Source organism: Novosphingobium sp. PY1 (genome assembly GCF_017312445.1).
In the GTDB taxonomy this organism is placed as follows: Bacteria; Pseudomonadota; Alphaproteobacteria; order Sphingomonadales; family Sphingomonadaceae; genus Novosphingobium.
On record NZ_BLTI01000012.1, the window covers coordinates 1 to 57,671 of the forward strand.

At 60.3% G+C, this 57,671-nt stretch carries 48 protein-coding genes and 4 pseudogenes (1 of these 52 running past the window's edge); 22 read left to right on the plus strand and 30 right to left on the minus strand.

The features are described 5' to 3' along the window. Positions 1–28 precede the first annotated feature (28 nt). Both J3474_RS22765 and J3474_RS17565 read right to left on the minus strand, forming a co-directional pair. Entirely contained in the window at positions 29–559 is a 531-nt protein-coding gene (locus J3474_RS22765) for a GMC oxidoreductase (protein WP_242528455.1), read from the minus strand. Beyond that, entirely contained in the window at positions 522–1,646 is a 1,125-nt protein-coding gene (locus tag J3474_RS17565) for a GMC family oxidoreductase (RefSeq protein ID WP_242528456.1), read from the minus strand. The genes J3474_RS22765 and J3474_RS17565 overlap by 38 nt, the downstream gene beginning before the upstream one ends. A gap of 188 nt (positions 1,647–1,834) precedes the next feature. Between J3474_RS17565 and J3474_RS17570 the strand changes: the two genes are divergently transcribed. Genes J3474_RS17570 through J3474_RS17580 form a run of 3 tightly spaced genes read left to right on the plus strand, consistent with a single transcriptional unit; the run spans position 1,835 to position 4,379 of the window. After that, positions 1,835–2,263, plus strand: a complete 429-nt coding sequence (locus J3474_RS17570) for a DUF6379 domain-containing protein (protein WP_242528457.1) — start codon at positions 1,835–1,837, stop codon at positions 2,261–2,263. Beyond that, positions 2,260–3,264: a sugar phosphate isomerase/epimerase gene (locus tag J3474_RS17575; protein WP_207095037.1), complete on the plus strand. Its 1,005-nt coding sequence runs from the start codon at positions 2,260–2,262 to the stop codon at positions 3,262–3,264. The genes J3474_RS17570 and J3474_RS17575 overlap by 4 nt, the downstream gene beginning before the upstream one ends. Beyond that, the gene (locus J3474_RS17580) at positions 3,261–4,379 is read left to right on the plus strand and encodes an amidohydrolase family protein (RefSeq protein WP_207095038.1); all 1,119 of its coding nucleotides are present in this window, start codon (positions 3,261–3,263) and stop codon (positions 4,377–4,379) included. The genes J3474_RS17575 and J3474_RS17580 overlap by 4 nt, the downstream gene beginning before the upstream one ends. A gap of 219 nt (positions 4,380–4,598) precedes the next feature. On the opposite strand, the gene J3474_RS17585 is transcribed toward J3474_RS17580, so the two are convergent. Next, positions 4,599–5,681, minus strand: a complete 1,083-nt coding sequence (locus tag J3474_RS17585) for a YeiH family protein (protein WP_207095039.1) — start codon at positions 5,679–5,681, stop codon at positions 4,599–4,601. 109 nt (positions 5,682–5,790) lie between these two features. On the opposite strand from J3474_RS17585, the gene J3474_RS17590 reads away from it, so the two are divergent. Continuing rightward, a complete protein-coding gene (locus J3474_RS17590; protein WP_083835159.1) occupies positions 5,791–7,029 on the plus strand; it encodes an MFS transporter in 1,239 nt (412 codons plus the stop codon). Positions 7,030–7,072: 43 nt separating this feature from the next. Here J3474_RS17590 and J3474_RS17595 read toward each other — a convergent pair whose 3' ends face one another. From J3474_RS17595 to J3474_RS17605, 3 genes are all read right to left on the minus strand, one after another. Further along, positions 7,073–8,848: a diguanylate cyclase domain-containing protein gene (locus J3474_RS17595; RefSeq protein WP_207095040.1), complete on the minus strand. Its 1,776-nt coding sequence runs from the start codon at positions 8,846–8,848 to the stop codon at positions 7,073–7,075. Between the two features lie 187 nt (positions 8,849–9,035). Then, positions 9,036–11,462 (minus strand): TonB-dependent receptor, encoded by a 2,427-nt coding sequence (locus J3474_RS17600; protein ID WP_207095041.1) that lies wholly within the window; start codon positions 11,460–11,462, stop codon positions 9,036–9,038. A gap of 136 nt (positions 11,463–11,598) precedes the next feature. Then, positions 11,599–13,356 (minus strand): sulfotransferase, encoded by a 1,758-nt coding sequence (locus tag J3474_RS17605; protein WP_207095042.1) that lies wholly within the window; start codon positions 13,354–13,356, stop codon positions 11,599–11,601. A 426-nt stretch (positions 13,357–13,782) separates the two neighbouring features. Here J3474_RS17605 and J3474_RS17610 point away from each other — a divergent pair, with 426 nt between their 5' ends. Both J3474_RS17610 and J3474_RS17615 read left to right on the plus strand, forming a co-directional pair. Further along, a complete protein-coding gene (locus J3474_RS17610; protein ID WP_207095043.1) occupies positions 13,783–14,856 on the plus strand; it encodes a LacI family DNA-binding transcriptional regulator in 1,074 nt (357 codons plus the stop codon). Next, positions 14,849–16,054 (plus strand): MFS transporter, encoded by a 1,206-nt coding sequence (locus tag J3474_RS17615; RefSeq protein WP_207095044.1) that lies wholly within the window; start codon positions 14,849–14,851, stop codon positions 16,052–16,054. Before J3474_RS17610 ends, J3474_RS17615 begins: the two co-directional genes overlap by 8 nt. 192 nt (positions 16,055–16,246) lie before the next feature. Here the strand turns inward: J3474_RS17615 and J3474_RS17620 are convergent, their stop codons facing one another. From J3474_RS17620 to J3474_RS22960, 3 genes are all read right to left on the minus strand, one after another. Further along, positions 16,247–16,753 carry a DUF4440 domain-containing protein gene (locus tag J3474_RS17620; protein ID WP_207095045.1) on the minus strand — a complete coding sequence of 169 codons (507 nt, stop codon included), beginning with the start codon at positions 16,751–16,753 and terminating at the stop codon, positions 16,247–16,249. A gap of 329 nt (positions 16,754–17,082) precedes the next feature. After that, positions 17,083–19,119, minus strand: coding sequence for an RNA polymerase sigma factor RpoD (gene rpoD, locus J3474_RS17625; protein ID WP_207095046.1), 2,037 nt, complete (start codon positions 19,117–19,119; stop codon positions 17,083–17,085). 335 nt (positions 19,120–19,454) lie between these two features. Next, entirely contained in the window at positions 19,455–20,126 is a 672-nt protein-coding gene (locus J3474_RS22960) for a cold-shock protein (protein ID WP_013836905.1), read from the minus strand. A 720-nt stretch (positions 20,127–20,846) separates the two neighbouring features. Here J3474_RS22960 and J3474_RS17635 point away from each other — a divergent pair. The 4 genes from J3474_RS17635 to J3474_RS17650 all read left to right on the plus strand — a co-directional run bounded on the left by J3474_RS17635 (position 20,847) and on the right by J3474_RS17650 (position 24,923). Further along, a complete protein-coding gene (locus J3474_RS17635; protein WP_207095047.1) occupies positions 20,847–21,335 on the plus strand; it encodes an Lrp/AsnC family transcriptional regulator in 489 nt (162 codons plus the stop codon). Positions 21,336–21,595: 260 nt separating this feature from the next. Next, a complete protein-coding gene (locus tag J3474_RS17640; RefSeq protein ID WP_207095105.1) occupies positions 21,596–22,258 on the plus strand; it encodes a haloacid dehalogenase type II in 663 nt (220 codons plus the stop codon). A gap of 171 nt (positions 22,259–22,429) precedes the next feature. Continuing rightward, on the plus strand, positions 22,430–23,545 hold the full coding sequence (locus tag J3474_RS17645; protein ID WP_242528459.1) for a phosphotransferase: 1,116 nt from the start codon (positions 22,430–22,432) through the stop codon (positions 23,543–23,545). A 49-nt stretch (positions 23,546–23,594) separates the two neighbouring features. Next, on the plus strand, positions 23,595–24,923 hold the full coding sequence (locus tag J3474_RS17650; RefSeq protein ID WP_207095049.1) for an aspartate aminotransferase family protein: 1,329 nt from the start codon (positions 23,595–23,597) through the stop codon (positions 24,921–24,923). Positions 24,924–25,020: 97 nt separating this feature from the next. Here the strand turns inward: J3474_RS17650 and J3474_RS17655 are convergent. The 6 genes and pseudogenes from J3474_RS17655 to J3474_RS17680 form a co-directional block, all read right to left on the minus strand. Beyond that, a pseudogene (locus J3474_RS17655) lies at positions 25,021–25,362 on the minus strand (transposase); the annotation flags it as partial. A 268-nt stretch (positions 25,363–25,630) separates the two neighbouring features. Next, positions 25,631–26,802, minus strand: a pseudogene (locus J3474_RS17660) (IS3 family transposase). 29 nt (positions 26,803–26,831) lie between these two features. Further along, positions 26,832–26,978 (minus strand): transposase, encoded by a 147-nt coding sequence (locus tag J3474_RS22780; protein ID WP_242528460.1) that lies wholly within the window; start codon positions 26,976–26,978, stop codon positions 26,832–26,834. 362 nt (positions 26,979–27,340) lie between these two features. Beyond that, positions 27,341–28,558, minus strand: coding sequence for an amidohydrolase (locus J3474_RS17670; RefSeq protein ID WP_242528461.1), 1,218 nt, complete (start codon positions 28,556–28,558; stop codon positions 27,341–27,343). Between the two features lie 264 nt (positions 28,559–28,822). Then, positions 28,823–29,716 (minus strand): LysR family transcriptional regulator, encoded by an 894-nt coding sequence (locus J3474_RS17675; protein WP_207095051.1) that lies wholly within the window; start codon positions 29,714–29,716, stop codon positions 28,823–28,825. A 100-nt stretch (positions 29,717–29,816) separates the two neighbouring features. Further along, positions 29,817–32,129, minus strand: coding sequence for a TonB-dependent receptor (locus J3474_RS17680; protein WP_207095052.1), 2,313 nt, complete (start codon positions 32,127–32,129; stop codon positions 29,817–29,819). A 253-nt stretch (positions 32,130–32,382) separates the two neighbouring features. On the opposite strand from J3474_RS17680, the gene J3474_RS17685 reads away from it, so the two are divergent. Next, positions 32,383–33,732 (plus strand): L-serine ammonia-lyase, encoded by a 1,350-nt coding sequence (locus tag J3474_RS17685; protein WP_207095106.1) that lies wholly within the window; start codon positions 32,383–32,385, stop codon positions 33,730–33,732. Between the two features lie 104 nt (positions 33,733–33,836). Here the strand turns inward: J3474_RS17685 and J3474_RS17690 are convergent, their stop codons facing one another. Both J3474_RS17690 and J3474_RS17695 read right to left on the minus strand, forming a co-directional pair. Then, the gene (locus J3474_RS17690; RefSeq protein WP_207095053.1) at positions 33,837–34,055 is read right to left on the minus strand and encodes a hypothetical protein; all 219 of its coding nucleotides are present in this window, start codon (positions 34,053–34,055) and stop codon (positions 33,837–33,839) included. Between the two features lie 143 nt (positions 34,056–34,198). After that, positions 34,199–34,347 (minus strand): annotated as a pseudogene (locus J3474_RS17695) (IS630 family transposase); the annotation flags it as partial. 391 nt (positions 34,348–34,738) lie between these two features. Between J3474_RS17695 and J3474_RS23035 the strand changes: the two are divergent. Next, entirely contained in the window at positions 34,739–34,807 is a 69-nt protein-coding gene (locus J3474_RS23035) for a transposase (RefSeq protein WP_376706542.1), read from the plus strand. 223 nt (positions 34,808–35,030) lie between these two features. After that, the gene (gene tnpB / locus J3474_RS17705; protein ID WP_207095055.1) at positions 35,031–35,402 is read left to right on the plus strand and encodes an IS66 family insertion sequence element accessory protein TnpB; all 372 of its coding nucleotides are present in this window, start codon (positions 35,031–35,033) and stop codon (positions 35,400–35,402) included. 878 nt (positions 35,403–36,280) lie between these two features. Here the strand turns inward: tnpB and J3474_RS17710 are convergent. From J3474_RS17710 to J3474_RS17725, 4 genes are all read right to left on the minus strand, one after another. Further along, positions 36,281–36,757, minus strand: a complete 477-nt coding sequence (locus J3474_RS17710; RefSeq protein ID WP_013836962.1) for an antitoxin Xre/MbcA/ParS toxin-binding domain-containing protein — start codon at positions 36,755–36,757, stop codon at positions 36,281–36,283. Beyond that, positions 36,754–37,140 (minus strand): antitoxin Xre/MbcA/ParS toxin-binding domain-containing protein, encoded by a 387-nt coding sequence (locus J3474_RS17715; RefSeq protein WP_242528462.1) that lies wholly within the window; start codon positions 37,138–37,140, stop codon positions 36,754–36,756. The genes J3474_RS17710 and J3474_RS17715 overlap by 4 nt, the downstream gene beginning before the upstream one ends. Before the next feature lie 59 nt (positions 37,141–37,199). Then, a complete protein-coding gene (locus J3474_RS17720; protein WP_242528463.1) occupies positions 37,200–39,218 on the minus strand; it encodes a site-specific integrase in 2,019 nt (672 codons plus the stop codon). Between the two features lie 547 nt (positions 39,219–39,765). Beyond that, positions 39,766–39,933, minus strand: coding sequence for a hypothetical protein (locus tag J3474_RS17725; RefSeq protein WP_207095057.1), 168 nt, complete (start codon positions 39,931–39,933; stop codon positions 39,766–39,768). A 217-nt stretch (positions 39,934–40,150) separates the two neighbouring features. Here J3474_RS17725 and J3474_RS22785 point away from each other — a divergent pair. Then, positions 40,151–40,597: pseudogene (locus J3474_RS22785) on the plus strand (CinA family protein). Positions 40,598–40,736: 139 nt separating this feature from the next. Here the strand turns inward: J3474_RS22785 and J3474_RS17740 are convergent. From J3474_RS17740 to J3474_RS17750, 3 genes are all read right to left on the minus strand, one after another. Beyond that, the gene (locus J3474_RS17740) at positions 40,737–41,456 is read right to left on the minus strand and encodes a Crp/Fnr family transcriptional regulator (RefSeq protein ID WP_207095060.1); all 720 of its coding nucleotides are present in this window, start codon (positions 41,454–41,456) and stop codon (positions 40,737–40,739) included. 462 nt (positions 41,457–41,918) lie between these two features. After that, the gene (locus tag J3474_RS17745) at positions 41,919–42,131 is read right to left on the minus strand and encodes a hypothetical protein (RefSeq protein ID WP_242528464.1); all 213 of its coding nucleotides are present in this window, start codon (positions 42,129–42,131) and stop codon (positions 41,919–41,921) included. Positions 42,132–42,417: 286 nt separating this feature from the next. After that, positions 42,418–43,863 (minus strand): trehalose-6-phosphate synthase, encoded by a 1,446-nt coding sequence (locus J3474_RS17750; RefSeq protein WP_207095061.1) that lies wholly within the window; start codon positions 43,861–43,863, stop codon positions 42,418–42,420. 247 nt (positions 43,864–44,110) lie between these two features. Between J3474_RS17750 and J3474_RS17755 the strand changes: the two genes are divergently transcribed. The 7 genes from J3474_RS17755 (at position 44,111) to J3474_RS17785 (ending at position 50,340) form a co-directional block, all read left to right on the plus strand. Next, positions 44,111–44,614 (plus strand): hemerythrin domain-containing protein, encoded by a 504-nt coding sequence (locus J3474_RS17755; RefSeq protein ID WP_207095062.1) that lies wholly within the window; start codon positions 44,111–44,113, stop codon positions 44,612–44,614. A gap of 252 nt (positions 44,615–44,866) precedes the next feature. After that, positions 44,867–45,871, plus strand: a complete 1,005-nt coding sequence (locus J3474_RS17760) for a BON domain-containing protein (protein WP_207095063.1) — start codon at positions 44,867–44,869, stop codon at positions 45,869–45,871. Positions 45,872–46,016: 145 nt separating this feature from the next. Beyond that, the gene (locus J3474_RS17765) at positions 46,017–46,928 is read left to right on the plus strand and encodes an AI-2E family transporter (RefSeq protein ID WP_207095064.1); all 912 of its coding nucleotides are present in this window, start codon (positions 46,017–46,019) and stop codon (positions 46,926–46,928) included. Between the two features lie 128 nt (positions 46,929–47,056). Beyond that, a complete protein-coding gene (istA, locus tag J3474_RS17770) occupies positions 47,057–48,574 on the plus strand; it encodes an IS21 family transposase (protein WP_207095109.1) in 1,518 nt (505 codons plus the stop codon). A 29-nt stretch (positions 48,575–48,603) separates the two neighbouring features. Next, positions 48,604–49,356, plus strand: coding sequence for an IS21-like element helper ATPase IstB (gene istB, locus J3474_RS17775; RefSeq protein ID WP_207095065.1), 753 nt, complete (start codon positions 48,604–48,606; stop codon positions 49,354–49,356). A 53-nt stretch (positions 49,357–49,409) separates the two neighbouring features. Then, a complete protein-coding gene (locus tag J3474_RS17780; RefSeq protein WP_242528465.1) occupies positions 49,410–49,748 on the plus strand; it encodes a hypothetical protein in 339 nt (112 codons plus the stop codon). 187 nt (positions 49,749–49,935) lie between these two features. Beyond that, positions 49,936–50,340 carry a UrcA family protein gene (locus tag J3474_RS17785; protein WP_207095066.1) on the plus strand — a complete coding sequence of 135 codons (405 nt, stop codon included), beginning with the start codon at positions 49,936–49,938 and terminating at the stop codon, positions 50,338–50,340. A 324-nt stretch (positions 50,341–50,664) separates the two neighbouring features. Here J3474_RS17785 and J3474_RS17790 read toward each other — a convergent pair whose 3' ends face one another. The 5 genes from J3474_RS17790 to J3474_RS17810 all read right to left on the minus strand — a co-directional run bounded on the left by J3474_RS17790 (position 50,665) and on the right by J3474_RS17810 (position 56,196). After that, positions 50,665–51,381, minus strand: a complete 717-nt coding sequence (locus J3474_RS17790) for a DUF4396 domain-containing protein (RefSeq protein ID WP_207095067.1) — start codon at positions 51,379–51,381, stop codon at positions 50,665–50,667. Next, on the minus strand, positions 51,378–53,024 hold the full coding sequence (locus tag J3474_RS17795) for a GMC family oxidoreductase (RefSeq protein WP_242528466.1): 1,647 nt from the start codon (positions 53,022–53,024) through the stop codon (positions 51,378–51,380). The genes J3474_RS17790 and J3474_RS17795 overlap by 4 nt, the downstream gene beginning before the upstream one ends. Then, entirely contained in the window at positions 53,017–53,622 is a 606-nt protein-coding gene (locus J3474_RS17800) for a gluconate 2-dehydrogenase subunit 3 family protein (protein ID WP_207095068.1), read from the minus strand. Before J3474_RS17800 ends, J3474_RS17795 begins: the two co-directional genes overlap by 8 nt. Further along, a complete protein-coding gene (locus J3474_RS17805) occupies positions 53,615–54,292 on the minus strand; it encodes a hypothetical protein (RefSeq protein WP_242528467.1) in 678 nt (225 codons plus the stop codon). The genes J3474_RS17800 and J3474_RS17805 overlap by 8 nt, the downstream gene beginning before the upstream one ends. A gap of 119 nt (positions 54,293–54,411) precedes the next feature. After that, positions 54,412–56,196, minus strand: coding sequence for a thiamine pyrophosphate-requiring protein (locus J3474_RS17810; RefSeq protein ID WP_207095070.1), 1,785 nt, complete (start codon positions 56,194–56,196; stop codon positions 54,412–54,414). Positions 56,197–56,339: 143 nt separating this feature from the next. On the opposite strand from J3474_RS17810, the gene J3474_RS17815 reads away from it, so the two are divergent. Then, the gene (locus J3474_RS17815; protein ID WP_256437849.1) at positions 56,340–56,702 is read left to right on the plus strand and encodes a sensory rhodopsin transducer; all 363 of its coding nucleotides are present in this window, start codon (positions 56,340–56,342) and stop codon (positions 56,700–56,702) included. Between the two features lie 7 nt (positions 56,703–56,709). On the opposite strand, the gene J3474_RS17820 is transcribed toward J3474_RS17815, so the two are convergent. After that, a protein-coding gene (locus J3474_RS17820; protein WP_207095072.1) for an alpha-hydroxy acid oxidase crosses the window boundary here: on the minus strand, positions 56,710–57,671 show its 3' portion. Its footprint extends 268 nt past the window's final position; only the last 962 of its 1,230 coding nucleotides appear in the window; its start codon lies beyond the right edge, outside the window — the gene reads right to left on this strand; it ends in the stop codon at positions 56,710–56,712.

A 57,671-nucleotide genomic window follows, 5' to 3' on the forward strand; every position in this document is an offset into this window, starting at 1 on the left:
CACGGGCCCTGCAGGAAGGGCTGCAATTCTAGCGATTGTCTTCCACTATCAATTCGGCTGCCCGCGCGCCGACAGCCATGGCCGGACCATTGGTGTTGCCCGAAACCGGCGTCGGCATGATCGAGCAGTCGACTACGCGAAGACCTTTCAAGGTGTGAACGCGACATCGCGAATCGACAACGGACGAGCGAAGGTCGGTGCCCATCGTACATGTTCCCGTGCCGTGAAGGCCCGGATCGACCATGTTGCGCAGTTCCTCGATGAGGGCCTCGTCCCCCTTGACAGAGTCGCCGGGCACGCGCTCCGCGCCAGTGAAGCCTTTCATCGTATCCGACCTTGCAATGGACCGCAGCATCTTGATCAACTCCAGCGCCTTGGCGACGTCGCGCCCGTCGCTCCACAGGCCTGAATCGATCAGGGGCGCGGCGCGGAAGTCAGGCGAGGTGAGTGTAACCTCGCCGCGGCTCCACGGACGCAAGTGATAGCCCGCGATGGTCAGACCCGGGCGCTCGGAAATGGGGCTACCGGGCTTTGCGACCATCTCCTTGACCGTTCGCATCGCGAAGGGAGCAGCGGCAAGCTGCATGTCCGGCCAGTCGGCTTCGCAGTCCTTGCCCGCGTAAAGCATGGTCAATGGCATGCCGACGCGCGCCAGGGCCATTACCGAAGGCAAGGTAGCGCATGGCGTTGCGATAGAGCCGCCACCCGGTGAATTCACGGTTGATGCCGGGGTGGCCGTGCAGGTCGAAGGAAATGGCCAGCTTCTGGTGATCGCACAGGTTGCGCCCGACCGCGGGCAGGTCCTGCAGGACCGGAAGGCCCAGCACCGCCAGGTCCGCGCCCTTGCCGAGCCCGGAGAGCTGCAGGATTTGCGGTGATTTGTAGACGCCGGCGCTGAGTACGACTTCGCGCTTCGCAGAGTAGGTCAAGATCTGGCCGTCGCGTTCGCATTCGATGCCGGTAGCCCTGCCATCTTGGATGACGATCCGGCGTGCCGAGGTGCCGGTCACGATATCGAGATTGGACCGTGCACGGATCGGTTTCAGGAATGCCTCATAGCTGGACGCGCGCCTGCCCTTTCTGTCGACAGTGTACTGGCTGCGGCCCACACCCTGCGTGCCGGGGGTGCAGATGTCATCGAGCCAGGGAACGCCAAGTCCGGTGCAGGCATCCACGATAGCCCTGTAGACGCTTGAATCGTGTTCGGACTGCGTGATCTGAAGCGGGCCGCCGGTCCCGCGCGATGGATCTGCGTGTGCACCTGCGTAGTCCTCGATCTGTGCGTAGCAGCGGCTGATTTCGTCCCAACCCCATTCGTGCAGCCCCAAGTCACGCCAGCCATCGAAATCGCGTGGCTGACCGCGCAAGTACCAGGTGCCGTTGACGGCGGATGAGCCCCCAAGGCCTTTACCGTAGCTGTGCATTTCCTTGCGTCGACCGGGGTGTTGAACGACAGGGAAGGACCAGAAGTACTCTGGCTTTCCCAGGATTCTCACGAAGCCGCCGGCCATGTGGATGAACAGTGTCTGGTTGTTGCCGCCGGCCTCGAGCAGTAGTACGCGGGCTGCGCCGTCGCGGCTAAGCCGTTCCGCTACTACGCAGCCGGACGAACCCGCGCCAACGATGATGTAGTCGTAAGTGGACATGTCACGCACCCTCGATTGCCCCGTTGTCCGCGTGCTCTTGTCGACCGAGTCCGGCACGCCCATTAAAAGAATTAAAATTCTGGTTTGATTTTGTCCAGATTGAAATCCCGGTTGACGGCGAGCCGGGCATTAATTAGAAGTTTTATTCTAATAATTGCTGGCGACGAGGCTAAAAAGCCTGTCGCGTCGTGGCTTTTGGCGAATCGGCCAGGGAGAGTGCATTGCTGCCTGTAGAAAGAGTCATCGCGGAACACGGTCTGCACATTTGTGCAGATGGGGTGCGTATCGATGTTCGCTTACCGTGGTACCGTTCCCTGCCGCTATCCACGATTGAAATCGAAGCGCTGAGCATCGGCGGGACGCCGATCGATCTCACCTCTGTGCGTTTCGAACTCGAGGGCAAAAGCTGGGACCTTCATCAACTGGCAGAGCAGACCGATACGTTCTGGTTCGTGCTGGACCAGGCACAGCTGTTGGTGCCAGGCCAGACACTGGAGCCTGGCTCCGAATACGAGGTCGCGGTGACCATCGCGCTCTATCCGCCTTACATTCCGGGCATGCGCCGGTCCAACAGCCAGAAGCTCACGCTCAAGGCCCTTGAGGGAAAAGTGCAATGATCGCCCTGACCGGCCCCGTGACCGGGGCGACCCTTTATGCCTTCACCAACGAATTCGTGTCCCGTGCCTACGATTTCGAAGGCCTGCTTCGAGAGGTTGCCCGGCGTGGATTGGGCCCCAGTGTCGAAGTTGTGGGATTCCAGTCGATCAAGGGCTTCCCCGAAGTGAGCGATGCATTCGCCGATCGATTCGCGCAACTCATGGCAGAACTGGAGCTGGAACCCTCGTCGCTAGCGATCAATTCCGATCGTTTCCTCAAGCGCGGACAACCGATCCCGGACGAACAGCTGCTCGAATACCACAAGCGGCAGATGCGCTCGGCCGTAAAGCTGGGCTTCCCGGTCGTGCGCTACCAGTTTGCGACGCCGCCTTCCATGGTGCGCGATCTGGCCCCTTATGCTGAGGAACTCGGGATCAAGATGGGGCTTGAAGTGCATGCGCCTGCCCATGCGAACCACCCTCTCGTTCAGGCCTATCGCGAAATCTATGAACAGGTGAATTCCCCGGCGCTCGGCTGGATTCCCGATTTCGGCGGAACGGCTAGCCGCTTGCCGCCAAGCCTTCTGAACGCAGCGCGCGAGCGCGGGGCGCCCGAACGCCTGATAAACCTGCTTCTGGAAATCTGGCCCGAACCAGGCGCGCCGCATGAGCGTGCCGGAAAGCTGCACGAAATTGCGCTCAAGGAGGGCTACAGGCCCGAGCATATCCAGGCCGTAAGCCTGGCTTTCTTCATCCTGGCGAAGAACGACCCACGCAGCTGGGCCGAACTCGTCGACCGTACCATTCACATTCATGGCAAGTTCTACCACGTCGATGACGAGGGACGTGAAGAGGCGATCGACTACGAAACGATCTTGCCGCTGTTTCGCGATGGCGGCTTCACAGGCACGATGGCGAGCGAGTGGGAAGGCCATGCCTATTGCGTGGCAGACGCCTTCGACGAAGTCGCGCGCCATCAGGCCATGTGTCAGCGTTTGCTGGCAGAGCCGAGCCCGGCATGACGTGCGGCTCGCGTCGCCAGGTGGTGCAGGGGGCGCTGGGCGCCCTTGCCGGCGCAGCGATCGCACCGCGGCTCTCGGCAATGGCGGTGCAGCCGCCCGGGCCACGTGTGATCGCCTGCGAGGAAGGGTTTTCCATACCCGAGCTTATCGACGCGGTCGATGCCTTCATGGCGACGCGCGCCGACAAGGAGCCGGGGCTTGCCAGCCTGATCGGGCCCGGTGGCAAGTTTCCGCGCATGCCGCAGTTGCTCGATCCCAAGCGGCGCATCGCGGACATGGATGCAAGCGGCGTGGACATGCAGGTGCTTCTGCTCAATTCGCCGGGCGTGCAGATCTTCGAGGCACGGCAGGCGGGCGAACTGGCGGCGCTCGCCAATGACCGGGCCGCGGAATGGAAACGGCAATGGCCGGATCGGTTCGCCCCACTCGCCGCATTCGCGCCGCAGGATCCCGCGGCGGCTGCTCAGGAGCTGGAACGCGCCGTCACCCGGCTGGGCTTGCATGGCGGTATCGTCAACTCCAGCACGCACAACCGCTATCTCGACGCTCCGGAGTTCTGGCCGATCTTCGAGGCTGCGCAGGCTCTGGGCGTGCCGATATACATTCATCCTCGCGAACCGCGAACGGACATGCTGGAGCCTTACCTGGAGCACAACCTGCAGGGCGCAGTCTGGGGCTATGCCGCCGAAACCAGCCTTCATGCACTTTCACTGATCATGGCCGGGGTGTTCGACCGGTTTCCTGACCTGACGATCGTGCTCGGCCACAACGGCGAAGGCATTCCCTTCAATCTCGATCGTATCGACAATCGCTACATGACGATGCACGGCGGCGGAACGGGCAAGCTCAAGATGAAGCCCAGCGAATACTTTCACCGCAACTTCGTAGTAACCACGAGCGGCACGAACTGGTCGCCTGCCGTCCGGTTCTGTCAGGATGTGCTCGGACCGCAGCGTGTACTGTTTGCGGTCGACTATCCATTCGAAAATGGCGTGGAGGCCGTCCGGGCCGTGGATGGAATGACGATGAGCGACCTGGAACGGGGTATGTTCCTTCACGCAAATGCGGAAAGGGTGTTCAACATTCCGCCATCACGAACCGCCTCAGATTGGTGATGGGGGGCGGTGAGCCCGGGCTATTGTCGGTCTCGCGCGGCGATTTGCGGTAGCGCTGGATGACCGGGTCGGGCTTGTCGCCGGTGCATTCAGCGGGATCCTGGCGAAGAACCGGCCAGAGCGGGTGAGTGAGCCCGAGGACATTGCGTTGCGTCCTGCGAAACTGACGAATTCGGCGCATCTGGGCAGAATGGACCGCCCTGATGCCGAGAGTGAATTTCAGCTTCCAATGCTGAGGCTGACGAAGGCCAGTGCGGACAGGAAGCTCGCCAATGTCGCGACGATGACCGGGGTCAGCGATCGCCAGCCAAGTTCGATCAGGAGATCCATGCGCGAGCGCATCGCCGTGGCTGTCACGGCAAGCAGCAGGAGGGCCTTCGATCCCGACAGGGCGGCGGACTTGGCCACCTCCGGCACGGCGAAGAGGCTGTTGAGGGCAACGACACCGATGAACGCTGTGATGAACCACGGCGGGCTGAACCTGCGCCAGGCGGGGTGGTTCTCCTGCCCTGAACTGGGACCCAGCCACAAGCTGACCAGCATGACGATCGGCGCCAGCAGAGCTACGCGGGCGAGTTTGACGATTGTGGCATAGGATCCGGCGATGTCGGAATAGGCGTAACCGCCGCCGATTGCCTGCGCGACATCGTGAATGGACGCGCCGATCAGAAAGCCGGCCTGCTTGTCGTCGAAGCCGAGCTGTGCGGCCAAGGCCGGATAGATCGACATGGCAATGGCGCTGGCCAGCGAAACGCCGACAAGCGTCAGCGCGAACTGGGCCTGACTGAGCCTTTCCTTGCCGATCACGCCGTAAAGCGCGAGAGCTGCACTGGCACCGCAGATGGCCGTCGCCCCGCCTGCCAGAATTCCGGCATAGCGCGATTGTCCGGATATGCGGGCACCTGCCAGGCCTGCGCCGAAGGCCAGCGCCATGATGACCAACAGGGCCGCGAAGGGCTGGATGCCCAGCGCCTCGATCTGGACGAAGGTGATCTGCAGCCCGAGAACGACAATGCCAAGTCGAAGGCAGGTGCGCGAGGCGAAGTCCAGGCCTGCATGCGTATCCTGATCGCGCGATATGAAATTGAGGGCGAGGCCGATCAGGAGGCCCATGAGGATGATCGGGAAGCCATAATGGTCCGAAAGCCATGCCGCTGCTCCTGCCGCGGCACTGCACGCCAGCAACCCGGGGACAAGGTGCGATGGCGCACGCCTGCCTGGCGGCGGAGTGTCCCCGGTGAGCTGCAGTTCGCCGAACAAGTCGCCAGCATGGGGCGATGCCCGCCAGTCCACACCTCTCATCCCTCTCTCCCATCCGATATGTCTAACGGTGTCATATTTTGCTTCCCTTATCAGGCGCCGGCGCTAAGCTGCAACAACAAATCGGCCGGCAGGGCCGGGGACCGGGAGAATGCAGGTGGTATCGCAAGAGGAGATGATGCGCGAAAAGGTGGCGAGCAGGATCGTTGTCCTGTTGGTCGTACTTCTTTTCGTGGGCAATGCCCTCAATTACGTCGACAGGCAGGTTCTTGCCCTGCTCAAGCCCACGCTCGAGGCCGAGTTCAACTGGACCGATACGGATTATGCCCATCTCGGCGCGACGTTCCAGATCGCTGCTGCCGCCGCCCTGCTGGGGGTAGGCTGGTTCGTCGACCGGTTGGGCGTGCGGCTGGCCTATGGCATCGCCATTGCGGTCTGGAGCGCTGCAGGCATGGCGCACGCCCTTGCCGCAAGCGTGCAGCAGTTCGTTGCTGCGCGTGTCGTTCTGGCCGTCGGCGAGTCGGTGAGTACGCCAGCCGGGCTCAAGGCCGCAGCGATCTATCTGCCTGCCCGGCAGAGAAACGTGGCCATCGGACTGATCAATACCGCGCCCAACATTGGCGCAATCATCACGCCGCTGCTGATCCCGCCTTTCGCGATTGCCTTCGGCTGGAAAGCGGCCTTCATCGTGACCGGGAGCCTGGGCTTCATCTGGCTGGCATTCTGGTGGCCGACGATGCGCGGAATCAAGCCGCTCCATCATGTTGCGGAGCGCGCTCCCGTGAGATGGGGGGAGATGTTGCGGGACCGCAGGACCTGGGCTGTTACCGGCGCCAAGGCCTTCACCGACTGCGTCTGGTGGTTCGTGCTGTTCTGGATGCCCGACTTCTTCAACAGGGCCTTCGGGATGAGCCAGGCCGATCTGGGGTGGCCCATCGCGATCATCTTCGTGCTTGCCGCGCTCGGCGCGATTACATCCGGGGGCCTTTACCCGATCCTTCTGGGGCGCGGTTATACCGTCAATCGGGCCCGCAAGATGTCGATGCTGTTCTTCGCGGTGACGGTCCTCATCATGCTTCTGGCCCTTCAGACCGAAAACCCCTGGCTTGCCGCGGTGTTCATAGGGTTCGGGCTGTTCGCTCACCAGGGCTTTTCAACGAACATTTTCGGCATGGCCGCTGACATCGTTCCCTCGGCGCGCATGGCAAGCGTGATCGCGGTGGGCGCGGTGGCGGGCAACCTGTCAGGAACGGCGATGATCGAATTCGCAGGTTGGTCGCTGGATAGTGGACTGGGCTACGGTCCGATCTTCGGCATTTGCAGTGTTGCTTACCTGTGCGCGCTGGCATTCATCCATCTGGTTGTACCGGATCTCCAGCTGGAAGACTGAGTTCGCTCATGGCCTGCGCCGGCCTGAGCTAGGCGGGTGCGGGTCAGGCAGCAGCCCGAACGCCATTCCTGCCGAAGCGCTTCATTTCGTAAAGCGCCACGTCGGCAGCGTGGAACACCTGGTCCGGTAGGTCCGACGCGCGAAATTCTGCGACGCCGCAACTGACTGTCGCCAGGATATGGACAGTATCCTGGCTGAAGGCAGGCGTTTGCCTGACGGACTCGACGATACGCAGGCAGGCATGTCGCGCCGTTTCCAGATCGCAGTGCAGCAAGATTGCGAATTCATCGCCGCCGATCCGGGCAATGAAGTCGCCCTCACGCATGCTTGTCCTCATGCGCTGGGCTATTTCCCGCAGGACAATGTCGCCCACGCAGTGACCGTGGGAATCGTTGATGGCCTTGAAGCAATCGACATCGACGATTGCCAGGGCAGCGGGCCCGCTCGCGGATTGGGCGAGGGCTTCCAACTCGGCGCGCAGTCCTTGCCGGTTGGGCAGGCCGGTAAGATCGTCCTTGAAGGCTTTCGATGCCAATGTGACCTCGTTGTCCTTGCGTACTGTCACATCGCGCAAGTTGATCACCGCGCCAGCGATGCCGCCGTTGCGCTTGAGCAGGCCGATCGAGCCTTCAAGAACCAGTTCAGGGCGCATCATGGGAGTGAATTCGAAAGTCCCGGGAAGGACGATGTCCTTCCTTGCAGCCCGGCGCATCTCCTGGACGAGATCCTGCGCCAGAGGCGAGACGGTGTCCAGCGAGCGGCCGATGATCTGGCCGGGTTCGAGGCCCAGGTACTTCCTGAGCGGCCCTTCCGCCCACTTGCACACGCCGTCCACGTCGAAGCCGAGGATTCCGTCCGGTGAATGGGTCATCATCAGGCGCAGGGCTTCTTCGCGCTCGGCCAGGTCTTGAAGGACGGACTTGCTTGACGAGACGATTGTCGCAACCGGCAGTACGGTGGCAAGCAGCAGGACGAGGTAGAACTGGAAATAGAATTCCTGAGCGCCCTTGGAATAGGGCATGGCCGCGACAGGCCCCAGACCCTTGATCGTCGTGACCGCGCCTATGATGGCGATGATGATGACGCCCGCCATGACTGACGAATTGCCATGTCTGAAGGCCAGCACCAGTAGCGAGGAAGTCAGCAGGAATAGAAGGGGTATGCTGCCTTGGGTGAAGACGAAGGCCGTCAGCAACGAGTGCGAGCCGACCAATCCCAGGACCTTGGCCTTCTCTAAGGGGCTGCGCGATTGAAAGCCGCGGTAGTAGCTCCCGTCAAACAGTGCCGTCAGGAATGGCGTGACGACAATGTAGCCCAGCGAATTGCTTACGAACCAGCGCAGGAAGGAAGAACCGAGAGCCTCTCCATAATTGAGAAAGGTGACGAGCGTTCCGGCGCCGGCTCCGACAAGGGGCGCGGCGAGCCCTGTGCAGGCCACGAAGCCCAGGACGGTGCGAGCGTTGGCAAGCGGGTTTTCGCCTTTGTTAACCTGCAGCAGTAACCAGGCCGCGAGCCAGGTCTGGCCCATGTTGATGCCGCCATAAAGAAACAGCCCCGGCGTCCATTCCCGAGTCAGGACGTTCGCAACCAGATTGCCGCACCAGCCGGCAAGCAGCAAGTAGGGCCAGTCACGCTTCGGATGTTTCAGCAGAAGGGCAAGAATGACAGCGTCGGCAGGCCACATCGTGGCGTGCGCGTGCTGATCGGAAGTGACGTAGATCGTGGTCCAGGCTAGCAAGGCATAAGCAAGAGCGCCGATAAGCGCGCTATCGACGCAGTGTTGCCAGTCCTCTTTCTGTTCACGTACTTTGGCGACCATTGTCGCCCGGTCTAGCAAGATTCGTTAAAGAAATTTCTATCGTCGATTAGGTAGTGAAAAAGGAGGTTCAGGTTTCTGATTTGCTTAAAAATATCTCTTTCTCATGAATCTGACGGATACCGCCAACAGGTTCCAGGATCGCCTGGTGTTCAGATCAATGCGTAGGTCGCTCCCGTTTGGCCGACCACTAATAGTCGTAGCCGACCTTGATGCCGAATAGCTGGGGCTTTGTCGGATAGGCCATCGCGTATTCTCCGCAGAATTGCGGGGCGCAGAAAGTGTTGAGTGACAGAATCCCGTGGCTCGAAAAGGCATTCTGGATGAAGCCCTCCACGCGATAGTGATCCCAGTTCATCCCGATCGAAAAGTCGGCAGTCGTGAAGGCCTTTGTTGGACCGACCGCGGCAAAGTCGCTGACGGTCAGGAACGAGCGAGTGCCGCCCTGGTGGCTGACCGTTGCCTGGAAGAACGCCGTTCCGGCGCCTACAGGCGCCTCGTATCGTGCGGTGGCATTGCCCTTGAACTTGGGCATGACCGGCAGTCGGGTGCCTGAGGGTGTGGACTCGCCCAGTGAGCAGTCCGGATTGTTGGTCGCGTCGAGGTAACAGAAACCGCGCGAAAGCTGCGCATCGACGTACGTGGCGCCGGCCGAGAGCGAGAGTCCGCCAAAGCGCATCGAAAGGTCGCCCTCGATGCCGTAGATGCGTGCATCGCCGGCATTGTAGGTATTGGTCACGCCATTCTGACCGAAAGGCACGAGGCCGAATTGCAGGTTCTTCCACTTCTCGTAGAATACCGCGCCATTGAAGATGGCAGGCCCGAGGCGGGTTTTCCAGCCGATCTCATAGTTATCGAGGTTGTCGGCCTTGAATGGCCTGACGCCCGGCCGGCGGTTGTTGCCACCAGGCCGATAGCCGCGAGACACCGTGGCATAGAACATGATGTCCGGCGTTGCCTGCCATTTGACGCCGCCCTTCCAGATGACGCCGGATTCGTCGACTTTCTTGTCCACGCTCTGGCATGGCACGTCGGGGATGTCGGTGGGGAAGCAGATGGCCGGATCAACGCTGCTGCCGAAATTCAGGCCGGAAAATCCGAAGATCGTGTTCTTGGCCATGAAGCCACGGACGCCGCCGATGAGCGTGATCGAAGGGACGATGTCGTATTCGGCCTGCGCGAACATCGCGTAGTCGCGGTCCTTGCGGTTTATCCGGGTGCGGAAGGCCGTGTCGGAATTCGGGAAGGGGACGACCCAAGAGGGATCGACTGCGCTGCCAAGCCCCTGAATATCGTAATCGGCAAAGAGCCTGTCGGTCTGGATCTGCAGGAACAGGCCGGCCGTGAGGCGGAATGGCTTGTCTGAGGGCGAGCTGACGCGAAGTTCCTGTGTGAACTTGGTATACTTGTCCTTCAGGATCGCGTTCTGGGTCGGATCGAGGAACTGACCGTCGGGTCCGATGAACTTGGTCGCATCGCTGAAATAGGTGACGCCGTCGTACTCGTAGGTGTAGCTGTCGTAGGCTACGCTGTAATATGAATAGTCGGGGCGGTTATCGACCGTGCGCTCGAAGTAGCCTCCGACATAGGTGACGTCCCAGTCCGACAGCTTGCCCTGTACGGTCAGCGCAGCTTGCCACCATTCATCCTTGTTGTAGCCGGGTAGATAGGAAGTGACCGTGAGGTAGGGCTTGGCTGTAACAGCCGGACGGTTCGCGTTTGCCGGCACACCGCGCACCGGACCCCACAGAAAACTGCCGTGGGCAACCTGGTGCTGGTACATGAATGAGGGCGTAACCGTCCAGGAATCGTCGAGTTCGATGCCCAACGCGGCGCGCCCGCCTGCCGTCTCGACATCGTTGAAGTCGTCTTCCACAAGCGCCGCATTGGTGACGGTAACGTTTGTCGCCGGATCGTTGTCGTCCAGATAGAATGTGCGCGTGCCCGGCTTGTTGTCGATATAGCCGCCTTGCTTTTCATAGAACGTACTCACGCGCAGCGCCATCATGTCATTGAGCGGCAGGTTGACGTAGCCTTCGACTGCGCCGCCGAAGTCGCCCTTGCCCCACTTGTTGGCCTGCAGGTCGATCGAGCCGGATGTTTTGCCCGGATCGGGCTTGTTGGTGATGATCCGCAGCACGCCCGAAAGCGATGATGCACCGAAGAGCGTGCCTTGCGGTCCGGCGAGAGCCTCGATGCGGGCGATGTCATAGACGTGGAAATCCACCGTGCCGCCGATCGTCGTGACGGGCACGTCGTCGATATACATCGAACTGGTCGGCAGGGGGCCGATGTGCAGGCCATCACCGCCGGATGCCACGCCGCGGAAGAAGATCTGCGACTGGCTTGGCCCGAACGATTGGAAACTGACGCTGGGCAGGATCTTCGCGTAGTCGTCGAACGAAGCGACGTTTGCGTTTTCCAGGCTCTCCGAGCCGAGGACATTGATGCTCAGCGGGACTTTCTGGAGACTTTCCTCCCTGCGCTGGGCGGTGACGATGATTTCTCCGCTATATTCGTCGCCGGCCTGCTGGGCATGGGCGGCGATGGGCGCAATAAGAGATGTCGTAGAAAGCAGAGTGAAGGCGAACCGGCCTTTTCGGATTCCTCGAAGCATACGGAAACCCCCCTGAAATGATGCGGCATAGTTTGCCATGCGCGACTGTTCGCAAAGCGAATTGTTTCAGGACGTCGTGTTCAGTGTTGCTTTTTTAACGTCGCGTTGCTGCCGCGCCACAGTGTTATCTTCAGTCTTAACGGCAAGCGTAGTCGTCGAGCGTGGTCCCGAGGGCTTCGCGGAGCGGCGCCAGGCGGTCCTCCACCGCGCGCCACAGGCCGGCGCCGTCGCGATTGATCGGGCGGCGGACTTGTTCCGAACTGGCTGTGCGTACGGCGCGGTCATTTTCGAAGAAGCGTAGGCAGGCATCCTCGAACGGGAGGTTCAGGGCATCCAGAAGGCTGCGGGTCGCCGCTTCCGGATCATCCAGCAGGTTCTCATGGATGACCCTTACGGTGCGACCAGGCAGGACCGTATCGAAATGGCGCATCAACCGGACGTAATCGGCGTAATAGTGGCCAATGTCGGCAAGGTCGTAGGAGAACGCCTGACCGGTAGCGAAGTGTTGGCGGAAGTTCGAATAGCCGCAGTCAAGCGGATGGCGGCGGGCATCGACGATGCGCGCATTGGGCAGGATCAGGTGGATCAATCCGGCATGCAGCCAGTTGTTCGGCGTCTTGTCGATGAACAGGAGCTTGCCTTCGCGGCGGTGGATGCGCGTGCGCTCGAGATAGCTTTCGCCCAGGTCGTGCAATCGCTCGGGACCGAGATCGGAGATGACTTCGGGATAGCTGCCTTCCTTGCCGAGTTGTGAGACGAGCGAGAGGATATCGGGCAATTCCATCGTACCTTCGACCATCGAGTGGCAGGATAGGATCTGCTCTATCAGGGTCGATCCAGCGCGAGGCAGGCCCAGTACGAATACCGGATCGGGTGCCGGGCAACCCATGCCCTTGCGCTGCGCCAGAAATGGAGCATCGAACAGGGCAATGGTTCGATCGACGGCACTTCTCGTTCTTTTGGCGCTATAGGGCAACTGCTTACGGCGCAGGGCATTGGCCGTGAGATAATGGTCGAAGCCTTGCTCCGGGCGCCCGGCATCCTCAAGCGCCTTGGCGAGCGCGAAATGGAGATGGTAGCGATCTTCGGCGTTGGCCGAGGGTTCGGCAAGTCCGGTTTGGATCGCGGCGATATCGGCTTCTTCAAGGCGCACCGTCTTGAGATTGGCGATCGACCACCATGCCTCCCCGAATGCAGGGCGCAAGTTCAGCGCGCGGCGATATGCGGTTACCGCATCGGCCTGCCGACCCACAGTCTTCAGTGCGTGTCCGTAGCTGGTCCAGATGCGCGGTTGGCGTTCGCTGCCTGGACGCGCCAGTACGCTTTCGTACAGGCTGATCGCTTCGGCGAACTCGCCCAGCCGCCCGACGACCGCGGCACGCAGCACGCCATTTCCGGGGCCTTCATCGGTCAAGCGATCCAGTTCGGCGAGGGCTTCCACGGTCTTGCTCTGGCGATAGAGGGCCATGGCCAGATTGGTGCGCGCGGCGACGAAGGCGGGAGCGAGTTCCAGCGCCCGGCGCAGAAGTTTCTCTGCATCCTGATAGCGCCCGATCCTGCCTGCAACTTCAGCAAGCATGCGAATGGCGGCGACGTCGAACGGGTTTTCGCGCAGGCGACCGCGAAGCAGCGGTTCTGCCTGTTCAAGCCTGTTCTGGACCATTGCGTGTCCGGCCTGGATCAGAACCGGATCGAGGGTTGCCGCGTCGATTGCGGCCAGCTCTTCGAAACTGGCCCGTTCGTCATGGCCCAAGGCGCGCAAAGCCCGGGCGGCGAGGCGGTGGGCTTCGGCGTCGTCTGAATTTCGAGCCAGCAACAGCTCGCAGTCGCGAAGGGCGGCGCGTGGGTCCTGGGCCACTTCCTTGCGTATGGCGGAATAGGTTGCCGGCGTCATACGTGGATCGACACCTCATCATGATGGGTTCCATATCTTTCTTACAGGACAAGATTCACGACTGGCAATCATTTGCGCACCTTTGATGCACCGGAGAGACGGGACCGTGAAAAGTCCCTGTGTTCAACTGCCAAGGCTCAGAGCGCGGCTCGAGATATGGGGTGCATTTTGCGACGGGACTTTGAGGAGCGGATTGAATCCATGCGGCAGTCCTGTTGACCGAGTGAACGTTCCAATCTAGGTGAACGTTCACAAGAATGGGCGGCTGTTCCCGGCGCGGGCGAGGATGGAATGGATGTCGCAACACCGCGGCGCCGACGATCGGGGTCTACCCAGGTCCATGCCGAACGACCGGGGTCGCGTCTGGCAAATGCCGAAAGGCGCAGCTAGTAAACGGCGAGAGGCGCAGGGGGAAATCCGTAGATCATGGGGCGAAGGCGTCAGTCAGTCACGATCAAGCACGTTGCTGCGGACGCAGGAGTTTCACTGCAGACGGTAAGTCGTGTTATCAACAACGAGCCCAATGTGCGCCCCCAAATGCGCGAGCGCGTCCGGGCTTCGATCGACAAGCTGGGCTATGTTCCCTCGATCGCCGCCCAGCGCATGAGCGGATCGCGGTCCTACCTGATCCTCGCCCTCAACGACCGGGAACGTACAATCGCCGACTGGCGCGCGCGCCAGGGTACGGACTGGGTGGACCAGATGCTGCTTGGCGGTATGCTGGAGTGTGCCGAGCACGGCTATCGTCTGATCTTCGAACTGGTCGATACGCGTAACGATCATGTCGAACGTGAGCTGGCGGCCGCGATTGCCGCATTGCAGCCTGATGGAGCGATCCTGACGCCGCCGCACTGCGAAAACCCGAAGATCCTTGCGACTTTCGACCGGTTCAATATCCCCTATGCCCGCATGGGGTCGCGCGCCGAGGTCAACGATACTGGGCATGACGGTTTCAAGGTCGCCATGGATGAAGAGGGCGCGGCGAGCCTCGCGACGCGCCATCTGCTCGACCTTGGGCATACGCGGATCGGGTTCATCGCGGGGCCGGCGAACTACAGTCTTTCGCAATGGCGCATCGACGGCTGGCGCGGCGAGATGGCGTCCGCTGGCCATGCCGCAGATGGACTTCTGGCCACCGGCGACTTTACCTTCTCCTCGGGCGAGCAGGCGGCTGAGACCCTGCTCTCGCTGCAAGATCGACCCACAGCGATCATCGCCAGCAACGACCAGATGTCGCTTGCCACTGTCGAGGTTGCGCGTCGGCTGGACCTCTCGATCCCCCGAGACCTCTCGCTGATCAGTTTCGACAATACGCCGCCGGTTCGCTTTACCCGGCCGCCGCTCACGGCCGTCGACCAGCCGGTTGCGGACATGACCGCGCGCGCCGTGCGGATGCTGATTGCGTGGCAGCGCGACAAGACTTCAGAATATGCTGCCGAAGTGATTTCGGCCGATCTCGTCGTGCGCGGATCGACTGCTCCGCCGGGGCAGGGTGCTTAGGATCGGCGCCGCAGACGCGGCATCCGGTCCGCAGAGTTCCATTTCTGCCGGGAGTTTCCTGGTACTCTATGCTCTGGCATGGGCCGGTGCGACGATCGCGTACACACCGTTCCTGACGATACTCCTGCCAGTTCGCGTTGAACTGCTGGCCCATGGCCAGCAGGTGCATTGGCTCGCTGCGACGACTTTCGCCGGTGCGATCGCCGCCAGTCTCGGCAATATCGCCTTTGGTTGGCTGAGCGACCTAAGCGGGCAACGACGGATCTGGGTCGCTTTGGGGCTTGTCCTGTCCGGGGCCATCCTGCTCATGATCCCGAGCATCGAGACGTTGCCCGTCCTGATTGTGGCGGTGATCGGCTGGCAGCTGGCACTGAATTTGATGATGGGTCCACTCGCGGCATGGGCCGGTGATGGAGTGTCCGACAGGCACAAAGGCATCTTTGGCGGGCTGCTTGCCTTTGCCCCGGCCCTGGGCGCGAGTTCCGGCGCCTTTGTCACGATCCCGGGAATGGCCGACGCGCAGATGCGCTTTGTTCTCGTTGTCCTTATCACCATTGCCTGCGTAGTGCCGTTGCTGATCTTCGGCGGACGAGGCGGGCCACGCCGATCCAAGGCCGAGCTGCACGAGCGCGACGCAAGATTCGATAGTGCCGAATGGCTGCGCTTGACCGTAACGCGCATGTGGTTTGCGCGTCTCCTCGTGCAGATCTCCGAAGCCTCCCTGTTCGCCTATGTCTACATCTGGTTCCGTAGCATCGATCGGGGTTTCGACGATTCGTCTGTTGCTAGGTTGCTGTCCCTCGTCCTCATCCTTGCCGCGCCCGCGGCTCTTCTGGCCGGACGTTGGGCCGATCTGGCCGGGCGACCGATTGCGCCCTTGCGGATATGCACGATCGTCAGCGCCGCGGGCCTCGCGCTCATGGCACTGGCCAATGACGCGGATCTGGCGATGGGCGGGTACGTCGTGTTCGGTATTTCAAGTACAATGTTCCTGTCCCTGCACAGCGCGCAGACCTTGCGCATCCTGCCCAACAGTGCGCGTCGGGGGAGGGATCTGGGCTTGTTCAACCTCACAAATACCCTGCCTTCGCTGATAGTGCCCACCCTGACGCTCGCCCTTGTACCTGCGCTCGGCTTTCCTGCGCTTTTCGCGGTACTGACGATTTTTGCGCTGTCCGCCGCTTTCCTGCTGCGTTGACCGACCCGGGTCTGATCCACTGCTTCTGGCGTCCGGTGTTCGAGCCACGCCTCGGGAAATCGGTATCCGGGATCGTCCGCGGAAGCTGCATCAGCATAACCACATTTAAGTCCGGACAGCCCTGTTTCGAACCCTCCGACCTTGCCGACGCGGTTCACGACTTGGCGGCCTCAGGCGGCGCCTCGCGCTTGATTAGCGCCCGCTCGCTGAAAGGTCACTGTTGAAAATGTCCGCGGCAGCTTTCCAGTCACCACCGACTTTCCGCCAGACGACGACGTACTTGCCCGTGTCGGTTTGCTCGGTGCCATCGGGCGCCATTCTCAGACGATACGTTCCGCGATCGAGTGCCATGTCGCCCGAGGTCGACATCACTATCTGCTCTGGAACGAAAGTCAGATCAAACCCAGGCGTCTGCATCATTGCTGCCCAGGTCTGCTGGATCGCGTTACGTCCTTGGCCAATCGGCGAATTGGGAGGCATCACCGCGCCGTCTTCGGTGTAAAGACCAGCAATGCTTGCGGCATCCTTTGCTTTCACGAACTGAAGCCAGTGTTCGATTTGCCCTCGGATCAACTTTTCTTCCGCGGCAGTGTCGACAGCGGTGACGCTATTCATTGCGGTGGCGTCAGCAGGCGTCTCGCTTGCCTGGCATGCGGTAAGCAACGCTGGGAGAGAAAGCAGCAATATGGATTTCTTCATTGACCCCTCCATTTTGCAGTCCCCCCATAGCACCGAAAACGTACCTCGCGCCAGCGTGCAGCGATTGCTCCATCCTACGAAGGCGCCGTCTGCGCGCCTGGTCAAGGGCGTCAATTCCGGACGTTCGACAACTGGCAGGGCCCGGCGAACGTACGGCGGGTTTCTTAAACAGCCTTGGTTCCGGCAATGACGGGTTTGAATCAGCTCCGGCCGCGGCGATGACCGCCGCCGGAGCTTGGCAACCGTCGATCCATCGCAGTCCTTCGGCCGTAATTGGTCCTCAGGTGCAAGACCGTCCGCAATCCGGGCAGATGTTGAACGGTCTGTGCTTAGTCGAGGAACGCTCGCATGATGCGTGAACGGCTCGGATGCTTGAGCTTGCGTAGCGCCTTGGCTTCGATCTGACGGATTCGCTCGCGAGTCACCGAGAATTGCTGTCCGACCTCCTCCAGCGTGTGATCGGTCGGCATGCCGATGCCGAAGCGCATGCGCAGCACGCGCTCCTCGCGAGGGGTCAGCGATGCCAGCGTGCGAGTGATCATTTCCTTCAGGTTGGCCTGGATCGCCGCGTCCACCGGGATGACGGCGTTCTCGTCCTGGATGAAGTTGCCAAGGCTGCTGTCTTCCTCGTCGCCAATCGGCGTTTCGAGGGAGATTGGCTCCTTGGCGATCTTCAGAACCCGCTTCACCTTTTCGAGCGGCATCGACAGTTTCTCGGCCATTTCCTCGGGCGTGGGCTCGCGGCCCTGGTCATGGAGGAACTGGCGGCTGGTGCGTACCAGCTTGTTGATCGTCTCGATCATGTGGACCGGAATTCGGATCGTGCGCGCCTGATCCGCGATCGAGCGGGTGATCGCCTGCCTGATCCACCATGTCGCGTAAGTCGAGAACTTGTAGCCGCGGCGGTATTGGAACTTGTCGACCGCCTTCATCAGGCCGATATTGCCTTCCTGGATGAGGTCCAGGAACTGCAGGCCGCGGTTGGTGTACTTCTTGGCGATCGAGATCACCAGGCGCAGGTTCGCCTCGACCATTTCCTTCTTGGCGATGCGCGCTTCACGCTCCGCCTTCTGGACCATGTTGACGATGCGGCGAAACTCGGGAAGCGCCATGCCGGTTGCGGCGGCGATATCCGATACCTCCAGGCGGATACGCTCGGCAGGTTCAGCTTCGCTTTCTGCAAAGGCAGCCCACTTCTTGTCCGTGCTGGCCATTTCAGTGAGCCAAGCGTCGTCAAGCTCCCGGCCCGTGTAGGCATCGAGGAAATCGGCGCGCTTGACCTTGTGGCGTTCGGCCAGGCGCAGCATCTGGCCGCCCAGCGTCGTCAGGCGACGGTTGAATGCGTAAAGATTGTCGACGAGAGTTTCGATCTTGGTTGCGTGGAACTGCACCGATTCGACCTGAGCCGTAAGGTCTTCACGAAGCTGCTGGTATTGGTCTTCCTTGGCGCCCGGGAAATCGATGCCCAGTGCCAGAGCGTCGAGCCGCTCGCTCTGTAGACGTTCGAAGGTGCGGAACAATTCCGTGATGAGCGCAAACTTTGCCAGCGCTTCCGGCTTGAGCGCGGCTTCCATCTGGCCGAGTGATAGAATGTTGTCATCTTCTTCATCCTCCTCTCCCCTGCGCTTGGGGATCGGATTGCCGTCTTCGTCGACTTCCTCCGAGTTGTCCTCGACGGAATCGTCGTCCTCCTTGAAGGTGGGACCGGCGGTGGCAGCGGAAATCTCGCCGTCGGCCTCACCGTCCTCGCCCAGATTCTCGGGCTGCGGCTCCTTTGAGAGCATCGCGTCGAGATCGAGTATCTCGCGAAGCTGCATGTCGCCGTTATTGAGCGCTTCGGACCACCCGATGATCGCGTGGAAGGTCAAGGGGCTTTCGCAGAGCCCCATGATCATCATGTCACGGCCAGCTTCGATACGCTTGGCAATGGCCGCTTCACCCTCGCGGCTGAGCATCTCGGCGGCGCCCATTTCCTGCAGGTACATGCGCACCGGATCGTCGGATCGCGCGAGCGTGTCGGCCTTGCGCGTCTCGCCGGGACGGCGCCGTGAATTGCCTTCGGCGAACTCGGAATCTGAACCGGAATCGTCATCGCGACCATCAACGGCGTCCACGCCGTCTTCCTGCTCGCCTTCCTCATCGTCATCATCGTCGTTCTCGATGATTTTGACGCCCATATCCGAGATCGCGGCCATGATGTCCTCGATCTGATCGGTGGTCATCTGGTCCTGCGGCAGAGCGGCATTCAACTCCTTGACCGTGATGACGCCCTTGCTTTTGGCGCGCGCGATGAACCGCTGGACCGAGCCCTTGTCCAGGTCGAGAAGAGGAGAGTCATTGTCGCCGCTGCGATCGTCGTTAGTCATGCAATCCGTTGTCGTCTTATGGGCCTGTCCCTGACGATGATCGCGCCAGGACAAGGCTAGGGTCCCAGGCCGTCAGGCAGGGATGAAAAGCCTACGGTCTAAGGTTTGAGCACTGTGGGCGGGGATCAGTTCCGAGGGGAAGCTGGTCCGCCCGCGTTTTGCGCGTTCGAATCGAGAACACTCGCCCCCGGTCCCGCTGCCAGCCTGTCGAAGGCGGTTTTGTTCAGGGGGCTTTGACATAAGCCGGGTGCTTTCCGCCGCCGATCGTGATGCGATCGGCGGCGGAAAGCACGAGATGTAGCCATGGCCTCCCGCGGCGGCCCTGGCCAAGTCCGTCAGCGCTGGACGAGATTCACGGCCGACGCCTTGCCGCGGCGATCGATCTCGATCTCGAACTCGAGCTGATCGCCTTCCGAAAGGCCGTGCAGACCGGAGCGCTCGACGGCGCTGATATGCACGAACGCATCAGGCTGGCCGTCATCGCGAACGATGAAGCCGAAGCCCTTCGTGCCATTGAAGAACTTGACGGTGCCGGTGGCCTTCTCGCCAGTGGACTGACGCTGAACGGGAGCGGCAGGCCGCTCGCGACGTTCGGCAACAATGACCTCGCCGACGATGGTCAGTTCAGATGCGGAAACCTTGCCGTTGCGCTCGACCAGCTGGAATTCCAGCTGCTGACCTTCCGCCAGCGTTTCGAGGCCGGCGGACTGTACAGCGCTGATGTGCACGAAAGCATCGTCGCCGCCATCTTCAAGCTGAATGAAGCCGAAGCCCTTGTCGGGGTTGAAGAACTTGACCGTGCCACGGCCCTGACCCACAACCTGGCCTGGGCCGCCACGCGAACCGCCACCGCCGAAACCGCCGCCTCGCGATCCACCGAAGCCGCCACGCTGGCCGCCACCGAAGCGGTCACCACCGCCAAAGCGATCGTTTCCGCCGCCCCAACGATCATCACCACCGCCGAACCGATCACGACCATAGCCGCGATTTCCCCTGTCGAATGTCATCTGTTAGATACCTTAAACCACGTCCGAAGAAACCTATCCTCGCGAGTGAACGTAGCACGCAAGGCCGCAGAACCCGTTTCAGGGTGCAGGACAACAGGCGATAGCAGCGAAGCGACGCTTTGGCGACTCGAGTTCTGCAAATGGTCGATTTAAAGTACGCCGGCGGCATTTTCACGGCGATGACCGAACTATCGCGCAATTTCGACAAATCAGTCCCTCCGCCGACGACCCTTCTCAGAAGTTCAGGCGCCCGTGCTCATTCATCAGAAGCGAACATCGGAGGAAGCGCAACGATTGGGCATCCTTCGGCGGCGAGGTCGGACAATCCGAAATGTCTCTTACAACATCCAGATTGGCAGGACTGTTCGCATTGCCGATGACGGAGTCAGGCACATCAGCAAAGTTGGGATGACCGGTAGGTTCGGTTTCATGCGAGAAAGGGACGAAACAGTCGTACATTCAAGGTACGGGCGCGTCGCTGGCTCACTGGGCGTTGCAATGCGACAGCATCTTGTGCGCGGCCTGCAGTTGGTGCCTGGACTAGTCGATCAGACGTGCAAAGCAGCACAGAGTTCAAGTTTCCAGGTCGCATGCGGTTAATATCTGCTGGAGTCGCTTCATTCCCCGGTGATAACTGTGGCTGCGCGGCGTATACGCTGCCGGGGCATTTCGAAAAGAATGCAAATTGCTTGAAGGCCAGTTCGCGCATCGGAAAATGAAATGGAAAAGCTTGACCGGATAGATTTCAAGATCTTATCGTTTCTCCAGGAACACGGTCGCGTGACCAATGTCGGATTGGCGGATGCGGTCGGCCTTTCGACCAGCCCTTGCCTCTGCCGCGTCAAGCGCCTTGAAAACCTGGGCTATATTAAATCTTACGGTGCCCGCATCGCGCTAGAATTGCTGGGCGAGCATTTGATGGTGTTCACGGAAGTGACATTGACCGGCCATCGCACAGGTAATTTCAAACGATTTCTTCAGCACGTCAGTGAATTTCGTGAAATTGTCGAATGCCATCATGTTACAGGAGGGTATGACTACCTTCTTAAAGTCGTGGCCAGAAGCGTTAGCCATTACCAGAAGGTCATGGAATTATTGCTGGAAAGTGAAGCCGGGATAGGAAAATATTCCTGCTATATTGTACTCGACTCTCCAATCGTTCGCGAGAGTTATCCAATTGATCAACTTTTCGCTTCTAGTCCCAATTGATCTGTCGGCGATGGATGGCAGGTGTCGATGTGCCCCTGTCCCTGAAAATGCCTCGATTGAGCCTGAGAGGAATCTGGCAAAATCGAAGCTGATGGAAGCACAAGGGCATTGCTGATCGACCACGATCCTGTGCCGATTCCAAGGAGAGCCTCCAAGGCGGGACAAGATTCTTCTGACCATCGAGACAACGGCAGCATTCCGCACCGCTCCGCACCTAGCCTTGGTCTTGTCAGAAAACTTCGACCAAGGTGTGTCCTCCCATGTTCAGGCCAAAATACATTAGTTTCGATTGCTATGGCACCATGATCAATTTCATCATGGGGCCAAGCGCGCGCGAGATTTTCTTGAACCGCGTCGAGCCTTCGAAGATGGATGCCTTTCTTGATTCATTCCGCGCCTATCGTCTGGATGAAGTGTTGGGCGCATGGAAGCCGTTCTACGATGTCATTGCCAACTCGATCGAACGCGCCTGCCGCAAGCATGGGGTCGAACATGACGCGCGCGACATCCAGGCACTCTACGATGCCGTGCCCACCTGGCAGCCCCACGCCGACGTTCCCGGGCCCTTGAGCCTGATTGCGGAGCAATATCCGCTCGTCATCCTGTCCAACAGCATGGTCGATCTGATCCCCCACAGTGCGCGCAATATTGGCGTGCCTTTCCATGCCGTGCTGACGGCAGAGGAAGCGGGCGCCTACAAACCGCTGATGCGGCCGTTCGAGTATATGCTCGATCGGTTGGGCTGTAGACCGGAAGACATGATGCATGTTTCATCGAGCCCGCGCTACGATCTGATGACGGCACACGATCTGGGTTTTGGCGCCAAGGTTTTCGTCGATCGCGGGCATGAACCGCCGACAGATCATTATGGCGTGACCCGCATCAAGGACTTCCACGAACTCCCGGCCCTGCTGGGCCTGTGAAGATAAGGACGGCCGGGCGGAAAGGGTATTTATGTCGCTGTTTGTCTTGCTAAAAGACTGGGTGGAAGGTGCAGGTCAACCCTGCGCTCGCTGCAAAGCCGAAGCAGCTTTTCATATGGGACATGGTGCATCGTCCCGTTGTGCTCGTACCCTTTGGACAGGACCTTCGAGGTGAAGTCACGCACCGGCGATCCAACCGACGCGGAGGTCAGGGAAATCGGTATCCTGGCGGGCAATCAACGTGCAGCGTGCGATGACAGGGCCTACTTTCAGGCCGCTGCCGAGCGCCTGGCCATGCTGCCCGACGCATCGGAGCCCGATGTGCCGGTCTTGCTGCTTGAGCAGCACTACGGGCAGCAGGGTGCTCTCACCGCCTTGTCGTCCGAAGTAGAGCGCACCTTCGATGCAAGGCTGGCCGATGGCCGGGCGTTCATTCTCAAGACGTCTTCGAGGCCGCAGGCCCTTGAAAGCTTTCAGTTCCAGTCCGCCGCGCTGGCAGGTCTGCGAGGGGCCGACGGGGTCATGGCGCCAGAGGTGATCGACACGCTCTCTGGCGGGCTGATGTTCGAGCATGAGGGGGGCTGCGGCTACCTCCAAACGCGCATGGACGGAATTCCGCTGCACATGGTGCCGCGCACTCCGGAGATCCTCCGCGAAGTCGGCGCGGCGCTCGCTCGGCTCAATCTCGCCATGAAAGACACCGACCCGCCGGCGGCACGGCGCCCCGTGCTATGGAACATCGCCTGCTGGCCCTGGCTGGTGGAACTGGAGCGCTATCTTAGCAAGGGTCGGACTGCGAAGCTCGTGCGCAGTGCCATGGCGGAGTACATTCGCGACATTTCTCCGCATATCGCCGACCTCGACTGGCAAGTCACCCACAACGATCCCAGTCCGTTCAACATGATCGATACCGGCAAGGGCATCGGGTTCATCGATTTCGGCGATGGCGGCTGGAATCCGCGAGTTCAGGACCTCGCCATTGCAGCTGGACATTTCGTCATCGATCCGCGCACTCCGCTGGGCGGAGCGGAGCACGTCATCGCCGGCTATGCATCGCTGGCTCCCTTGTCGGAACTCGAAGCATCGCTCCTGCTCGGGTTGATGCGTGCGCGCCAGAGCGCTCTGGTCCTGATCAACAACTGGCGGTCACACCTTTTCCCGGCTGCCGCCCCTTATATCATGAAGAACGTGAAGCGGGCGGAACAAGGGCTGGCGGTCCTGGCTTTGCTCGATGTGTCGTCGGGCGAAGCGGCAATTCGCGCCGCGGCGGGGCTCGACCCTCCCTGAAGCCGCACCCACCTCCTGAACGACAACCGCATAATATAGGCAGCATCTCATGACCGTAGATCTCATGCCCAACCGCTTCAGGCCCGGCGAGGCCGAGCTTCCCCAACGCGAGGCTGAATTGATCGCGCGGCGTGATGCCGTTCTCGGCGCTTCATACAGGCTGCAGTATCGCAAACCGGTCCACTTCGTGCGCGGCGAAGGGATGTGGCTCTACGACCCGGATAACCGCGCCTATCTCGATTTCTACAACAACGTGCCGTCGCTCGGGCACTGCCATCCCGAAGTGAATGCGGCGATGGCCGAGCAGGCGGCCCGGCTCAGCGCCAATACCCGGTATCTTGAGCCGAAGCTGGTGGACTATGCGGAAAGGCTCGTCGGGACATTTCCCGCCGAGATGGACCGCGTGGTGTTTACCTGCACCGGCAGTGAGTCCAACGACCTTGCCTTGCGCATTGCGCGATTGGTAAGCGGCAACGAAGGCGTAATCGTCACCTCCTATGCCTATCACGGAACCAGCGCCGCCGTGGCCGCAGTATCTCCCAATCTGGGAGCCGCGGTGAACCTCAGCCCGACCGTGCGCATGGTCGCGCTGCCCGGACTGAGCGGCGTGCCCGATGATCAGGCGGCATCATACTTCGAAGCCCAGGTTCGCGCCGCAATTACGGACCTGCAACGCCGCGGTATCGGCGTGGCTGCGCTGTTGTTCGACAGCATCTTTTCAAGCGATGGCGTCTGGATCGATCCGCCGGGCTTCATCGCCGGCGCGGTCGAGGCTGTCCGCGAGGCGGGTGGCCTGGTTATATCGGACGAGGTTCAGCCGGGCTTCGGCCGCACCGGTTCGCATATGTGGGGCTTCGAGCGCCACGGCATCGTCCCCGATCTGGCCACGCTGGGAAAGCCTATGGGGAATGGCTTTCCGATCGGCGCAGTCGTAGGCCGCCAGCATCCGATGGAACTGTTCGGCCAGACCGCGCGGTACTCGAACACCTTTGCCGGAAACACGGTCGGCATCGCCGCCGCCAATGCCGTTCTGACCGTCCTGCAGCGCGACGGCATGTTGGAAAAGGTAGTCGCCGTGAGCCGGCGCCTCAGGGCCGGCCTTGAGCTCGTTGCCGCGCACTCCCCCGGAATTCGCGCGATCCGAAACGCCGGATTGTTCTTCGGGGTCGATATCGGGCCTGACGCAAGTTCCTCGATGGAGCGCAGGATGCTGGCGCTCGATCTGGTCAACGCCATGCGGGACGACGGCGTGCTCATAAGCACGACGGCAGCTAACGAGGATGCACTCAAGATTCGTCCTCCGCTGGTCTGCGAGGACGAGCATGTCGACAAGTTCCTGGCCGTATTCGAAGCTGCTCTGAGAAAATGTACCTTGTAGAAAAATACGAAGTTGCGCACAGCTCTATGTGCACAATTTTCGTTATAATGTCAGAACCGGAATCGATGCCGTAGCACTCCGAAGCGGACCTTACGGCTTTATTGCACAATTGGGCGCGGATTTGTAGCTCGGCGACTTGGTGATCGAACTCTCGTGCCATGACGCGTTCACTGAGCAGCTTGAAGCAATGCATCTTGGTCTCGACGCGGCTGCGCTGGTGATAGACGCTCCAGCGTTTCCAGATTGTCCTGCCGAGGCGGCGGCTTGCACGAAAGGTTTCATTGCGGGCTTTGACGCCCGGCGTGCTTTCGGGCCAGGCCCGTGCGTTGCGGCGGGCGGGGATGACGGCACAGGCATGGCGTGCGGCGATAGCGTCGTGGCAGGATTTTGTGTCGTAGGCTCCATCGGCGCTGACCGAAGCGACAGGTTGATCTGTAGGGTCTGGGGACATCATTTCATTGCAGAAAGGGCTTGGTGGATGCGGTAGTCAGAATGTCGGATGCGTTCTAACCGCTGCACCGACCCCACGCACGAGCTGATTGGGTAGCCGTCAGAGCGCCGTCATGGTTCGTGCGAAGGCGCAGTGGTCATGGAGTGTGCTGTCAGTCGGATGACAACTCGCCTCCAATTAGCGCACCGATCCCGGTGAGGTGGTCCCGCCTATTTGGACAGGTTTGCGGCTAAGATAAGCTCATCCGTGTTGTCGTTCATGCCGCCATTCTGGTCATCAGACCATGGGGGGCATGCCCCCCATGGTCTGAAGCGTCGATTTGCCCATATGCCTCGGCCGGAGTTTTGCCCGCAAGGCGCGAATGAGGGCGATGGTCGTTGTAATAGGCAAACCATCGGGCCAGACCTGCGCGCAGTTCAGAACCGGTCTCGAAAGCATGCAGGTAGACGCATTCATATTTCACCGATCGCCACAGGCGTTCAATGAATACGTTGTCCATCCAGCGTCCCTTGCCATCCATGCTGATCTTCACTTCGGCGGCGCGCAGCACGCCAGTGAAGGCCTGGCTGGTGAACTGGCTGCCTTGGTCGGTGTTGAAGATTTCGGGCTTACCGTATCGGGCCATGGCCTCCTCCAGCGCCTCGACGCAAAAGGCAGCATCCATGGTGTTGGACAATCGCCAGGCGAGCACCTTGCGGGTCGCCCAATCCATGATCGCGACCAGGTAGAGGAAGCCCCGACGCATCGGCAGGTACGTCACATCCGCGCATCACGCCTGGTTCGGCCGCGTGATCTCTAGATCGCGCAGTAGATAGGGATAAATCCGATGCTCCGGGTGCGGATCGCTTGTGCGCGGGCGCTGGTAGATCGCCACCAGTCCCATCTTCGCCATCAACCGCCGCACCCGGCGGCGTCCCACCGCGTGCCCGAGCCGTTGCAGGTGCCGCGCCATCTGCCGGCTGCCGTACCACGGGCAGTCCATGAACACCTCGTCGATCACCCGCATCAGCGCCAGCGTCTCCTCGCTCTGAGGCACAGGAACGTAGTAATACGACGACCTGCTGATCGACAGCAGGCGGCATTGCCCCGCGATCGACAGGCGTGGGTGAGCAGGCTCGATCAGCGATCGCCTCTGGCCCGCGCTCATCGACCCGAGGCTTTCGCTAAAAAATCACGCTCCACCAGCAATTGCCCGATCTTGGCGTGCAACTTCTCAATTTCCGCTTCGGTCTCAGCCTTCGACGCCTGCTCCCCGCCGTCGAACAGGCTTGCCATCCCGTCCATCGCCTGACGCTTCCACGCCCCGATCATCGTATGGTGGATGCCGTGCTTGGCTGCCAGCTCCGCCAGCGTCAATTCGCCCCGGATCGCCTCCATCGCCACCTTCGCCTTGAATTCCGCGCTGTAGCGCTTTCTCGTCCTCTTCATTCCCGCCCGTTCCTCACGTCGGGATGAGCTTAGCACCCTGTCCAGATTTCCGGCACCACCTCACTCTCCAGGATCTCAGTTTCGTGATCAACCGCGCGCCACAGATAGACCATCTCGCCGTTCATCTTCGCGTACATTTCATCAAGGTGCCAGCGCCAGTGTCGAACGCCACGCATGTGGTCCACACGCCGCCTCCGAATCTCGGCTGCAAACATCGGTCCGAAACGGGCTCCACCAAAGCCGTACAGTCTCGTGACAAAAGTCATATCCGCGTTCGAAGAGCAGATCCTCCACGTTCCGTAGCGATAGCGGATATCGCACGTAAAGCATCACCACCATGCGGATGATATCGGGCGATGAGTGAAAGTATCTGAACGGATTATCGGTCTTGCTCATCCACTGCGGCTAGCAGCCAATCACCAGTTCGGCCATCCTTCTGACAATACCAGGGGGGCAGATCATTATCGCGCTCAGCGGCTTGACCCGTCCAACAATCATGAGTTGTCTTGTCCTCGTCAGCAAGTGAGCCGGCAATGTTTCAGGGGTTAGGAGCGCCGTTCAGCGACAGGACCGAGAGGACGAGGGCGGCCGCGCCATTGCGGATCGCGGGCCGTGCCGCCGGTGCGTACAGGGGGGAGTGGTTGGTCGGCGGAACGATGCCCTTCGCTTTGTAACCGGCCAGTGTTTCCGGCTGATCGCCGCCAATCATGAGATAGGCGGACGGGATCCCCCTCGCGGCAAGCTCCGAGAAATCCTCGCTGCCGGAAAAGCCCGGAACGGTGGCAGGGATCGACACGACACCCGCTCCGAACGCGGACTTCAGCGCGGGCGCGATCCGGGCCATCAGGCCGGCGTCGTTCTGCGTCGCTGCGGAGCCGTTCAGACGCCTGATCGTCGGTGCAGGCGCGCCGGCCATGACAGATACGCCCTGCGCCGTCTTCTCCACGCCGTTGAGCAAAAGCGAACGCACTTCCGGCGTGAAGGACCGGAGACTGAGACGCAGCGTGGCGGTATCCGGTATGATGTTGCCGACGCTGCCGGACTGGAACGCGCCGACCGTGATGACGCCAAAGGTGCCCGCATCCTTCTGTCTGCTGATGACGGTCTGGACATCGCTGACGAAGTGCGCGCCCATGACGATAGGATCGATCGCCGAACTTGGCGCCGAACCATGCGCACCGCGTCCGTTGAAGACGATTTCCAACGCGTCGGACGCGGACAGGATCACCCCTTCCTTCATCACGACAGTACCGAGCGGCATGCCCCCGCCCACATGCGCCGCCAAGGCGAAATCGGGCCTGGGAAAGCGCGTCAGCAAGCCGTCGTCCAGCATTGCCTTCGCTCCGCCCAGCGGCTCCTCGGCAGGCTGCGCAATGAACAGCAATGTTCCGCGCCACCGATGCTTCATCTTGACCAGAGCTTCCGCCGCGCCGACCCACCAGGCCATGTGCACGTCATGGCCGCAGCTGTGCGCTACAAAGGACTGTTTGCCGTCCAGCATGGCCTGTGCGCGGCTTGCGAAGGGGAGCGACGTCTTCTCCTCCATCGGCAACGCATCCATCTCGGTCCGCACCAGCGTGACTGGGCCGGAGCCGTTCCGATAGACGGCGACGACGCCGGTCCTGCCGACATTCTCCGTCACCTCGAACCCGATCTTGCGCATCCGCTCGGCCAACAGCCCGGACGTCCGATGCTCCTGAAAACCCAGTTCCGGATGCTGGTGGAGGTCCCGGTACAGCGCTTCCAGCGCGTTCATATTTGGATCGAGCAAATGATCGATCACTGTCTTGTCGACCGCTGCTGCGGCATCGGCAGGCGCGCTGACCGCGCGGCTTGAAGGCCCCGAGGCCTTATCCTGCGCAGACACGCCCGTTGCGGGGAGCAGCATCAGCGCTGCGATAGCCGAAAATCGCTTCATATGTCCTCCAGATCATTCTGTTATCGTACGTCCGGCATAACCGGCGGCGGCATGGTGCGCCTCAATCCTCTTCTCATGGGTATAATCTCAGGTAATAGGGCCTTATTGCAGTGACGACCTGATGATCTTCGTCAGCAGCGCGCCGCCCGGCGTCAGCAGCTCCTCATCCTTGTAGACGAGCGCGATGTGCATGTCGGGCAGATCGATGCCGAGGTCGATGCGGGTGAGCGCCCCGCTCCGCAGCTTCAGGTCTAGATGCGAGCTGGCGATCTCGGCCCAATGGCTGATAAGCCCCGACTGCTCTGCAAGGTCGAAGTAAACGGAGATCGACGTGCAGCGGGAAATGCGCTGGGGCACGTTGCGGCCCAGCCGGTCCGCCATAATGGGAATATAGCCATGGTGATAGTCGGATAGGTCGCCCGTGATCCATTCCAGCGACCAGAGCTGATCGACCGTTTCTGGAAGGACGGGATCGCGCCCTCCAATCGCCAGCATCGTCCCGTAGGTCCTTAGCGTGATGCATTGCAGGCCGGCGAGGTCCATGCCACCATAATGGTGCACGATGCCTATATCGAGTGTGCCGCTGCGCACCGCATCGAAGATCTGCGCTGGGCGTAACTCCAACAGCCCCAGTTCCACGGAGGGTTGCCGCTCGCGAAAGCTCGTTACGATGCTGGCTATGTTGGTGCCCGCGACGGGCGGGGATATGCCGACCAGCAATCGTCCGCCCAACGTTCCCTTCAGCCATTCGACCTCTTCGCGTGCCCTTTCGAGTTCCTTCTGAATGGCGTCATGACGCTTGGAAAGTATCGCGCCGAATGGCGTCAGCGTGGTTCCAGCTACACCGCGGACCAGAAGTATAACGCCCAGTTGCCGTTCCAATTCGCGGATCGACTTGCTGAGCGCCGGTTGCGAAACGTGCATGGCGCGAGCCGCCCGCTGGATACTGCCCGCCCGCGCCACCTCGGCCAGGGCGCGGAGTTGATGGAGTTTCATACGGGTTCCTGCCTCCAATGGCTCGCGCAATGACGAAATATTTGCAGAGACGTTCGCTCAATTTCCGAGCCAATGGAAGTCATGTTAACAGGAGCTTAGATCAGTAGTTCAACCGGACGTTGATCCCGACCGTGCGGGGCGGGATGCTGAACGACATGTTCGTCGATCCAAAAGTGGACACGCGGCTTGCTACCCCGTTCACATTGCCGACATTCTGGACGAACAGATAAGCGCCCAGGCGCTTGTTCTGGACGCCAGTCCGGATGTTTAGGGTAGCAAAATCCCCTTGCGTGGTGAAATAGGGATCGGCCGGGTTGAAGCCGTTGCGCCCCTTGCCCGAATAGGTCAGGTCGGCGCGTACTATCCCGTCCAGTTCCGGCGTTAATTCCCAGTCATAGGACGCGCTCGCCGATACCGACCAGGGCGCCATTCCTAGCGGGTCCCCCTTCTTGCCGCCTGCGCTGGCGTTTTGGAAGCTGGCGATCACCTGGTCCGAGGTCAGCTTACCCCGGACATAGCCAACGGCCGCTGTCAGGTTCAGACCCTTGATCGGTTCGGCGGAAAGCTCAAGTTCCGCGCCCCGAATGCGGGCGCCGCCTGCATTCGCCAGGAAGGTGAAGAGGCCATCCGACGTGCGCGCGGCAACCTGTATATTCTGCCAGTCGATCTGGAACAGCGCGGCATTTGCGGTCAGGACATCCCCGAACCAGCGGGATTTCACGCCGACCTCGTAGTTCCAGAGACTATCCGGCGCATAGGTGACAAGATCGCCTTGCAGAGACGGGATGTTGTTCGCGCCGCCCGGACGGAAACCCTGGGCAGCATTCGCATAGGCCATGAAGCGAGGCGAGAATTCATAGCTGGCGTTGAGCTTAACCAGCCAGCCGTTGCTCTTGGCTGTCCGCTCCGTGTAGGGCGAAACGATGCTGCTCGTCAGCACGCTGCCCAGCAACGCCTGGCCGGCCGTCGTCTTTTCATAATCATAATAGCGCAGACCTCCGGTCAGCGTCAGCGCCTCGACCGGCTTGACCGAGACTTCCGCAAATCCCGCAAGCTGACGCAGGCGATTGGCGATGAAGCGATAGCTGATGTCCTGCAAAGGGTCAGGAGCCGATCCATCCGATGCGGCTTTAGTGACATGGCTGTCGATATAATCCCGGCGACGCTCGTAGAATAGGCCTGCGGTCCACTGGAGCCAGCCGTCTCCATCCGACGCAAGGCGCGCCTCGGCCGTTTGGGTGCGCAGATATCCCGGCTGGTAGCCAAGCGCCGGGGTTTGGCTCAGCCCATAGGAATTATAGGCCGCATATTGCGCGTCGCTGCATGGGGTCGCCTGCGCATAGTAGCCTTGGCATGCGGCGGGCGAGTAGGAGATGGCCGTGACGCTGGGGGTGAAGTCCAGCGTGCGCAGGACGTCGTAGCGGTAGATTGCGCCCGATACGGTCAGCGTAACACCCCCAAAGTCGTGCGTGCCCGTGAGATTGTAGAGCTTGAAGCGATTATTGAACGGCAGGATCACTGGAGTGTTGGTCTTCAGGTCGCCGACCGATGGGAACCACCCCTGCGCGTCATCGGCATCGCTGCGCTGATAGATGAACGTGCCGGTCACGTTCGTGTCCGGGCCAGGCTCGAAACCGATAAGCAGCCGTATGCCCTGCGCGGTCATGTCATTGATGTTTTTACGTCCAAGCCTGATATTGTCGATATAGCCCGCGCGTTGCTCATAATAGCCGGACATACGCACGCCGAGCACACCATCCACCACGGGCACATTGACCATGGCTTTGGCGAAATAGCTGTCGCTCCCGCCTTGAGTAGTTGCATATTGACCTTCCATGCCGGCCTCGAACTTGGACAGTTTGGGCCTGTTGAAGATGATGCGCAGCGTGCCGGCCATGGAACTGCCGCCATATAATGTCCCCTGCGGCCCGCGAATCACCTCCACCCGCTCGATGTCGTAGAGGTTAAGGTCAGGCGCGTTATTGCCCGGATCGCCGACCGTACCACTGGGACCGGTGACCGGTACCTCACCAAAATACAATCCGGTCGTGGCTTCGCCGATGCCGCCGATGCCACGCACGCTGACACGGTTCTGGCCGAGGACGCCCTGCGCCACGTTCAAGTTGGGCACTTGCCGAAAATAGTCCTGCAACTGCGTTGCGCCCATAGCCGCAAGGCTGTCCCCTGTCATTGCAGAGATGCTGAGCGGGGTAGATTGAACAGTACCCTTGCGCCGCAGCGCCGTGACAATGATATCGCCACCCCCCTCCTGGACCTGCTCGTCTGGAGATGAAGATGGAAAATTTTGCGAACCTTGAGACCCGGCGACTTGGCCGCTTTGAGCATACACCGGTTGCACAGTCGCAAGCGCCAGAGCTGAAGTGGTCACGCGCAGAATTCTCTCGATATACATCGTCTACATGCCCCCATTTTTGATTGGATTTTGCGACGTTCAGCGGGCTCTTCTGGCCCGGTCGCCTGGGATCATGTTGTTTGGCCGATCATCAGCCGACAAATGAAATCATGTTATCCATATAACCAAAAGTGATGCCTCCCATCCGTTGATCGTTCCGGGGATTTGGTCACCATCTGTTGAAACCTTCCCCGCCCCCGGCCGGATCATGCCTCATCGGAATGACACCGCGCAGTTCACTGTGAAAGACATCATGGCCGCCAGCATATTTGACGTATTCAGGATCGGCATAGGTCCGTCGAGCTCGCACACCATGGGTCCAATGACGGCAGCCGCCGACTTCATGCAGCTCGTAGGGCGAGAAGCGGCTAGGTTGCAGGTCGTCTTGTTCGGCTCTCTCGCCCTTACCGGGCGAGGCCATGCGACAGATACCGCCGTCATAGCCGGATTGGCCGGACATCGGCCAGAAAGCGTCAACCCGGATGAGATGGCAGTCACGATTGCGCGCGTACAATTGCGGCAGGAAATCACCCGGCCGGATGGCGGTGCCATCAGGTTCGATGGGTCGACGGATATAATCTGGCGCCCACGCGAGCGGCTGAACGCCCACTCCAACGGAATGCGTTTCATGGCGTGGGACGAAGCAGGTCAGCTGGTAGCGGAACGGACGTGCTATTCTGTCGGAGGGGGCGCTGTCGTCTATGCGGATGATAGCGACGAAGTCGAACCGGCAACGCGGCTGTTAACGCGGCCATTCATGTCGGCCGGGGAACTGCTGGACATGGCGGCCATAGCGGGCGGCTCTATCGCGGATGTTCAACGCAGGCATGAGTTGCGGATGATGTCGCCTGAGTGCTTTTCCGCACGGGCGCAGCAACTGGTCGATGCGATGACGCAGTGTATCGAGCGCGGCCTGCGCCAAGATGGCGTGCTGCCTGGATCTCTTGGCGTCAAGCGTCGCGCCCACTCCATTTACGCGAGATTGCGTAGATGTGACGCTGTAGAAGGTGCACGCCCACTGGATTGGGTCAAGCTTTGGGCAATGGCTGTCAATGAAGAAAATGCCAGCGGAGGCCGCATGGTGACCGCGCCGACAAATGGAGCTGCGGGGATCATTCCCGCAGTTATCCACTACTATCTCGGCTTTGTTGAGGGCGCCAATGCCAGGGGAGTCGAAGACTTCCTTCTCACCGCAGGAGCAGTCGGCGCACTCTTCAAGGAGAATGCGTCCATTTCCGGCGCTGAAGTTGGCTGCCAGGGTGAAGTCGGCGTGGCATGTTCCATGGCGGCAGCGGGCCTGGCTGCCGTCCTTGGCGGCACAGCCTCGCAGGTAGAAAATGCCGCGGAAATCGGCATGGAGCATAATCTGGGACTCACATGCGACCCCGTCGGAGGACTTGTGCAGATTCCTTGCATCGAGCGGAATGCAATGGGTGCGGTGAAGGCGATCGAAGCAGCGCGGTTGGCCATGCTCGGTGACGGCACACACCATGTGACACTGGATCAGGTGATCAGCACGATGTTGCGGACCGGTCGAGATATGAGTGAGAAGTACAAGGAGACGTCGCTCGGGGGTCTCGCGGTAAACGTCGTAGAATGTTGATCGGCCGGGGCGCCGGTTAGCGCCTGATACTCGTGATTGTGGTTGCGACCAGCGTGCGTTCGGAATGAGACCTTTCAGGCATTCCGCAAATGCCTTTCTTCAATTCACCTAAATTTCGATAATGGCTTTTGTGGTACACCGTCCGTTGCGAGCCCCCGCAACCAACCATCTACGACAAAGCCCGCTCCCCTGGCCTCCGCCGCTGCGGCCTGCGCCAAATCCAGCATCCGAAACAGGGCGCCGTGCAGCTCCAGGCGGCGATGCTTGCCACCGCGGCTGTCGCCGCCAGGGACCACCACTGCCTCGATCAGAGCGCGGATCATGTTCTTCGAGCCAATCGCCTCGCGTGCGGCGAGGTGCTCCTCCAGTTGGGCAATGGCGGTGCGATAGACGGCCTCATAGTTGGCCGGCAGGCGGATGACGGTACGTTCGGGCCGAACTGGCTACTCATACCATGACTCTCTGATCATGACCCATGCGCCCATTGGCGTGACCCGATGGACATGATGCGCCATGGCTGATCATGAGGCGGTTCCACGCGTGGCAGCAGTGATCGACGACGTTGTCGTAGGACGAGAAGATGCGGTTCGAGAGCCAATTATCGCGCATGAACTGCCTTGCGTCAGGGTAAGCCCAGGAAAGGAAAACGGAATGTAGATCCTGAAGCCTTTCGCAGCGATCCAGAGGGTTCGACGCCCTCCCGGCAAAGGCGCAGCCCGCCAGCCGGAAGCGAGTCTTGCACGGGTGCCGGCAACGCCACTCGTGAAGCGTAGACAGCGGATACTGAAGCTCTTCCTTCGTAAGCGCGAGATTCTGCGCACCTGTTCGGTTGAGTGACGTGGTGTGAAGGATGTGTCCACCAAGGATGAGGTGGACACATGGAGATGGCGCAGATGGGCTCCTATGGACTCGAGGTTGTGAGGGTGACGAGTAACGGCCAGCGCTATTATGATCCGGCGGGGAAGGCACGGTTGGTTGAGGCGTGCCTTCCCCGCCGGGCATATCGGTGGCGAGGCTTGCGCTGGAGCACGGTGTCAACGCCAACCAACTGCGCAAATGGGTCAGGAAGTATTAGCAGCGGTAGAGTACGAACGGGCAGCGGAGCACGGGGCAGTTGCCGGATCCGTCGGCGTTTATCCGGGTGGAGACGTCTCCGGCGCCTGCGGAGCGACCCACTGGTGGGATCGCGAGCCGGTCTGCGGAATTGGTAACGTCAGCGCGGCTGCAGGCGTCGATGCCAAATGGCGTATCGCTGACGCTGGAGGGGTGTGACGCGCAGTTACTCGTGGTGATGATCGATGCGCTGGGGCATTTCAATGTTCCGGCTCGCTGAAGATCTGCGCGTCTATCTCCACCGGGATCCGATCGACTTTCGCTGTGGGATCAACAGCCTTGCGATCCTGGTCGAGCAGTCGATGGGCCTTAATCCGTTCGAGCGCGCGGCGTTCGCCTTTTGCAACCGGCGCCGGACCCGGATGAAGCTGCTGTTCTTTGACCGGTCGGGCTTTGTGCTGGTGCTCAAGGCGCTGACAGAGGACAAGTTCCGATGGCCCAAACGAGCGGAAACGGTGGTGGCGCTCACCACGGAGCAATTGCGCTGGCTGCTCGACGGGATCGATATTGACGCGATGGTCCCTCATCCGGTGCGGCAATATCAGTTTGTCGGTTGAAGGCCATTGACGCGGGAACGGGCTTTCGATTCAAGACTGCGATGGATCGAGGCGGCGTCCCCACTATTGCGGAATTGATGGCGCTTCTGGCGGCGGCTCCCGTCGGCCCGACCGGCCGCGAGCGAACGGCGGTATTTCAAACTTTTAATCCGGAAGGCGCTGTTCCGGAGCCGCCGACAAAGCAGACGCCAGATGCCTAGCTTTCGGATGACCGCTTCGGTCTCATCGTATGCCAGGTAGCGACCAACGTGACGCAAAGCACAATTGTCAGGCGAAACCACCTGCCGTGGATAGCATCATGATAGATGACAAATCCAGCACCAGCGAGAACGGCTACTGCTATCAGCCGAGAGATGATTTTCAGCTTCAACGATGCTCTAGGCGTGACAATTCTTGATGCAGGTTTTTCAGTTCCCATCGCGACCGAAACTATCCCTGGTGCGTCTATATTTCTTCGCGTTCGTATAAGAAGCTCTCGGATAGCGCCAAATACGATGGCGACGGCAAAGATATGTGGGTCAGTGTCGAACGCACAGTCGGCGACGTTAAAGAAACTGTCTACAAAACCAAGGTGATCAGAAAGCCTTGATGTCCGTGGCTGCCAGACTTTTCCTGCGTTGCGAATTCCCCGTTTAACTCTCAATTACCTGCCGATGACTTATTGCCACGCCCCTGCGGGCCGGGCTCTCGTGAACCGCGCCAACCCTTGGCTGTCACGGTCGGTCGAGTGTCCGGACCGTCATTACACTCCTTTCAACGGCGCCAATCACCGAATGAACGAACGGCAAGTCCGGCCAGATAGACAAAGAAACCGGCTTTTCCGGACCGTCCGCAGGCCAGGTCATTCATGCTCACGCGCACGTTTCCGGTCGGCAAGCTCAGAAGCTTCCGGCTTCGATCTGTCCCAGAACACGAAGGACCAACATACCGCCTATTTCGGTGCCCATAAAATCGAGCGGCGTTTCCCAGGCCAACGGAAGGATCTGGGCGGTCATCCAGTCCGCCGCGACCTCAAGGTCACCGAGCGTTGCGGCGGCTTGGCACATTGCAACCGCGAAGCGCCATATCCGCTGGCTCTGCTCGGAGCTGAGCGTCTCCTTGCCCATGGTCAGATGCCGGCGATAGGTTGCCAGCCTCAGGCCGGAGACCTTGTGGAAGCGCTCGTGGGCCGCAAGGAACGGGACGCTGGCGATGAGGTGCTCCACCGCAGTAAGGGGCAGACCAGCGACAAGCCGCTCGTGCAGATCGAGTGGCACATTGGAGCCGAGGCCGAGGACCTGCTTGCCGCCCAACAGGGCAATGGCGTTCTCGATGACGGGCAGGCTGTCGTCGGGAAAAGGAGAGTGACGCGTCATGGACCGGCCTCGATGGTGAGATATCGGCGCAGAGCGAGCAAGTCGTCGAGACGACCTCTCGCCAACGTGTCGATGGCGCTGGCGCCCCCGAAGAGCGGGTGCGAATTCGGCTTGCGCATCCACGCATCGGCGCGTGCAGGATCGCCCAGCAACGTGTTGATGAGCCTGAAGATGACGAGAATGTGCCCGATCCTCAGAACCGTTTCCAGAGGGAGGGAGCCGGTCTCTTTGCCGGCCAGTTCGCGCCATCGCTCCAGTTCGGCTCCGCTGCCGGCGCCCAGGATAGCCGCTTCCTGCTCGCTCGAAAGGTCCCAGCAGCGAGCGATATTGAAGAATGTGCGAAGGCCAGCTGGCGCGGTGCGGGGCGTGATGCGCGAGGTCAAATCTGGTCGTTGCGAGGTCATTTCACAGGCGCTTCGTTAGATCAGGAGTGGCGCTCGACTTACCGGCGCGCAGCGGGGGTGGTTGAGCCCGTGATGGGGACTCTCGCTGTCTTGCGCTTGGTTTGCCCGGCGCGCTTCGCGGGCGAGGGGGCTTCGATGGACGCTGCCGGGCCTGTACGTTGTCTTCGGGCAGGCTTGCCTTCGGCGCGTCCACGTCCCTGCGATTCGCTGCCGGGATATGCGCAGGGCCAGTTCGCCATGCAGATATTGACAGGTGCGGCCTCGAGGTGACCGGTGACGATTGGAATTTTTTCAACGATGCTCGCCAGCTTCGATAGGGCAGTCGCCTTCGAGTAGCGGTCGGACATCCCATGCGCGGTTGCATGGCCGAGCAGATCGTTGCGCGTCTCGATGTAGACTTCGGCATCCTTGAGCCCGGTCGATACCATATGCCGGAAGGCGTGGAGAGCCTGACCTGGCTTGAGGAACGGAAGGTGTCGGGCGAGCGGTCGCCAATAGCGCTTGTAGAAGACGTCCCCCATGTGCTGCTTGGACTCCCCGGGAAGCAGGTCGGGAAACAGGACGCTCTGACCCGCGTGTTGGACGGCTTCGACGTAAGCGAGAAAGCCCAGGCGCAGGAGCTCGCAGGCAAGCGGAATGGAGCGGCGAGACCGCGCGTTCTTGATGCGTCCGGTCGAGGTCGCATCGATGTTGAAGTAGGCGATTCCGTCCTCGAAAGCGATGTCGTCTACCAGCAGCTTGGCAATCTCCTCGCGCCGGCCTCCGGAATACCAACAGAGCAGCGGAACCCAGTACGCTGCGTCGTGCAGGATGCATCGGCCCGGTCTCTCGCGCTGGCCGGGGCCTTCGCAGCCCGTCCAGACCGGCAGAGAAAACAGGATCTTGCCTTGCTCAGGGGTAAACGCGAGGCGTTGATCGCGCGCGTCGCGCTGGTCGGGAAGGATATAGTCGTCCCACTGCAAGTCCGCCATTTGCGGCACGCGCGCGCGAACCCAAGTGCACAGGGTGCGCAGGAACCGGAAGTGGCGATTGCTGGTCGGCGGCAGGAGACCGATTTTGTCTTCGGCGAGCTTTCCAGCCGCGACGAGCGCTTCTGCTTCGGCAATAATGGCCTCGAGGCTCATGTTCTGATGCCGTTCGCATTTGTGATGGCTGTGGGCAGGAAGCTTGTCGAGCAAGCCTGCAAACCGATCGAGATCGTCCTGCTGCAACCGCCAGATGGGGGCCGGGAAAGCCTTGCCCAGGAGCATCGCAGCGATTGCGAACTGGTTCCTGGTTTTATCGTCCCAGCCCTTGTGCGCCTGCCGGCGCTTTCCCGGGGCACAGCCACCGGCTCGTGGCACGCTGGCGAGGTAGCGACTTGCCGCCTCCACCACGGTAACGCCGGCCCACTCGGCTACCGGTTCGTCCAGAGGAGGGACATGCCGCCGCGGCTGCCCTTCGCGCGCATATCGTCCCGGCCAGCCCATCCCCGTCGGGGCTCTGCTTCGCGCGAGATCGGCGCCGGCGTGCGCATCGCCACGTGCGGGGGGCGGGGCCCCGCGGGGAGGGGGGCTGGCGCCATCATGGCCGCGCACTTGCGAACGCGGGGTGGCGCCCCCGCGCAATTCGCGGATCGCGGCAACCCGCGCCTGGTGGATGATCTTGCACATTGCCCGGCGCAGGGGGGCGGTATCCTCGAGGTCTTGTGCCTGAAGTTCGGCGTCGACCTCGGCCTGCCAGCGGGCAAGGCAAAGCTCCGTCATGCGCAGGCCGGCGGCGCCGAGGGATGACGCGTCCGCGTCATCGGGCATGCCGCCCCACACCAGCGCTTGGGAGAAGCGTTCGAGATCGTTGAAGACCTGACAGACGAAGGCCTCGCGGTCGGTGGAGAGAGGGACTTGGTCGAGGACCTGCAGGTGCAGGGCTTCCAGGCGATCGCGTTCGATGGCGAGCAGCCGACGAAACTGCGCATTGCGCTGCTCCGGGGTGAAGGGTGGGTCACCCGGATCGTGTTCCAGGCTGAACCGGACCGTTTCGGCAACGCCGGCCAGCCGGATCGCGCGTTGTCTAGCCACGGCGAGTCTCCGCGTCAGCAGGCTCAGAGCTATACGATATGTGCCGCCATCCGGCCAGCGGATCGCTTGCCGGTAGTAATAGACCGCTCCGCGGCGAAAGATCTGGTGGCAGGAACGCATCGGGCCGACTGACACCCTGTGGCTACACGCTCCGACTCCCGAATCGGAGCTCTGGGCCTGCCACGCTTATAAATCAGTCGCTTGGATGAATGCTGGCTGGGGCGGCAGGATTCGCAGCCAACAATGCGTATCCATCAAGCTGTTGATTTTAAACTCATACAGCTGAGGTGTCAGAATCTTCGTATACACCTCCTGGCTACACTTGGACAAGCCGCTCGTTAAGGTCACTTGGTACTTGGGTGATCTGGGTCTGACTTTTCCGAACCTATGCTCAGGTCCAATCGGTCACCGGGGGTTGGTCAGAGATGGCCGCGGAAGCGTATCACCTCGCAACGTCGCAAGAATGCTGGCCTTTTTCAGATGCTCAGAGTTGTGGCGGCCGATGGGGATACAGAAGGCATCGATATCAAGTGGCAAGCGATTGATGTCAGGGCTTCGAGTTTTCCTCGTGTCGAGCCTCGAGCGTTTCCTGGCGCCCGCGCATTTCCTGCCGTTCGCCCTCAAGTACGATGTCCGGTCGAGCGGCGAACTCTCCTACCGCTCTTTTTGTCTTGCCCTTGATCCTGTCCTTGATGCCTTGCCAGATACTAACCATGGGTTCGTTCTCCTTAGCGCTTGCGCCCCGCAGCCCGTCGCTTTTCGGGACCCCGGCGCTCGCGCGCTTCACTTAGATCCAACATCTACCCACCGCGATGGTTTCCGAAACGCGCCGAACCGCCATTTCATCCGAGCGGCCGCAGGCCAGGCCGACCGCGCCGACTGGCGGGAACCTGCGCGATCTTCGGATTTTGTCGCTTGCAACAGGATCACGAATGGAAGATGGCTTGACACGCAAGCACCGGGTTCGGACGGCGAGGCAGAAACCCTCGACCTCGGCTCTGCCCGCGGATCTGGTCGAATCTGTGGCCCGATTGTTGCGATGGATCAGCGAGGTCAGGTTGCAACTAGCCACAGCAGAAAGATGTTGCGGCGGCCCGTTTGCATCCCTGCTTAGCGATATCGAAGATGCCAGCAATGCCTTCGATCGCGGCTTCGTAGTGTAACGCAAACGAGACGCTGAGTCTCTGCTTTGAAATGATCGACGATGGCGGCGTCGTAAGCAAACCGGTGCCCCCGCGATGGCCGATGGCAGCCTGTTTCGCTCGGATGCGCAAATCGCGCTGGTGGTTACAGGCTTTGCCGGTCCGGCAGGGCCTGAGGATGAGTTGGGCCACATCCACTTCGCTTGCGCCTGTTCCGATGCCGACCTTATCCACTGAGTTGAGTATTTTGGGGATGTCGGCCCCGGCCCTACGCGCATCGCGTGCCTCAAGGTCGCCGTGGAAATGGTCGGTACGCTGGTCGGAGCCTGCTTAGACGCGGGGGCTGCAGGCTCACGAGAAAACGCCAGACGCCCTTTCATTGAGAAGCGGTATTGAGATAGAGATAGCCCGGATCGAAATCGCCTCGCCTGGCGAGCCCGGCGGCGTCCACAATGTCGACGAACGAGGCTTTGACCAAGCACATGTTCGTCTCGCGCAAGTGGCGGATTGCCCTGTTCGTGTGGACCGTAGTCAGGCCGCACACTTCGGCAATATCGGTCTGAGTCAAGTTGAGTGCAAAGCGGCGGCCGTCGCTCAGTCCCACCGCCTGTAGCCGCGCATTGGTCTCGCACAGGAAATGCGCGACGCGGCCCACCCCGTCTAAGCGGCCGAGCCTGAACAACCAGGCGCGATGCAAGGCGGCGTCGAGCAATGTGGAGAACCACAGCTTGCGCGCGAATTCCTCGCGTCCAGCGAGGATCCGACGCAAGGCCTCGTGCGGGATGATGGCGATCGTTGCACTCGTAAGAGTGCCGATGCTGTGATCGAGGCGGTGCATCGGATAGGCGTGTAAGTCGACGAACTCGCCCGCGACGTGGACGGCCACCAGTTGCCGCAGCCCTTTATGATCGTCAATATATCGGGACATCATCCCCTCGACGAGCAGGGTGCTGATCGCCAGGGCCTCGCCAGCGTGAACGAGCGTGGTGCGCGCCTTGAGCTTGCGCACTTGGCTAATCGACGATTCCAGCAAGTCCCGCTCTTCGGTCTGTAGCGAAACTCCCCGACGGTTGAGAAGAAAACGGTCTGTAAGCATCTGTGGTCGCGCCCTGTTGCCTTGCATTCTCCAACGCATGGGCGGATTGGAGGCTCCCTCGCATCGGCGTGAGTGCGCTTTCGCCGAGCTCTTGCACCTACTAAGCGCGGATGCTGCTCCAATTTGCCATCGCAGCACTTTCTCTCCGCTTTCCCTTTGTGCACCAACTGGCCAAAGCCCAGCCCACCTGCAACTCGTCAACAGTACCTTCGATAAGGCCGCACTCCGTCGCGAACGGTCACACATGACGAAGTAAAAGCAGCCTTGTGGCTGGAGGATCGGGACGTGGCAGCGGTCGTCGTGCTTGGGACACGCGGCAACCTCAGCGTCGTAGACGCACGCAGCGCTGGATCCTCGTCGTCTGTGCCCACCGGGTTGGCGGTACATCAGCAAGCGGCGGAGTAACAAAAGCAGACCATTGTCCGAAGCAAGCCGGTAATTACTCAGTCCTAAGACTTCACCTCAAGGTTCAATCAGCCAGACTTCTTCCTTGGATCGGCGCAGGTGGCAAAGTAACCTGCCTTCCTGCCAGAGCTCTGCATCACGATCGGGAGCTTCTTTTCTTGCGACAATGAGAGCTTCGGATGCATCTGGTGCCCGAAATTCGACTGTCTTACCGACGCCTGCATTGTCGTCTGTGAACTTCAATTGATAAGTCTGCAAATGTTGTCCCATGATGTGACTCCTTGAGTTACATAACAAGATAACTGCACAATGTGTTCATCGGTGAGCAAAAGGCGCAAAAGTTGACAACATAGTAGGTTTGAGGGGGCCATTGCAGCTCGCCACTCCTAGAATTTCTTTCGCAACTCCGTAAAGATAGTTTTCATAAGCTAGCTAATGTGATTGGTATGTAAATTCCATCGATGCCGGTTATTTTCAATGGACACGAAAACGCGCCCAACCGGTAGGCTTGGGATATCGGCAAGAACCGGACTGCTCAGGATGGGAGAACGCATTGTCAGGACCTAGTCCCGATCTTGTGCGAGCACTGTGCCTCACTGGCGCTAATGCGGCCGAGGCCTAACTGGGGCATCGCTGGAACAGGAAAGTGGAGCATGGGCAATCGAGACGCCAGCACACCGAGAAATGTTGCCGACCACAGCGCCGCGTCCGTGCGCTCGACGACGTCAAGGCATCTGGCATGACGTTCGCGGCGTTCTTCCAGCGGCATTTCGAACGCCACGGCTATCGACCTTGCCAGTTCCTCGATGTCATATGGGTTAACCAGCAGCGCATCGACCATGTCCTCTGCGGCTCCAGCAAAACGGGAGAGGATGAGGACGCCCGGATCGGCCGGGTCCTGCACGGCGACATATTCCTTGGCAACGAGGTTCATCCCGTCGGCTAGCGATGTGACGAGGCTGCAGTCGGCCTGGCGGTAGAGCCGCGCCAGTCTGGTACGTTCCACCGATCGGTTGATGAAGCGGATCGGCGTCCAGTCGAGTTCGGCGAACTGGCCATTAATGCGTCCGGTCAGCCCCTGCAGTTCCTCGGTTATGTGCTGATAGGCCAACACGTCCTGCCGGGTCGGTGGCGCGATCTGCACGAGGCACGGTCGGCTGCCCTCTGGTCGCAGTTCGAGATGGCGCGCGAAAGCATTGAACCTGTTGGGCAGCCCCTTGCTGTAGTCCAACCGGTCGACGCCGATCGCGAATCTTTCGGGAGCACCCTGCGCGCCGAAGGGATCGGGCCCCTCGGTCCTGGCATCGGCCTGAAACCCGGCGACATCGATGCCAATCGGGAATGAGCGCACCGACGTGATCCGTCCCTGGAACTTGATCGTACCATCGTTCAGGAATTCAGATCTCGAATCGGACCGGAACATCTCCAAGCATCGCGCGACATCGCCACGCGTTTGCAGGCCGATGAGATTGTAGTCGACGAGGTTGTCTGCGAACGACTGCGGCTCGGGTAGGATCGAGAGGTCGGACATAACCGGAAAGGGTATGTGCAGGAAAAAGCCGATTCGGTTGCGCACACCCAGTGCGCGCAGTTCGCGCGCCAGCGGAAAGAAGTGATAATCATGCACCCAGATTAAGTCGTCGGCGGCCAGTTTACTCGCGATCATCCGCGCGAGGCGGCGGTTCACCTCCTTGTAGGTAGGCCAATGGCTGGGGGTCATCGAAACCAGATCGACCCGGCGATGGCACAGCGGCCACAGCACCGAATTCGAAAAGCCGAGATAATAGTCTTCGACGTCCTCGGGCGTGAGCCGAAACGCAAGCTTGCGATATCGGGAACTTGGAATTTCCTCCAGCTGATCGTTCCGACCCGGATCAGGATGTGCCCCAATCCAGCACCCGCCCGACTTGGTGAGGACATCATCGAGTGCGACCACCAAACCGCCCGAAGGCGTGTCGCCCATGGGCAATCGATTAGAAACGACGATCAGTCTTGGTTTCATCGCGGCTTTCGGTTTGCTGACTTGACAGACACTCAAGTGAACCTTCCTCGCCCCCTGCGAGTTCCGGCGCGCGGGCCATTTTCAGTATAACAAATGTTGGTCTCGTGCGGTGCCGCTCTGGATTTCCGCGGGTTGCGCCCGGCGCCCTGCCTTCAGCTGCGGAACTAAAGCCGATCGTCCAGCTTTAGGGTATCGCTTTGCCAACCGGCCCGCGGGGCAAGCGATACCCCTGTGAAAGGAACTGCACATGCCCGAATTTTCCGGTACCGATGCCACTCATATCCTCGCTGCCGACCACCGCACTGTCGAAGATCTATTCGAAAAATACGGGGATGCGCGTGGCACTGATCGCAAGCGCGAGATCGCTAGCCGGATCTGCGATGAACTCAAGATCCATGCACAGATCGAGGAGGAAATCTTCTATCCAGCGCTCAGGGGCAAGATCGACGACGATCTGCTCGACGAAGCCTATGTCGAACATGACGGTGCCAAGACGCTGATCAACGAGATTGCCCAAGGCGTATCGGATGAAGCTTTCTACGACGCCAAGGTCACGGTTCTGAAAGAGCAGATCGAGCACCATGTAAAGGAAGAGGAAAAGGAACGGAACAACATGTTCCAGCAGGCGCGCGCGGCCGATATCGACCTTGATGCCCTGGGCGTACGCCTGTTGGCCCGCAAATCGGAGCTCTCCGCCCAGGCGAAGGCGGGCGGCTTGCCTCCTGCTAAGCTGTCGACGATGTTGCACTAAGATTTAACCGGACCGGTCAAACCAGGCCCGGTTCAACATAATGCAGCGATCTGACGAGGAGCACGGGCGCCTCAGGCACGTCGATGGGGCGGTTCGACCGCGCAGTTTACACGCCTCGGGCCTTGACGCAGAGAAAGTGCGCTGGGAGTCAGATTGTGCCGTTGGACTCCAGCGCTTTGGTGATCTGCGTTATCAGTCTTTAGCCTGAGCGCATCCGGATTTCATTGAAACTGGGGAACGAGCGCCTCCTTTATGACGTTGCAATCATGCCAGCACGTCGCGCGAGCGGTGCGGCGCAAGCTCGAGCTGGTCGTCGTGAAAAAGACGATCGCATCGTTCACGAACTGGAGAGAGGCAATGAACAGACATGACGTCCATCGCGCTAGCGCGCAGCCCAATGGTACCCGAAACGAGGAGGATCCGTGGGATAATCCCCGTCAGCCCACTCAATGGCGCGACGAAGCCTATTCGCAGTCCGGTGATCCTATGGCGAGCGACGCTCCCAGCGATCTCGAGATGTATGGCGACAGGCAGCGACAACAGCGCGGACCCGTCAACTTTGAGGGCTTCTATGAAGGCGACCGCGTCGCCTCGCGTCCATATCGATTTTCGGGCAGCGCAGGTCGAAACTCGAGAAGAGAGTACTTCGCGCGAAGGTATAGTCTACCGGAAGAAGCCTATGCGGGCGATAGTGCGCCTTATCGCTCCGAACCGTTTTATGGCGACTATCAAGGTGATTATTCCAGCTTCACGAGCGAAGATTTTGGCGGTCGGGATTTCTATAACCGCGGTTCGAGAGCGTCGGGTGGGCTGAGGCCAAGCAATACCTACCAGCCCACCTTCGGTCTTCACAGACTGAACCGCTATCAGGATGATGACTATGGATCCTGGCGGGATTACGGCGAACGCCGTGGATTTCTTCAGCGAGCCGGAGATGAGATTGCCAGTTGGTTTGGCGATGACGAGGCTGCGCAAAGGCGCGAAATGGATCACAAGGGCCGGGGGCCATCGGATTACGCGCGATCGGATGAACGCATTTGCGAAGACGTCAACGAAAGCCTGACTCGCGACCGGCGGCTTGATGCATCCAACATCAGGGTCAAGGTCGGCGATTGCGAGGTCACTCTGGATGGAACTGTCGACAGTCGACAATCCAAACGCCGCGCCGAAGACTTGGCTGATGAGGTTACAGGCGTGCAGCATGTCCAGAACAATCTAAGGGTAGCTCGCCGTTCCAGCACTGAGACGAAGGGCTAGTAGGCTGTATCGGGGAGGCAGGCTCGCTGCTTCCCCGCTGCCAGCTTGGTGACGGTGCATCTGAATAGGCGCCAGCACAAGCGCCGCCTTGTTTCAGGGCAGTCCACCAAGAGCGAAGATTACCGGTCGGATAGGTTGCCCGAAGATGAAAAGGTTCACTCCTGATCCTGCTGATCAACGGTACATCAGGCGCCTGGTAATCCTGATCGTCATGGTCGCCGTATTGGTCGCACTCTACAGGTCAGCACATATTTGGATGCTGGCCTTCGGAGCAATTCTTGGCGCAATTGTGATTCGCAGCGTTAGCGATGCATTCGTCAGGATACTCGGCTTTTCACCCCGGTGGGCGCTTTGGAGCGGTATGACCAGTGTTCTGGCGTTCATTATTTTCTTGGGTTGGCTGTTCGCCGTTCAGTTCGGTTCGCAGATCAATGCGTTTATCGCCTCGTTACCCCAACTCATCGGTGAATTGGACCAACAGATCTCGGTGTCGCCCGTCGGGGCCAAATTGACCGACGCAATCGAAGCGGCATACGCTGGATCGAGAATTGCGAGCGACGTTGGCGGTCTAGTTTCCGGGTCTGCTGAGCTTCTGCTCAACATCCTTTTGATCGTGGTTGGATCTTTCTTTCTCGCCGCAGATCCCACTCGATACGAACATGGTTTGCTCCTCCTGCTCCCCAAAACCCGCCGTCCGGTATTTTCTCGGGCATTGGATCAGACAGCCAGTACATTGAAATCGTGGGTGCTTGCGCAAGTAATCCTGATGACGACGATGGGGATCATGGTCGGGGTCGGGCTTTGGCTTGCGGGAGTGCCCTCGGCTCCTGCGCTTGGCCTCTTGGCCGGTCTTAGCGAATTCATACCATATGTTGGGCCAACAGTGGCCATGTTGCCTGCTCTGGGTCTGGCTGCAACGACCGGGCATCATCAGGTACTTGGTACGATTGCGACATATTTGTTCGTCAGATTGCGGATTCCGAAGGAAGCCGGCCGGGGATTCCGATTTGATGTCGGCCACCATTCCGATTTGAAGCCGGCCACCTATTCCGACTGATGTCGGCCAGGGATTCCGAAGAATTCCCGGCCACCTGATTGAAGTCTCTCCGAGGGAAGTTCCCCATCGGGCAATCTGCCTCTTCGGCAATCGAGGAGTGGCGGATGCCCGCGAAGAGAGAGATGAGTATGCGACAGATACGACTGATGCTGCGACTTGCCGGAGAGGGTGTTTCCGCGCGCGAGATTGGCCGTACGGTGAACGTGGCGCGCAGCACGATCCAGGACTACCTGGGACGGGCCAAGGCGGCGGGCCTGACATGGCCATTGCCCGATGAGTTGACTGACGATGTGCTGCAGGCCCGACTGTTCATCAAGGCGGGGGCAAAGACGGGCTTCCGGCGGCGTCCCGAGCCGGACTGGGCGGCGCTGCTTTGTGAGTTGAAGCGACCGGGCGTAACGCTCCACCTATTGTGGGAGGAGTATCGCGTCTCCCATCCCGCTGGATACGGCTACAGCCGTTTTTGTGATCTGATGCGCGGCTTCCAGAAGCGGATGTCGCCGGTGATGCGCCAGGCGCATGTCGCCGGCGACAAGCTGTTCGTGGATTACTCGGGCAAGAAAGTCCCGATCATCGACAGGATGACCGGCGAAATCCGCGAGGCCGAACTGTTCGTCGGCGTGCTGGGCGCCTCGAGCTACACCTACGCCGAAGTGACCTGGACGCAGCAGAAGGCAGACTGGATCCGCTCACATGTGCGCCTGCTGCGTCACATTGGTGGGGTGCCAAGGCTTCTGGTGCCCGACAACCTCAAGGCGGGGGTGAACAAGGCATCGTTCTACGACCCGGAGATCAACCGCAGCTACGGCATGATGGCCGCGCATTACAGTGTCGGGGTGCTCCCGGCACGGCCTCGTAAACCCAGGGATAAGGCGAAAGTGGAAGCCGGGGTCCGCCTGGCGCAGACCTATATCCTGGGTCGGCTGCGTAACCAGACCTTCTTCTCGCTGGACGATGCCAATCGGGCAATCCTCCCGGCACTCGAAGTGCTCAACGGCAAAGTCATGCGCCGCATCGGGGTCAGCCGCCGTCATCTGCTCGAGACGATCGAGCGCCCCGCACTCCAACCCCTCCCGGAGGAGGATTATGAATATGCCGATTGGTGTCTGGCCCGGGTCAATATCGATTATCACATTGAATATGATGGCTATTTCTACTCGGTTCCGCACGCACTGATCGGCCAGCAAGTCGATCTGCGCGCAACGGAGCGTGGCATCGAAATCTTCCATCGTGGCCAGCGCATCGCCACCCACCAGCGCCGATATGGCGGCGTTACCCGGCATGGGACAACGCCCGATCACATGCCCAGTTCTCACCGACATTATGCCGAGTGGACCCCGGAACGCTTCCAGCGCTGGGGAAGCGCGATCGGCCCACAGACCGAAGGCCTGATCATCGCCATCCTCGCCCGACGGGCGCATCCCGAGCAGGGCTTCAGGAGTTGCCTTGGGGTACTGCGGCTCTACCGCGACCTTGAGCCCGCCTATGCCGAAATGGTCTCCGCCCACGCCGTCGCAATCGGCGCGTTCTCCTACAAGAGCATCTCGGCGATCATCATCAACCGCACGGCAAATGGCGTGAGCGCGAACGCTGAGCCCGCCGTGACTGACCACAGCAACCTGCGCGGTCGCGACTACTACCACTGAACCAATCTCATTCAGCGAAAGGCACCCTTATGTTGAAGCACCCTACGTTCGACTTGCTGCACAATCTTGGTCTCAGCGGCATGGCCGCTGCATTCCGTACCCTCGAGGGGCAACCCGAGACCCGCAACATGGACCATGCCGAATGGCTGGGCCTGCTGCTTGATCATGAAGTGACGGCGCGTAACCAGAAGCGGTTCGAGGCCCGCGCCCGCGTTGCACGGTTGCGCATGAATGCCACTATCGAGGACGTCGATTACCGGGCTGTGCGGGGCCTGGACCGGGCGATGTTCCTCAAGCTCACCACTTGCGACTGGATCCGAGCCGGGCATGACCTCCTGGTTACAGGGCCGACTGGCCTCGGCAAAAGCTGGCTGGTCTGCGCCCTCGGCCAGAAGGCCTGCCGAGATGACTTCTCGGTCGCCTATCATCGAGCGCCCAGACTGTTCGCCTCTCTCGCGCTCGCTCGGGGACTAGGGCGCCATGATCGCCTGATGCGTTCGCTCGGCCGCGCCGAACTCCTGATTCTGGACGACTGGGGCCCCGAGAAACTGACTGCAGAACAGCGCCGCGACTTGATGGATATCATCGAAGACCGGCATCAGCGTCGATCCACAATCCTTACCAGCCAACTGCCTGTGGAACGCTGGTATGACTTGATTGGCGATCCCACCATCGCCGATGCCATCCTGGACCGCTTGGCGCACAATGCTTACCGCATCGAACTCCAGGGCGAGAGCCTGCGCAAGACACGAACTGGCAACCCCATCGCTCCGCAAGCTTGACCAAAGCCGCCTCGGAACGGATATGCAAATTACCCTCGCGGGAGGCTCATCAGGTGGCCGACATCAAATCGGAATCCCTGGCCGGCTTCGCGTCGGAAAACATGGCCGGCTTCGCGTCGGAAACATGGCCGACTTCGTATCGGAATGTCTGGCCGACTTCATCGGAATACGCAGTCAGATTGGTCCAGACAAATTTCATCACGCCATATGTACAATTGAGGGTTATTCGTATTCCCCCAGCGATTACCCTTTTTGCCATTCTGGCGATCGGAGCCATAGCAGGGCTTTACGGGTTGTTCTTTGCAGCCGCACTCTTGGTGGTCGGCTTCACATTGATCAGAACGCTTTATGTTGAGGAAGTTCTCGGCGATGAATTGGGAGAGAAATCCTGAGGTTATTCATCCAGCGCTCGAAAATCGCAGGAGAGATAGGTCCCATGGCTTGGCGAATGATCTTCATTTGCCAGAGAGCCAGCACACGCTCTGCCTCATGTTGAAATCGGGACCATGCGGAACCTCACGGGGGGCGTCACGTTAAGAATAATGGAGAGGGGGTAAACTTCCTAGGAGGATGCAATCAATGACCCGCTTATTAGCAACAGGATTCATTGCTGCAGCCGTTGCAAGTGCGCTGCCAGCAAGCAATGCCTTGGCACAAGAAACGTCGCAGGACGCAGTTCAAAATCGCGCGGCAATTACCGTTGTCGCTCCGCGCGCCCGGCAGACTGATCGTACTTACACGGGCGTTCCGATTGAAACTCTGACCGCACAAGCGGTCGTATACGTCGACGATCTGAACCTCTCGACTGCTGCTGGCAAGGCTAAGCTCGATGACCGTGTCGCCGCGGCCGCAAAGACGGCATGTGCCTGGCTGGACGAAGTCTATCCATTGGCAACACCGATTGGCCCTGACGATTGCGAGCGCGACGCGATCAAACGCGCCAAGTCGCAGGTTGATGCGGCTGTTGCCGGCAATGCCATGTAACAGGCTTTGATTTTGCGAAAATAGGGCGGACACATCGCGACCTGCTCGCGCGTGTTCGCCCGTAATACGTGGTTGCACATCACGTTGCATCTTCCGGTTTCGAGTGGGCTTCGTCACAGTGCCGCTCATTGAACCTGGACTTCTTCATGCCACGAAGCTCCTCGCTGGCATCCTCCAAACCTAACCGAAAAATTCTCACATTAATCGTACCAGTTTGCCCGCCTCAGGTCAGGGCCCCATTCACTAGGCCGTTTGCTCTCGGCTCTGTTGGGGAGCCAGGTCGTGCAGCAACCTGGTGTACGCGGCACATTGGTTATTACGTGGCTACATGCGCTCCTTGATGCCGCTGGAGATTAGCCACCAGTTGATGGGATAGGAGGTGGCAAAGCCACAGATCATGGCAATCTGCATAGCAAACCAGAATTCCGGGGTGTTAACCTCAGCGAGGCCCCCGTAGGAAGGGCGAAACCAACCAAACTGAAGTAACGCCATTCCCCCGTACATGCCCACCTGCCATGCTGTGATAGAAGCGGTATCTGCCTTAATGGCTTGGTAAATCCCTTGCATGACGGACAAGTCGCGCATGGGCTTGATAGTGAAGTACTGAAACACCACTCCAAGACCGAACGCCACGACATAGTCTATTATCCAAACCGCGAAGGTCTTTTCTGCGAACAATATGTTCCATCCAAACAATATTGCGATAGCGGGGAATATGAATGCGCTCGATTCCGCGATGATGTCACCCAGAGTACAGCCAGCACCGCAGTGGCTAGATCCCTTGGCAACAGCCACCCACATCGGCGTTTCGCCGCCTTCCGTGGGGATGCCCTGGCCTTTCTGGCGTCCAAATTTCAGGTAGAGCCATAACCATAGAAGGCTGCCAAATAGGATGGTCAGAGGCCATACCGCGTTCATAATGGCCATTTTCTGTGGGTGGCGCTTTACATCGATCGCGGTCCAAATTGCGCATGCAACGGCTATCGTCAGAGAACCAATGGCGAGGAAATGAATTTCACGTGGGAATTGGACTGAAGTCATAGTTCTCCCCGGCTGGCTAGATACACAATACGATCTGCTGTTCGGCAAGAAATCGCTTGGATGGTCAGCGACGGATTGACCCCGCCTACGGTTGGGAAAACCGAGCCGTCGCAAATCCAGAGGTTGGGAATGTCCCAGCTTCTGCAATCGGCATTCACCACGCTTGTGGCAGGGTCTTCACCCATACGGGCTGTGCCGTTGATGTGGCAGGTATCGTCCGCTTCGTGCCAGATTTCATGTGTACCACTCGCATCAAGGCTTTGATGCATGAAGTCGAGGGCATGACTGATCATAGCCTTCTCATTATCGCGCAGCGAGAAGGTGATGCGCGGTATGGACAGGCCATACTTGTCGGTTTCGCTTTCAAGCGTAACGCGGTTGTCCTGATGGGGCAGCACTTCTCCCACCATTTTAAGCCCGACCGAATGGTTAGCACGCTCCATCTCTTCGCTCAGCTCGCGGCCCCATAAGCCCCGCCCCGAGGCCAGCGTGCGCGCCCACTGGGCCGGCAGCGGCCCTTGGCTCATGTAAGACCAGCCGCCGAAATAGTCTTTCCCATCGTCTTTGTAGTTCCAATGTTCGCTGATGGCGAGGCTCGGCGGCCCCTTGTAGGATCGGATCTCGTCTTCGACCTGACCCCAGACTGCTTGGTTGAGCTGTACCATCAGGTTGCGGCCGACTTGACCGGACGAATTGGCAAGCCCGTGAGGATGATTGGAATTGGCCGAGGCGAGAAGAAGGCGCGGCGTTTCGATGGCATAGCCAGCGACGATGACATGGCGCGCCTTTTGAAATTGCCATCGCCCGTCGCGAAAGAAGTGCACGCCGCTGACTGGGCCTTTTGCATTGCATTCTATCTTTCCGACCATGGAAAGATCGCGAATTTCTGCGCCCGCCGCAATGGCACGGGGTATCCAGGTAACCAACGCGGACTGCTTGGCATTGGTGGAGCAACCGGTCACGCAAAATCCGCGATAGACACAAGGATGCGCCTTGCCGATCGGTGCGGACAGCGTGGCTAGCGGAGTCTCCGTCCAATCGATGCCCAAAGCTTCGGCGCCGCGTACGAGGTGATGGGCGGCCGCATTGAGAGGGTGGGCGCGGAGCGGATAGCGCGGACGCTTCGGCCCCCAAGGATAGCGAACCGGGCCGGCAATATGAAGCATTTGCTCGACCTCCCGGTAGTAAGGCCAGATGTCCTGCCAATCCAGCGGCCAGTCGACGCCATAACCTAGCTGGCTGCGGGTCTTGAAGTGTTCGGGGCGAAAGCGCAGCGAAACCATCGCGAAGTGGACCGTCGATCCGCCGACCGAGCGTCCGGAGTTGTTCGCTCCCATCTTTAGCGGATTCTTCCCATCCACAATGCGGTCGTCGGTCCAATAAAGCTTAGACTGATGTAGTTCGTCCGATGCAAAATCCGAAAGCGGTCGCCAAAAGGGACCGGCGTCCATGGCGACGACGGAGAAGCCGGCCTCGGCCAATTTTGCGCAAAGCGGTGCGCCGCCAGCTCCCGTTCCTACGATCAGAAAATCCACCTCGGCATCGCCATACTCACGCATTGGCACCCAGCCGTCGGTGGAAAAGACATCGGGCGCACGGCCGCTGCGGCACTGGTGGGCGTCTTGCGCTTGGTCCTCAAGCACGCTCTTCCTCCTCCTGTGCCTCCCAGCCGTCACGTCGATTGGCGTCGAGACGCACGTAACCTCGCGGGCCTGCCGGGCCTCCGAAACCCATCGCACTCCAGAGGGACGGGTGAGCCCAGTGGGCGCTGAGTATGTCGGGCAGGACCCGCGACTTCCAGAACTGACTCGATGAAAGATGTGCCCAAGCCTCGGAGCGCACATTTCCACTGGCCACGCGGCGCAACAAGATATCGGCGCAGTCGTCATCCAGATCGGCAAAGCACGCCGCATGACATTCCCTCGCCTCGGCTTCGAGAGCATCAAGGCCGCAAAGCCAGGCTTCGCGGACCTGCGGGAAACCCGCAGGACGAAAGCCGTCTCCACTGTTGGACGCGATTTTCTGGAGCACTATGGCGACGGTGGTGGCAGGCGGTCGCCGCTCCGGTTGCGGGGCCACGCGGGCGACCAACCGGCGAAGCGTTTCCAGCTGCTCGCGAACCAAGGTTCCCTCGTCTTCCTTCAGGGACAAGCGTTCGTCGATGACCCGGCGGGTCATCTCGTTCCAACTGGGCGTATCGTGCTTGTCGAGCACATCGTATTTCGGAAAGGGATCAGCCACGGTTGCGTCTCGGAAGCAGGAGGCAAGCGCCCAGCGCGGCGATCGCAAGTCCGGTAAAGGACGGCGGGGCGGGCAAAGGCGGTCCTGCAAGCAGGTTCTGCCGCCAGTTCCGCCATCCTCCCATGTTGCGGGCGATACCATAGGCATGAAACGCCGCGCCCATGAGGCCGAGACCGGCCGTCACGCCAAGCATCGCTTCAGTGGTCCGGCCGCGCTGACCCAGAACCAGATCTTGGACAAAGCTAGCCGAAGCCAGTGGCGGAATCGCCAGCGGCAACCACATGGCGGGATTGTGGAATGCGCCTCGAAAGTGCAGCAGACCGGCTTCTGCAACCGTTCCTGCCAGTCCGGCGACCGTAATGGCTCCGAGAACACGACCTTTTGTCGATGAGGGGCGTCGGAGGTTGAGCCAATGGCTTGCTCGGCCAAGAAGGCCGGTCAAGACAAGCGCGCCCGGTGCGCCCAATGGAGCCTTGTAGAATATGTTGGTAAGACGATAGCCGCCGGGCGCGCGTCCGATATTGAACAGGTGAAAGCCAAACCCGGAGAGGCCAATGATGCCGGAGGCAACATCGATGATCTTCCCTATCGCCGGGTGCTTCGACAGGCCGGCTGATCGGCGCAAGTTGATCGGAATGGTCAAAGCGGATGCGGCCAGTGGCAGGACCATTGCAGGATTGCGAAACGATCCGCGATAATGTTCCAATCCGGAATCGGCGAAGACGGATGTCCCCAAAATCGCCGCACCGCTAGCCAAGAGCCGCGATGACGCAATTGTGCCAACGTCGCTCATTTGCTGCCGATTAAGTCTGCTGCCATTTGTTTGAGACTGCCCTTGATCATCGAGCCTTCCGCAGGATCGCCCTTGGCTACTGCAAACATGAAGCTCTTGGCCTGCTTCAAAGTGATATGTGGTGGCAGTGGCGGCACTTCTGGGTCGGACTTTACTTCCAGAACGACTGGTTTGCGCGCAGCCAAGGCACTGTCCCAGGCACTTCCCAGCCTTTCCGGATCGTCGACAAAGATGCCGTCTAGCCCGATCATCTGGGCGAAGCGATGATAAGGGACATCGGGCAGCTTCTGGGTCATTTCGGACTTGGGATTACCTTCCATGACTCGCTGCTCCCATGTGACCTGATTCAAGTCCTCGTTGTTGAGTACGCAGACGATGAAAGTGGGATTGTTCCACCTTTCCCAGTATTTGGCGACCGTGATGAGCTCTGCCATATTGTTCATCTGCATGGCGCCATCGCCGACACAGGCGATTACGGGTCGGTCGGGAAAGGCGAACTTCGCCGCAATGGCGTAGGGGGTCCCCGCACCCATCGAGGCCAGACCGCCGGACAGCGAACACATCATGTCGCGCCTGATCATGAGATCGCGAGCATACCAGTTCGCAGCAGAGCCGGAATCGCTGGTTATGATTGCCCGTTCGGGCAGGCGCGAAGAGAGTTCGGTGAAGATGCGTTGCGGATTGACAGGATTAGCCTTCACCTTGGCGCGGGCCCGCAGCGTGTCCATCCACTCTGCCTTCCAGCCGGCGATCTTCTTGCGCCATGCACTGTCGGTCTTGGGTTCGATGAGGGGAAGGAGCGCCTCGATCGTGGCACCCACATCGCCTTCCAGCGGGACTTCCATGGGATAGCGGATCGAGAGCATTCCTGGGTCGATGTCTATCTGCACGCCGCGAGCTTGACCTTCCTCGGGAAGAAATTCCGAATAGGGGAATCCCGATCCCAACATCAGGAAGGTGTCGCATGCCTTCATCATTTTGTCGCTCGGCTCGGTTCCTAGCAGACCGATTGAACCCGTCACCCAATCGAGGTCATCGGGAAGGGCCTGCTTGCCCAGCAGCGCCTTGGCCGCGCCCGCGCCAAGCTTGTCGGCCAGCGAAATAACTGCATCTTCTGCGCCGATCGCGCCGGCGCCGACCAGGATTGCAACCTTCTTGCCGGCATTCAGGACGTCCGCCGCACGCTTGAGATCGGCCGGTTCGGCAACCACTCTGGGACGGGTATATCCCACTCCCGAGAACACCGAGCCGTGGGCGCGAGCCGGATTTTCCATGGCCTCTTCCTGCAGGTCGTTGGGCACGATGAGGGCGGTCACGCGGCGACGTCCAATGGCGATGCGCACGGCCCGATCGACCAGATGACGCACTTGTGACGCGGTCGCGGCGTAACCGGCGAATTCGCCGGCGACATCCTTGAGCAGCGATTGCAGGTCGAGCTCCTGCTGGTAGTGCGAGCCAACAGCGGTGCGCGCCTGCTGGCCGACGATGGCGAGGACCGGCATGTGATCCATGCGGGCATCGTAGAGGCCAGTGACAAGGTGAGCAGCACCTGGCCCCGATGTGGCAAGGCACACCCCCAGCTCGCCTGTGAACTTGGCATGCGCGGATGCCATGAACGCAGCCATTTCCTCGTGACGGGCCTGAACGAATTCGAATTGGTCCTGCATCTGGTCAAGCGCTCCGACCAGGCCGTTGATGCCATCGCCGGGATAACCGAAGATGCGCCGCACCCCCCATTCGTGCAGTCGTTGCCAGATATATTGCGATACCGATTGCGCCATGACGGGGAACTCCTCTTGCGGATCAGTTGTTGCCCCCCTGACACCGCCGCGCTGGGCAGGTCTTGCTAAACCAACGGCTGCGCCGCGCGTGCGTTCCAGAATGGATCCGAAAAAGTGGAGATAGGCACATGGAGGCTATCGGAATGCGCCGTTGGGCGATCGCCGAAGGTTATATTCCGTCTCGCAGCATGACCGATTCCGACAAGGCGCTGATCAGTCATGAGACGGCTTGCATCCTCAATTGCGGGGACGAGCCGGCACATGTGACGATTACCGTGTTCTTCTCGGATCGCGAGCCTGCGGGGCCTTATGCACTGACGGTCGCACCGCGGCGCACCGCGCACTTGCGCTTCAATGATCTCGAGGACCCCGAACCGGTGCCGCGCGATACCGATTATGCCAGCGTTATTGAAGCGGACGTACCCGTGATCGTACAGCACACCAGGCTCGACAGCCGCGAGGCCGAAATCGCATTGATGACGACTATGGCATTTGCATTTCGCTAGTCTGCCTTCAGGCGCTGATAGCTGCGGCTGGCCGCAGACTGTCCCTCGAGATGTTGACGAGTTTTTCGACGCCGATCTGTCCAAGTTCGTTCAATATTTCGTCCTCCAGCACGTCGAGCGCCTTACGCACTCCGCTTTCGCCGTAGGCACAAAGCCCGTAAAGCGCGGCGCGGCCTGTAAGTACGCCATCGGCGCCGAGCGCCATGGCCTTGAGAATGTCGGACCCGCGTCGCACGCCGCCTGCCACGTAGAGCGCCTTGTCCGCGCCCAAAATTGTGCGCGCTTCGGGCAATGCGTCCAGCGCGCCGATGGACCAGTCGGACTGCCGCCCGCCATGCGTCCCAAGGATCACACCGTCCGCACCGCTGTTTCGGGCAGCTCGGATGTCGTCGGGGTGAAGCAGTCCCTTGATAAGTAGTGGACGCTTCCATCGATCGCGAATGCGCGCCACGTCATCCCAGTTCAGTGACAACGGCATCTGGCTGCGGATCCACGATGCGCTCTCGAAGAAGCTGCGATTGTTCTTGGGAATGAAGTCGATGACGTTCGGGAACGTTGGCATACCCGCCCGCATCGCTGAAATAGCCCAGCGCGGATGGCGCGCGGCATTAAGCATCGAAAGCGGACGTGGCAGCCCCATGGGACCACGCTGGCGCCGGTCCCATTCGCGCATGCCGAAAAGCTGCGCATTGACGGTCAGTACGAGGGCCTCGCAGCCGGCGCATTCCGCCCGGTCGGTCAAAGCGGTCCAGATCTCTTCGCCGCCGAAGACATAGAGTTGCCACCAGTGTCGCAGCCCGGGGATCCTTGCGATATCCTCCATGGGCTCGTTGGACATGGTGCTCTGAATGAACGGCACCCCGAACCGGGCGGCCGCGCGGGCAAGGGCGCTGTCCGCGCCCAGCATGTAGAGGCCATTGAGCCCCGTTGGCGCAATCGCAAGCGGCAGACGCGATTCCTGCCCTAGCA

Coding starts and splice junctions, on each gene's coding strand:
- J3474_RS22765 (WP_242528455.1), bottom strand. CDS start 559: ATGCGAACGGTCAAGGAGATGGTCGCAAAGCCCGGTAGCCCCATTTCC.
- J3474_RS17565 (WP_242528456.1), bottom strand. CDS start 1,646: ATGTCCACTTACGACTACATCATCGTTGGCGCGGGTTCGTCCGGCTGC.
- J3474_RS17575 (WP_207095037.1), top strand. CDS start 2,260: ATGATCGCCCTGACCGGCCCCGTGACCGGGGCGACCCTTTATGCCTTC.
- J3474_RS17580 (WP_207095038.1), top strand. CDS start 3,261: ATGACGTGCGGCTCGCGTCGCCAGGTGGTGCAGGGGGCGCTGGGCGCC.
- J3474_RS17585 (WP_207095039.1), bottom strand. CDS start 5,681: ATGAGAGGTGTGGACTGGCGGGCATCGCCCCATGCTGGCGACTTGTTC.
- J3474_RS17590 (WP_083835159.1), top strand. CDS start 5,791: ATGCAGGTGGTATCGCAAGAGGAGATGATGCGCGAAAAGGTGGCGAGC.
- J3474_RS17595 (WP_207095040.1), bottom strand. CDS start 8,848: ATGGTCGCCAAAGTACGTGAACAGAAAGAGGACTGGCAACACTGCGTC.
- J3474_RS17600 (WP_207095041.1), bottom strand. CDS start 11,462: ATGCTTCGAGGAATCCGAAAAGGCCGGTTCGCCTTCACTCTGCTTTCT.
- J3474_RS17605 (WP_207095042.1), bottom strand. CDS start 13,356: ATGACGCCGGCAACCTATTCCGCCATACGCAAGGAAGTGGCCCAGGAC.
- J3474_RS17610 (WP_207095043.1), top strand. CDS start 13,783: ATGGGGCGAAGGCGTCAGTCAGTCACGATCAAGCACGTTGCTGCGGAC.
- J3474_RS17620 (WP_207095045.1), bottom strand. CDS start 16,753: ATGAAGAAATCCATATTGCTGCTTTCTCTCCCAGCGTTGCTTACCGCA.
- rpoD (WP_207095046.1), bottom strand. CDS start 19,119: ATGACTAACGACGATCGCAGCGGCGACAATGACTCTCCTCTTCTCGAC.
- J3474_RS22960 (WP_013836905.1), bottom strand. CDS start 20,126: ATGACATTCGACAGGGGAAATCGCGGCTATGGTCGTGATCGGTTCGGC.
- J3474_RS17635 (WP_207095047.1), top strand. CDS start 20,847: ATGGAAAAGCTTGACCGGATAGATTTCAAGATCTTATCGTTTCTCCAG.
- J3474_RS17640 (WP_207095105.1), top strand. CDS start 21,596: ATGTTCAGGCCAAAATACATTAGTTTCGATTGCTATGGCACCATGATC.
- J3474_RS17650 (WP_207095049.1), top strand. CDS start 23,595: ATGACCGTAGATCTCATGCCCAACCGCTTCAGGCCCGGCGAGGCCGAG.
- J3474_RS22780 (WP_242528460.1), bottom strand. CDS start 26,978: ATGCGTGGCGTTCGACACTGGCGCTGGCACCTTGATGAAATGTACGCG.
- J3474_RS17670 (WP_242528461.1), bottom strand. CDS start 28,558: ATGAACGCGCTGGAAGCGCTGTACCGGGACCTCCACCAGCATCCGGAA.
- J3474_RS17675 (WP_207095051.1), bottom strand. CDS start 29,716: ATGAAACTCCATCAACTCCGCGCCCTGGCCGAGGTGGCGCGGGCGGGC.
- J3474_RS17680 (WP_207095052.1), bottom strand. CDS start 32,129: ATGTATATCGAGAGAATTCTGCGCGTGACCACTTCAGCTCTGGCGCTT.
- J3474_RS17685 (WP_207095106.1), top strand. CDS start 32,383: ATGGCCGCCAGCATATTTGACGTATTCAGGATCGGCATAGGTCCGTCG.
- J3474_RS17690 (WP_207095053.1), bottom strand. CDS start 34,055: ATGATCCGCGCTCTGATCGAGGCAGTGGTGGTCCCTGGCGGCGACAGC.
- tnpB (WP_207095055.1), top strand. CDS start 35,031: ATGCGCTGGGGCATTTCAATGTTCCGGCTCGCTGAAGATCTGCGCGTC.
- J3474_RS17710 (WP_013836962.1), bottom strand. CDS start 36,757: ATGACGCGTCACTCTCCTTTTCCCGACGACAGCCTGCCCGTCATCGAG.
- J3474_RS17725 (WP_207095057.1), bottom strand. CDS start 39,933: ATGGTTAGTATCTGGCAAGGCATCAAGGACAGGATCAAGGGCAAGACA.
- J3474_RS17740 (WP_207095060.1), bottom strand. CDS start 41,456: ATGCTTACAGACCGTTTTCTTCTCAACCGTCGGGGAGTTTCGCTACAG.
- J3474_RS17745 (WP_242528464.1), bottom strand. CDS start 42,131: ATGGGACAACATTTGCAGACTTATCAATTGAAGTTCACAGACGACAAT.
- J3474_RS17750 (WP_207095061.1), bottom strand. CDS start 43,863: ATGAAACCAAGACTGATCGTCGTTTCTAATCGATTGCCCATGGGCGAC.
- J3474_RS17755 (WP_207095062.1), top strand. CDS start 44,111: ATGCCCGAATTTTCCGGTACCGATGCCACTCATATCCTCGCTGCCGAC.
- J3474_RS17760 (WP_207095063.1), top strand. CDS start 44,867: ATGACGTTGCAATCATGCCAGCACGTCGCGCGAGCGGTGCGGCGCAAG.
- J3474_RS17765 (WP_207095064.1), top strand. CDS start 46,017: ATGAAAAGGTTCACTCCTGATCCTGCTGATCAACGGTACATCAGGCGC.
- istA (WP_207095109.1), top strand. CDS start 47,057: ATGCGACAGATACGACTGATGCTGCGACTTGCCGGAGAGGGTGTTTCC.
- istB (WP_207095065.1), top strand. CDS start 48,604: ATGTTGAAGCACCCTACGTTCGACTTGCTGCACAATCTTGGTCTCAGC.
- J3474_RS17785 (WP_207095066.1), top strand. CDS start 49,936: ATGACCCGCTTATTAGCAACAGGATTCATTGCTGCAGCCGTTGCAAGT.
- J3474_RS17790 (WP_207095067.1), bottom strand. CDS start 51,381: ATGACTTCAGTCCAATTCCCACGTGAAATTCATTTCCTCGCCATTGGT.
- J3474_RS17805 (WP_242528467.1), bottom strand. CDS start 54,292: ATGGTCCTGCCACTGGCCGCATCCGCTTTGACCATTCCGATCAACTTG.
- J3474_RS17810 (WP_207095070.1), bottom strand. CDS start 56,196: ATGGCGCAATCGGTATCGCAATATATCTGGCAACGACTGCACGAATGG.
- J3474_RS17815 (WP_256437849.1), top strand. CDS start 56,340: ATGCGCCGTTGGGCGATCGCCGAAGGTTATATTCCGTCTCGCAGCATG.